Below are 57,098 nucleotides of genomic sequence, written 5' to 3' on the forward strand. Positions count from 1 at the left end.
CCCCCACAGGGATCTGAAGTGGCCTCGGGATCTATGCTCGCCACACTTAACTTTGGGAGCGAGCTTGCTCGCGATGGGGCCGTCACATTCAACATCCCTGCTGACTGCTACACCGCAATCTCGAGCGGGCCTCCCACAGGATCTGTGAATTAGCGCCCGTGAACCGTCACGCGATTGCGTCCGGTCTTTTTCGAGGTGTACAACGCCTGGTCGGCCCTGGCGATCAGTTCGGCGTGGTCGTTGACGGGCTGGCTCAGGTCGGCCACGCCCAGGCTGACGGTGAAACTTATGTCCTGGCCGTTGTACTGCACCAGCGACTCTTCAACTGCCTTGCGCAGGCGCTCGGCGAAAATCTGCCCGCCGGCCGAGTCGGTGTCCGATAGCACCACGCCGAACTCTTCGCCGCCGTAACGCCCGGCGACGTCGGATTCGCGCACATGCTCGTGCAACAGTCGGGCGACTTGCTCGATGACTTTATCGCCGGCCTGGTGACCGTAGGTGTCGTTGACCCGCTTGAAGTGATCGATGTCGAGCATCACCAGGCTCAGCGCATTGCCGTAGCGTTGATGGCGGGCGTAGGCGGCTTTCAGGCTGGCTTCCCAATGACCGCGGTTGTACAGGCCGGTCAGGCGATCGGTGCTGGAGAGCAGTTGCAACTGTGCGTTGGCGGCCTGGATCTGATGGCGGTTGGTGGCGACGTCAGTGACGTCGTAGATCACCAGGCAGATGTGGTTGATCCGGTTGTCGGGCGAACGCAGCGGCAGCAGCGTGGTGTTCTGGTACATGAACTCTTCCTGGCCGGTGATCGGCTGGTAGCTCTTGAACCGCATCAGGTACGGGCGCTGCTCCCAGACCGTGAATGCCGGTGTGCCGAGGGTCGCGACGCTCTCGACCTTGCGGCTGAACCAGGGGCGATCGATTTCGGGAAACAGACTGAAGAAGTTGCGGTTCTGGGCATCCTTGGGCTGCACCCCGGAGCGGTTCTCCATGAAGGTGTTCCAGACCTGTACGCGGTATTCGCGGTCAAGTACCACCACGCCGACGTCGATGCTCTGAACGATCGCCAGCAACCAGTGGAATTCGTTCAGATCGATGGATTCGCTCATGGCTCAGTTCATCAGGTAGGCGAGTTTGTGGGTCAGCCGTTCGATAGAGTCTTCCGTGAACAGCAGCAACAGGTCGAAGCGGATATCCTGGCCTTCCAGGCCATAGCTGATTTCCACCGCCAGGGTTTTTTTCCAGTGGACGCGGTTGGCGCGGATCAATTCCTCGATTGCCGCATGCTGACCCAGGATCTGCGGATGCCCCTGGGAAAAAATCACGTCGATCTGTTCGGCGATGCTGCTCAGGCAAGCACCGATGAGGATGCTGGAAAGGTCCACCAGCATTTCCAGGTCCGAATAGTCGGCGCTCTCGCGCTGCATCAGTTGCCCGATGTCGGCGATCTCCGAGTCATGGAATATCAGCAGCGCTTCACCGGCGATGCCACTGCCGATAAAGCCCTGGCAGATGGCGGTGAGTTGCTGGGAGCTGCCGACGTCGTTCAGCGCCATGTGCAGTTCCCCGACTTCGAGGATGTTCACGTTCGGCACCGGCAATTGCACGAACACGCCCAGGACCTTGGCAATCAGTGCCGCGGCCTGGCCAATGGCAACGTTGACCGTTTCGCGGAACGCGTCCTGGAAACTGATGGCCGCGTTCGGTACCGATCGATCCTGCAACGGCGCCGTGCCGGGTTGAGACAGCAGACCCAGCCCGGAGAGTGTCCGGCGTAGCTCGATTTCGTCGAAAGGTTTCTTCAGGAACGCCAGTGCGCCCAGTTCATGCACCCGGCGTACCGCTTCTTCCTGGACGTCGCCGGAAATCACGATTACCTGCGCTTTCAAACCCTCGGCGCGCAAGGCACTCAGTACCTGGTAACCATCCATCTCCGGCATGGTCAGGTCGAGCAGGACCACGTGGCCAAGGCCCTGGCGTATGGCATCCATCGCCTGGCGACCGTTGACCGCCTCGGTGACCGAGACCGGCCAGTCTGGCGGCAGCGCACGCAACACCTGCTTGCGCGCCATGGTGGAGTCGTCGCACACAACCAGGGGAATCAGCGGCACAGGGGCACCCAACGAGACTCAACGGCGCGGATTCTTCGTACATCGATCATAGGCTACAGCGATCCTCTGATTCACGAATGGGGGGTATCCAGCACAACGTCCGGTGAGATGCTGTCCTTGAAAACTGGACCATTAAGTCAAGGACGTCAAATGCACTTCGTCATTTACCGCAATTGCGCCGGACTCACACCAAGGCGCTGCTTGAACGTCGTTGTCATGTGCGCTTGTGAGCTGAAACCGCAGGCGAGGGCAATTTCCGGCAGTGTGGCCGAGCAATCGCGTATCAGCGCCCGGGCCTTGGCGAGGCGCCGGTCGATGAGGTAGCCATGGGGGCTCTTGCCTGTCGCGGCCTTGAAGGCACGCATGAAGTAGCCCTCGGACAACCCCAGCAGCCGCGCCATCGCCGGTACGGCCAATGGCTGATCGAGGCCTGCGTCGATGAATTCATCCAGCAAGCGCATCCGGCTGTCGGTGATGGAACCTTGGGGCCTTGCCGACTTGGAGTTTTCCGCTGCCGCGCATTCGGCCATTGCCAGGGCCCAAGCCTCCCAATCGTCCTCGATCGAACCGTGCAGGAGCGCGCGACGCATGCGCTGCGCGAGCACAATGGCCCGAGGGTCGATGCGATTGTTGAAGGGGTGATCGCCCTCAAGCACGAACCCATCGGTGCGTATCAGGCGCAGGTATTCGCCGCCATGAGGTGACTGCGAATACACGTCGCACTGGGCCGGGACGAACGCCAGCCCGTTGGGCAGCGCATTGAAGGGCTGCACCCGGTCGCTGCCGATCGCATGCAAGCCGCGCTGGCTGTCGTACGCAAAACCGATCGCCGACTGGCTCGCGATGTAGCGCGCTGCATAGGCGCAGGCGGGGAGCAATTCGATCGCCCACGGCCCTACCTCGATGCGACGGGTCGATTCAGTCTTGTGCGGCGGCTGTGGGCGGTTGCGATGGCTCATGGTGTTCATAGTAGTGAAGCGGCGCCGGAAAAGTCAGGTCGGTTTTTTGAAAGCCGGGGCTCGGCGCCCCTGGCTAGACTGGGCGAAATTTCAGGAGGCCATTCTTATGTACACACTGACGCTCGACGAGATTGAACAAGCGGCTCGGCAGGTCTACCAGGTCATGCCCGCCACCGCCCAGTACGCCTGGCCCTTGTTGGCGCATCGGCTGGGATGCACGGTGTGGGTCAAGCACGAAAACCATACCCCCACCGGGGCTTTCAAAGTGCGTGGCGGCATCACCTTCATGCATTGGCTCAAGCGTGAGCACCCGCAAGCAAAGGGGATCGTCACCGCCACCCGTGGCAACCACGGACAGAGCCTGGCGTTGTCGGCCAGCGCCTCGGGCCTGAAGGCGTTGATTGTCGTGCCGGAGGGTAACTCGATCGAAAAGAACAACGCCATGCGCGGCTTCGGCGGCGAAGTGATCGAATACGGCCGCGATTTCGATGAGGCCCGGGAGGAGGCGGCACGCCTGGCGCAAGCGTACGGGCTGTTTCTCGTGCCGCCGTTTCATACCGAGCTGGTCAAGGGCGTCGCCACCTATGCCCTTGAGCTGTTCACTGCCGTCCCCGACCTCGACACCGTCTACGTACCCATCGGCTGTGGCTCGGGAATTTGCGCAGTGATTGCCGCGCGCGATGCCCTGGGCTTGCAGACCCGGATCGTGGGGGTGGTCTCCACCGAGGCAACGGCTGCAAAAATGTCATTTGAAACCGGAAAAATCTGCGAAACCGCTTCGGCCAACACCTTCGCCGACGGCCTTGCCGTGCGCAGGCCGATTCCCGAAGCCTTGGCCATCTACGGCGCCGCGGCGGCGCGGATCGTGGCGGTCAGCGACCAGGAGATTGCCGAGGCCATGCGCGTCTATTACACCGACACCCATAACCTCGCCGAAGGTGCCGGCGCCGCGGCTCTGGCAGGGTTGATCCAGGAGCGTAGGCTGATGGAAGACAAGAACGTTGGGGTGGTACTGTCAGGGGGTAATGTCGACAGGGCGGTGTATGCCGATGTGATTGGCTGACAGCCAAAGGATGGCCGGCTCGAAGGGGGGCGTTTGTGACTACATTCCGGATAGGTCATGAGTTGTCAGCGACCTTTCGGGTGCGTAAGCTGCCTCCATGAACCAGCCATCCTCTGCATCACCCAGCGCCCGCGGCCCCGTCGATCACGATATTCGCGATCAGATTGTCGCGGCCGCCAATGAACACTTCAGCCAGTACGGTTATGGCAAGACCACGGTGTCCGACCTGGCCAAGGCCATCGGTTTTTCCAAGGCGTACATCTACAAATTCTTCGATTCCAAGCAGGCGATCGGCGAGGCTATCTGCGCCAATTGCCTATCGAAAATCGTTGCGGCCGTCGAAGACGCCATCCAGGAAGAAGGGCTGTCGGCGACGAAGCGTTTTCGTCGGCTGGTCAAGACCGTGATCGCGACGGGCGTGGACCTGTTCTTCAATGAACGCAAGCTCTACGACATCGCCGCGTTCTCGGCCTCGGAGCGCTGGCCCAGTTCACAAATCTACAACGAGCAGATCAAGCGCTTCGTGCTCCAGATCGTTCGGGAAGGTCGTGAGCTCGGCGAGTTTGAGCGCAAGACGCCGCTGGACGAAACCGTCGAAGCCATTCACCTGGCGCTGCGGCCGTTCGTCAATCCGTTGCTGCTGCAGTACAACCTCGATTTTGTCGAGGAAGCGCCCACGCTCACTTCCAATCTGATCCTGCGCAGTCTTATGCCCTGAGCTAGAGGTTCACAGAACAAGGGCTGCTGCGCAGCCCAGCGGGAGCAAGCTCCCTCGCCACGGGGGTGGTGAACACCGCAAGTGAATAGTCTTACCTGATATCGCCGATTAGTGACCCTTTCAAGGAGTGATCACCGGGTTGCCACGGGCGCTTCCCCAGGCGGTTGCCAGCCTCCGCCGAGTGCCCGAAAGGCCGCGACTGCCGCCCGTGCCGATTCCGTTCGCGCCTGCGCTCGGGTGTCGGACGTGCGCAGCAGCGTCTCGTCGGCATTGAGCACATCGATCAGGCTGGCCGTACCTTTGCGGTAGGCGAAGAATGTCGATTGACGAGCCTGGGTCAGCGACGTTTCCCCTTGAGCAAGCGTCGTCGCCTGGGCTTCGCGGTTCACCAGGGCGCTGAGCGCGTTTTCAACCTCTTCGGTAGCGCGCAACACCGACTGGCGATAAGCCGCCAGCGCTTCGGCTTCCTGGCCCTTGGCCTGTTCGATCTGCGTGTTGATGCGGGCGAAATCGAAGAGCCTCCAGCGCAGCCCCAGCACACCCGCCGACTGGCTGGCCCCGCCGCTGAAAAGATTGCCGCCGGACACCGCCGTGGCACTGCCGAGCAAGGCGCTGAGGGAGAATTTCGGATAATACTCGGCGACGGCCTCGCCGATGCGTGCGTTGGAGGCCGCCAGGCGGCGCTCGGCGACGATGAGGTCAGGTCGACGTCGAAGCAGGTCCGCAGGGGTTCCTGTCGTCGCCATCGGTGGGGCGAGAGGAATATCGCGCACCTGAGCCAATTGCGGGCGATGGGTGCCAGGCGGCGTGCCGAGCATCACATCCAGCGCATTCATGGCCGCATCCAACCCGGCCTGCAAGACCGGCACGGTGGCCTGCACCTCTGACAATTGCCCCTCGGTCTGGCGGACCTGATAGTTGGCGGCCAGGCCTTTGCTGTAGAGCAATTGGACTTTTTCCAGCAGGTCCTGCTGCGTCCTGACCTGGCGGTTCGCGATGTCCAGCCGGGTCTGTAAACCCCGCACGGTGATGTAGGCGTCGGCGACCTGCGCGGCAACGGCCAGGCGCGTGGCGACGGCACCGGCCTCCGACGCCTGGTATTCGGCCAACGCCGCCTCGCGCCCGCGGCGCAGGCCGCCAAAGGCGTCTATTTCCCAGCTGGCACCGAGGTTCAGCGCGTAAAAATTGCCGTATCGGTCGTAGCCGGGCGTCGAGTCCAGCACCTGGCCGAGCGGGGTCTCGACCGATTGGTATGAGCGCGCGGCCTGGCCACTGATGTTGCCCGAGGGCAGCAAAGCGGCGTTGGCCGCGCCCAGGCCAGCCCGTGCCTGGGTGACGCGCGCCGACGCCTGCGCCAGGTCCAGGTTCCGTTCCAGGGCTTGTTGGATGAAGGCCGTGAGGGTGGGATCACCGAAGCCTTCCCACCAGTTGACCAGCAGGGTCGGTGCGGCCGTGGAGCGCTGTTCGACCGCAGGCTGGCCCAGGTACCGGCTCGAAAGCGGCGCGGCGGCACGTTGGTAATCCGGGCCGACCGCGCAACCTGCCATGAGGCTGGCACTCACCAGAAGAGCAATGGGGCGCAGGGGAGGCATCGTATTTCCTTGAAAGGAGATTATTTGTGACCATACTAATTATTGGTCACTTAAAGTCAAATCATCTTATTCGTTACGGGTTCATCTCGTCGTTGAAGTCATTATGTCTAGAGCTCAAAAGATGGGCGTCGCGTCAAACGGATGTTTTTGTGACGATTGACAGAAATGGTCACAAGCATTGAGAATGCACCTTCCATCCTAGCGTTCAAGTAAGGGACCCTATGCTCCGGCGCCGACCTGTCACCATTGCCGCTTGCTTGTTGCCGCTCGTCCTGACGGCGTGCGGCGAGTCCTCCGCCCCCAAGGATCCGCGCACGCTGGCGCCGTTGGTGCGGGTGTCCGAGGTATCGGCGGCGTCCGATACCTCGCGCGCCTTCACCGGCGTGGTGACCGCCCGCGTCCAGAGCGATTTGGGTTTCCGGGTCTCGGGCAAGGTGCTCGAGCGTCTGGTCGACACTGGGCAGACCGTCAAGCGGGGCCAACCACTCATGCGCCTCGATCCCATCGACCTGGGCTTGCAGGCACGCGCGCAGCAGGAAGCCGTCGCCGCGGCACGGGCCCGGGCCAGGCAGACCGCGGATGACGAGGCGCGGTATCGCGACCTGGTGGCCGCGGGCGCTGTTTCCGCCTCGGGCTACGATCAGATCAAGGCCGCCGCCGACACCGCGAAAGCGCAACTCAGCGCCGCCCAGGCGCAGGCTGACGTAGCGCGCAATGCCTCCGGTTATGCCGTGCTGCTGGCCGACGCCGATGGCGTGGTGATGGAGACCCTGGCCGAGCCCGGGCAAGTCGTCACCCCTGGCCAAATCGTCGTGCGACTGGCGCGTGCAGGCCAGCGCGAAGCCGCTGTGCAGTTGCCCGAGACCCTGCGGCCCGCCCCCGGCGCAACCGCGCAGGCGACGCTTTATGGCAACGCCGCCGCGACGGTAAACGCCAAGCTCAGGTGGCTGTCGGATTCCGCCGATCGGGTCACACGCACCTTCGAGGCGCGTTATGTGTTGGAGGGCGCGCTGGCCAATGCCCCGCTGGGTTCGACGGTGACGCTGCGGATCAGTCCGGGCAACCGGTTGGGGCAGGCGCTGCAAGTGCCGATCGCCGCGCTGCACGACTCGGGCAAAGGCGCCGGCGTCTGGGTGATCGCCGGTGAACCGGCAAAAGTGTCCTGGCGTCCGGTCCAGCTACTGGGCCTGAGCGACGACACTGCGCAAGTCTCGGGCGAGCTGAACGTCGGCGAGCGGATCGTCGCGCTTGGCGCCCATCTGCTACGCGATGGCGAAGAGGTGAGGCTGGCTCAACCGGGCGATGTGCGGGTTGCGGAGAATCGCCCATGAGCTTCAATCTCTCGGCGCTCGCCGTTCGCGAGCGCTCGGTCACCGTATTCCTGTTGTTCCTGATTGCTGTCGCGGGTGTCCTGGCGTTCTTTCAGCTGGGCCGCGCGGAAGATCCGCCGTTCACGGTCAAGCAACTCACGGTCATCACCGCCTGGCCGGGGGCGACGGCCCAGGAGATGCAGGACCAGGTCGCCGAGCCACTGGAAAAACGCCTGCAGGAATTGAAGTGGTACGACCGCACGGAAACCTATACCCGTCCCGGGCTCGCGTTCACCATGGTGTCGCTGGTCGACCGCACGCCGCCGTCCCAGGTCCAGGAGGAGTTCTACCAGGCGCGCAAGAAGCTCGCCGACGAAGCCATTAAGCTGCCGGCTGGCGTCATCGGGCCGATGGTCAACGACGAGTTTTCCGACGTGACCTTTGCGCTGTTCGCCCTGAAAGCCAAAGGCGAGCCGCAGCGATTGCTGGTGCGTGACGCCGAGGCGTTGCGCCAACGGCTGCTGCACGTGCCGGGGGTAAAAAAGGTCAACATCATTGGCGAGCAGGCCGAACGGATTTTCGTGTCCTTTTCCCATGATCGGCTGGCGACCCTGGGGGTTTCGCCGCAGGCAATCTTTGCCGCCCTCAACGGCCAGAACATGCTCACGCCAGCGGGGTCGATCGAAACCGTCGGGCCGCAGGTCTTCCTGCGCCTGGACGGCGCTTTCGACAAGTTGCAGAAGATTCGCGATACACCGGTGGTGGTACAAGGTCGCTCGCTGAAGCTGTCGGACGTGGCGACGGTCGAGCGCGGCTACGAAGACCCGGCCACATTCCTGGTGCGCAACGGCGGCGAAGAGGCGCTGTTGCTGGGCGTGATCATGCGCGAGGGCTGGAACGGCCTCGACCTGGGCAAAGCGCTGGATGTGGAAACCAGCAATATCAATGCGGGCATGCCACTGGGCATGACGCTGACCAAGGTCACCGACCAATCGGTGAACATCGACTCGGCCGTCGGCGAGTTCATGGTCAAGTTCTTCGTCGCGCTGCTGGTGGTGATGCTGGTCTGCTTCCTGAGCATGGGCTGGCGCGTCGGGGTGGTGGTCGCGGCAGCGGTGCCGCTGACCCTGGCGGTGGTGTTCGTGGTCATGGCCGCCACCGGCAAGAACTTCGACCGCATTACCTTGGGGTCGCTGATCCTGGCGCTCGGGCTGCTGGTGGACGACGCCATCATCGCCATCGAAATGATGGTGGTGAAGATGGAGGAGGGCTACGACCGGATCAAGGCCTCCGCCTATGCCTGGAGCCACACGGCCGCGCCGATGCTTTCCGGCACCCTGGTGACCGCCATCGGCTTCATGCCCAATGGCTTCGCCCAATCGACCGCCGGCGAGTACACCAGCAACATGTTCTGGATCGTTGGCATTGCGCTGATCGCTTCCTGGGTGGTCGCGGTGGCGTTCACGCCGTATCTGGGTGTCAAGCTGTTGCCCGACATCAAGCAGGTCGAGGGTGGTCACGCGGCCATCTACAACACCCGCCATTACAACCGCTTCCGCCAGATACTGACCCGCGTCATCGCACGCAAGTGGTGGGTGGCCGGGACGGTGATCGCAACGTTCTTCGTGGCGATTCTGGGCATGGGCCTGGTGAAGAAGCAGTTCTTCCCGACCTCGGACCGACCAGAGGTGCTGGTGGAAGTGCAGATGCCTTATGGCACCTCCATCGAGCAGACCAGCGTCACCACCGCCGAGGTCGAAGCCTGGTTGCAACAGCAGGAGGAGGCGAAGATCGTCACCGCCTATATCGGTCAAGGCGCGCCGCGTTTCTACCTGGCGATGGCGCCGGAACTCCCCGACCCGTCCTTCGCCAAGATCGTGGTCCTGACCGACAGCCAGGAGGCGCGCGAAGCCCTCAAGTTCCGTCTGCGTGAAGCGGTTGCCGGAGGGCTTGCACCGGAGGCGCGAGTGCGGGTGACCCAACTGGTGTTCGGCCCGTATTCGCCGTTTCCCGTGGCCTATCGGGTGATGGGGCCGGATCCGGCGAAACTGCGCGAGATCGCCAGCCAGGTCGAGGGCATCATGCAGGCGAGTCCGCTGATGAGGACCGTCAACACCGATTGGGGGCCGCTGGTGCCGACCCTGCATTTCAACCTCGACCAGGACCGCTTGCAGGCGGTGGGGCTGACGTCCAGCGCGGTCGCGCAACAGCTGCAATTTCTGCTCACGGGCGTGCCGATCACGGCGGTCCGCGAGGACATCCGCTCGGTGCAGGTGGTCGGCCGCGCTGCCGGCGATATCCGCCTCGACCCGGCAAAAATAGACGGCTTTACCCTGGTGGGCGCGACGGGCCAGCGGATTCCGCTGTCCCAGGTGGGCGAAGTCGATGTGCGCATGGAGGACCCGATCCTGCGCCGACGTGATCGCACGCCGACCATGACCGTGCGCGGCGACATCGCCGAAGGCCTGCAACCTCCGGATGTCTCCAGCGCAATCATCAAGCAGCTGCAACCGCTGATCGACAGATTGCCCAGCGGCTACCGGATCGAGCAGGCGGGCGCCATCGAGGAGTCGGGCAAGGCCGGCAAGGCCATCGTGCCGCTGGTGCCGATCATGGTCGCCATGACGCTGCTGATCATCATCCTGCAAGTGCGTTCGGTCTCGGCGATGATCATGGTCTTCCTTACCGCGCCGCTGGGCTTGATTGGCGTGGTGCCGACGCTGCTGATGTTCAATCAGCCGTTCGGCATCAACGCGCTGGTCGGGCTGATCGCGCTGTCGGGCATCCTGATGCGCAATACGCTGATCCTCATCGGGCAGATCCATCACAATGCCAATGAAGGCCTCGATCCGTTCCACGCGGTGATCGAAGCCACGGTGCAGCGAGCCAGGCCGGTGCTGCTCACAGCGCTGGCGGCGATCCTGGCGTTCATTCCGCTGACCCATTCGGTGTTCTGGGGCACGCTGGCCTACACGCTGATCGGCGGTACGTTTGTCGGCACCATCATGACGCTGGTATTCCTGCCGGCGATGTATTCCATCTGGTTCAAGATCCGTCCCGAGACGAAGAGGGCAGCATGAAAAATAACCAAGGTCTGAAACGAATCGTCGTCACCGGTGTGGGCATGGTCGGGCCGCTGGGTTGTGCCGTGGAAGAGGTGTGGCAGCGGTTGTTGGCCGGGCATTCCGGCAATCGCAACCTGTCCGCCGACGTCACCGAAGGCACCGGCGTCGCGGTGGGTGGGCAGGTGCCGACCCTTGAAGAGGATGGCATTGCCGGCTACGACCCGGAGCGCCTCATCGCGCCCAAGGATCGCAAGAAGATGGACCGCTTCATCGAGTTCGCCCTGGTGGCGGCTCACGAAGCCCTGGAGCAGGCCGGCTGGCATCCCGTCGAGGCCATCGATCAGGAGCGGACCGCCACGATCATTTCCTCGGGCGTGGGTGGTTTCGCCACGATTGCCGATGCCGTGCGCACCACGGACAGTCGTGGCCCGCGTCGTCTGTCGCCGTTCACCGCGCCGGCTTTCCTGGCCAACATGGCGGCCGGACAGGTGTCTATCCGGCATGGGTTCAAAGGGCCGCTGGGCGCGCCCGTCACGGCTTGCGCCGCTGGCGTACAGGCCATCGGCGATGCGGCCCGGCTGATCAGGAGTGGCGAGGCGGACATCGCCATCTGCGGCGGCACCGAGGCGGCGATAGACCGCGTGACCCTGGGCTGTTTTGCGGCGGCTCGCGCACTGTCCACCGGCTTTGCCGAACGCCCGCAAGAGGCCTCGCGGCCGTTTGATCGTGATCGCGACGGTTTTGTCATGGCCGAAGGCGCCGGGTTACTGGTGATCGAATCGCTGGAACACGCCCTGGCACGTGGCGCCAAGCCCCTGGCCGAGCTGGTAGGTTATGGCACCAGCGCCGACGCCTATCACCTGACCGCAGGGCCGGAGGACGGCAACGGTGCTCGCCGCGCCATGGAGCAAGCCTTGCGCCAGGCCGGTATCAGCCCCGCCGAGGTGCAGCACATCAACGCTCATGCGACCTCCACCCAGGTTGGCGACGCGGGTGAGCTGGCAGCGATTCGCGCGGTGTTCGGCGTGGATTCCGCGGTGGCCATCACCTCGACAAAATCCGCCACCGGGCATCTGTTGGGCGCCGCCGGAGGCATCGAAGCCATCTTCACCGTGCTCGCGCTTCGTGACCAGATCGTGCCGCCGACGCTGAATCTGCTTCATCCGGATGAGGCGGCCAGCGGGCTCGATCTGGTTGGCCTGAAGTCGCGGAAGATGCCGATCACCCATGCCCTGTCGAATGGGTTCGGCTTTGGTGGCGTCAACGCCAGCGTGCTGTTCCGTCGCTGGGAAGACTGACGTCGGCTCAGCGGCGCAAGAAGAACAGCAGCAGCGCGATCAGGCAGGTCAACGCCTGGATCGCGCCCAGCGTGGTGATGGGCGAAAAGCTCAATACGGAGGCCAGCCAGGTAGTCAGCGCCGCCGCGCCCATGGACAGGAATCCCAGCAACGCCGAGGCCATGCCGGCCTCCTTGCCGAAAGGCCCCATGGTAATAGCGGTGCCCAGCGGGTTCGCCAGGCCCATGCCCCAGAGAAACGTCACCATCGAGACGGCATACCAGCCGAGGCCTGGATCAGCCGGCCCGACCACGAGCAGGGCGCCGCCGAGCATGGCGCAGGCAATGCCCAGCAGCGCAATATCCCTTGGGCCGTAGCGGTGGGCCAGGCGCGGTGCGGCCATGCCGGCGGCGAACACGACGAACACCGTCGAAGCGAAATACAGGCCGGCCTGCACCGAGGTCAGGCCGATGCCTTTCATCAGGATCGCCGGGGCAGCGGCGAAAGAAGCGAACAAGCCGCTCAGCAGCATGCTCATCGACAGGGCGGGGAGGATAAAGCGCCTGTCCGCCATCAGCCTTGCGTAAGCGCGCACGACGCTGCCGGTGGAATGCGGTGCCCGGCGATCGGCGGGATGGGTTTCACCGAGGTCGCGGACGTAGAAGAAGGCGAGTACGACTGCCGCCAATCCAACCAGGATAAACATCGCGCGCCACCCGAGCGTGACGGACAGCACGCTGCCCACCAACGGCGAGAAACCTGGCGCGGCGGCGGTGGCGACCATCGTCAACGACAGGGCGCGGGCCAATGTCTCGCCTTCGAACAGATCCCGAGCGATGGCGCGCGACAGCACCGAGGCAGCGCACACACCCAATGCCTGGGCGATGCGTCCGGCGATCATGACATCGAGCGTGGTGGCGAGCCCGGCGATGACGGTCCCGACCATGAACACCGACAATCCGCCCAGCACCAGCTTCTTGCGCCCATAACGATCGGCCAGCGGCCCGACCACCAACTGGCCCAGGGCAAAGGTGACGAAGTAGCTGGAGAGTGTCAGGCCCAGTTCGCGGGCGGTCACGCCCAACTCATCGCCAATGACCGGGAACGCGGGGAGGATGATGTTGGTGGAGAGCATGCCGATCGCCGCGAGGCCTGCGAGCAGGGCGACGATTCGGCCGGTGAGGGCTGGACGCGATGTCTCTGGCTGCGCTTGCGCAATCGCTGATGCACTTCCAGTTTCCATGGATCAACCCTCCTGGCCGGTTTTGTCTGGCTTATGATGATCGTAATATGACGATCGACATCTGATGCGTCAAGTCAAAAGAGGATTCAGAGGGACGGGGGCGATGAAGGGGATTCGAGCGGGCTTGAAAAGGTTTTTGTTCAGCGCGAAATGACTCGGTCGGCGCTTGTCGGCGCCGACCGAGTGGGGTTTTACCAGCGGAAGTTGACGGAGGTCACCAGCTCGCGCTCGTCGCCGTAGCGGCAGATGGCTGCTTCGCAGTAAACGTATTTCTTGTTTGTCACGTTGTTCGCATTGAGGGAGACGTCCCAGTTCTTGTCGATCTGGTAGCTGGCCATGGCATCGAACAGGGTGTAGGCGGGCAGTTGTGAATCGATGCCCGACGCCTGGGTGGTGCCTTTGTAGCGCGCGCCGCCGCCCACCTTCAGCTGTGGCACGCCGAAGAGCGCGAAGTTGTAATCAGCCCACAGCGCGGCTTGGTGGTAAGGCGTATCTTCGCTGCGCTGGCCGACTTCGCTCTGGACTACGCTTTTGGTGATGCGTGAGTCGGTGTAGGCATACGTCGCGATGACTGTCAGCTGAGGCGTGACGTCGCTCTTGGCTTCCAGTTCCAGGCCGCGGGAGCGCTGTTCGCCGATCTGCTGGGGATTGTTGCCAGCCAGGTCGCGCTTGACGACGTTTTCCTGGGTCAGTTCATAAACCGCTGCGCTCAACAGCGTGTTGCTGCCCGGAGGCTGGTAGCGGATACCGACTTCGTACTGCTTGCCTTCGGTCGGCTCGAACGTCTGGCCGGGTGCATCGGCCACCGCCACCGGGAAGAACGATTCGCTGTAGCTGATGTATGGGGCCAGACCGTTGTCGGCCTCGTAAACCAAACCGGCGCGCCAGGTGGTGGATTCGTCATCCTGGCTCAGCTTCTGGCCGGTGGCGAAGCCTTCCTGGTCCTGGTCGGCCCAGTCATGGCGACCGCCCAACAGCAGCAGCCAGTGATCGTCGAACTTGATCTGGTCTTGCAGGTAGATGCCGGTCTGGAAGGTATCGATCTGTGAACCGCGGTCGCGGTTCCGGCTCTTGTCTACAACAACTGGCTGGCCGTAGTTGTAGTCACCGATATTGATCGATGTCGAGTTGGCGCGGAAATTGTGCGAGTCATACGACGCATCATAGGTATCCGCACCCACCAGGAAGGTGTTTTCAATACCGCCAATGTTCCAGCGCGTCTCGATGTTGGTGTCGCTGGCCAGTGCCCGTGAACGCTCGCGCCGGTCACTGTACTGACGACGAAGGACGCCAGTATTGGCTGCTCCGTTGATGGCTGCCGTGCTGGTCTGTGCCTGCATGTATTTCCACTTCACATCCGCTTCGTAGTAACGGAGTTTGTTGCTGATACGGGTGTGCTCATCGAAGCGGTGTTCGAACTCATAACCGATGGCGGACATCTCGCCATTCATGTCGTCGTAATCGGGCTCGCCGATGAAATCGTGGCGGCCGATGGTGACCGGCCCGTTGCCCACGCCCTTGACCAATTGATAGGGCAGCGGGGCGGAGAAACGGGTGTCGCTCTTCTGATAGAACGAGAGCAGGGTCAGCGACGTGTCTTCATTGGGGCGCCAGGTCAGGGCTGGGGCGATGTAGAGCTTGTCGTCATTGATGTAGTCCTGCTGGGTGTCGCTGTCGCGCTTGAGCATGGTCAAGCGGTAGCTGAGGACGTCGCTGTCGCCGAGCGGCCCGCTGAAGTCGGCGGTCAGTTGCTTGCGATCATGGTTGCCGTATTGCATCCCCAGCTCGTGCTGTGGGGTTTCGGTCGGGCGCTTGCTCACGCCGTTGACGAAGCCCCCAGGCGACAGTTGGCCGTACAACACCGAAGCCGCGCCGCGCACGACCTCCACGCGTTCCAGACCATAGGGTTCCTGCACACCGTCGTAAGAGTTGTACTGCAAGCGCATGCCATCACGTAGCGAACCGCCGGTGGCGGATTCGACGTCGAATCCGCGCATGCGGAACCGGTCGGAGGTGCGGTTGAAGCTGCTTGGCTGGCTGGTGAAACCCGGGGTATAGCTCAGAGCATCGGCCAGAGTGTCGGACTTGCGATCACGCATTTCATCGGCGGTCACCACGGATACCGATTGCGGCGTTTCGGTGATGGCTGCGTTGGATTTGGTGGCGCTGCCGTTGCGCAGGGCGACCTTGCCGACCACCGGCGCCGTCGGGTTCTCCACCGCGGCGGCGTTGATATTGATCTCGCCGAGTTGAAGAGGGGCCTTGTCGGCCGCCTGTTCTTGAGCGGCCATCGCCTGTGCTGAAAAAATGCTCCCCAAAGCCAATGCCAGCGTGCTCAGGTGAAACGCAGGATGACGCGAGACGTAACATTTTTCGGTGCCAACTATTGTTTTTCTGACGAGCATCGAGGAAGTCCTTGGGGTTGTTTTTGTCTTCGCAGGCCTGCTGTCCCGGTCCAGCGGCATCGGGCAGACAAACGAGGTTAGTGTCTACTGGCCATAATCTGACTGTGAATGATAAGGGTTTGCATTAATATTGTCAGGCTTGTAGCGAAATTATTTTGGTTTCGACATATTCTGTGCCCCACTTTTTTGACCCTTGGTGGGTTTCCCGGTGTTGTCAGGGGGAAATGATCCGGGGGGATCTGTACGATGGACGAAACGATCAGGCCCTCTAGGGCGTTGGAGGGACGGTCATGCTAAAAGCCAGCAACGTGCGGCTGAGCTATGGCGAGCAACAGATTCTCAACGGTGTCAGCCTGGATATTCCCGAAGGTTGCTTCACCGCGTTGATCGGGGCCAACGGCTGCGGCAAGACCACGCTGCTTAATGTACTGGCGCATATGTTGCGGCCGAGCGCGGGTGACGTGCACCTGGGCGGAAAATCGTTGGGACAGTACTCACGCCGCGCATTGGCGCAACGAATGGCGCTGTTACCCCAGCGCACTACGTCGCCGGCCGGCATGAGCGTGCGGGAGCTGGTGATGCAGGGGCGCTTCCCCTGGCAGAGCTGGTGGCGCCAATGGTCCGACCAGGACCAGCAGGCGATTGACCGTGCCATTGACCTGGCGGGTATCGGGCCTTTGCTGGATCGCTCGCTGGCGACCTTGTCGGGCGGGCAATTGCAGCGTTGCTGGATTGCCATGACGCTGGCCCAGGACACTCCGGTGATCCTGCTGGACGAGCCGACGACCTTTCTCGACATCGCGCACCAGATCACGCTGCTCGAATTGCTGGTGGATCTGCGTGAGCAAGGCAAGACCATCGTGGCGGTGCTGCACGATCTGAACCAGGCCGCGCGTTATGCCGATCACCTGGTGATGATGCGCGAAGGACGCTTGCTGGCCCAGGGCGCGCCCGCCGAAGTCTTCACCCGGGAAAATCTCAAGGCGGTCTTTGACTTGGACGCGCACATCATCACCGACCCTTATTCCGGCGATCCGCTGTGCGTCCCGCAAACCACTCGTAGCCAGCCGTCGGCTGTGCGGGAGGCGATGTGAGTCACGGTTTGCGCTTGCCGGTGTGGCTCGGCCTGCTGATTGCCATTGCCTTGGCCGCGCTGCTGCATCTGGCGGTTGGCGCCAAGAGCATCCCCTGGAACGAGGCCTGGCAGGCCTTGGTCGCCTATTCGCCAGACAGCCCCGACCAGAGCGTCATTCGTGGCAGCCGCCTGCCGCGCCTGCTGGTGGCCATGCTGGTGGGCGCGAGTCTCGGCCTGGCCGGCGCGATCATGCAGGCGGTGGGCGACAACCCATTGGCCGACCCGGGGATTCTCGGCATCAACAGCGGCGCGGCATTGTTCGTCGTGTTCGGCTTGCTGGTGCTGCCAGGCCACGACCTGTCGATGATCCCGCTGTTTGCTTTCAGCGGCGCCCTGGTCGCCGCCGTTGGTGTTCTGCTGCTGGCGGGCAGGGGCCACAACCCGATTCGACTGACGTTGTCCGGGGCGATGATCGCGGCGTTGTTCAGTGCGATCACTTCGATTTTACTGTTGCTCGATCAGCAGGGGCTGGACAGCCTGCGGCGCTGGCTCACCGGCTCGATCGGGGTGACCGGAGGCTCGATGCAGGCGTGGGTCTGGCCGTATGCCGTGTTGGGCATGTTCCTCTGCCTGGTCAACGTCCGCGCGCTGAACGCGCATCGGTTGGGGCCGCAAGCCGCCGCCGGCATGGGCGTCAACCTGTTGAAGATGCGCCTGTTCGGCCTGGCTTCGGTGGTGCTGCTGTCAGGTTGCGCCGTGGCCCTGGCCGGGCCGATCGGTTTTGTCGGGCTGGTGGTGCCTCACGCCGCGCGCCTGTTGTTCGGCGATGACTACCGTCGGTTGCTGCTGGCCGCGCCCTTGCTTGGCGCGCTGCTGCTGATCCTGGCGGACATCGCCGCCAGGACCGTGGTGCGTCCCTTCGAACTCAATACCGGGATCGTCACGGCGCTGATCGGCGGGCCGATCTTCGTGGTACTGGTGTTGAGGAAAGTCCGATGATGCGCTTGGGGCTGACCCTGCCCAGAATGCTGCCGTTGCTGCCCTGGGTGGCCCGGCCGATCGACCTGATTTCGGTGCTGGTGTTGCTGCTCGCCTTGGTTGCGTTGGCCCTGTACGCACTGACCGTCGGCAGCTACTCGCTGGATGTTGCCCAAGCCTGGCAAGCGCTGTCAGCCCCTGACCAGGCCAACTCGACGACGCGCAATCTGCTCTGGGAGTTGCGCCTGCCGCGGGTCTTGCTGGCGATCCTCGCCGGCATGGCGATGTCGCTGGCCGGCCTGTTGATGCAATCGTTGACCCGAAATCCCCTGGCGGCGCCGGGCCTGGTGGGTGTGGAGTCGGGCGCCAGCGTCACCATGTTGCTGATCATTGTGCTCTGGCCCACGCTGCTGCCGTTGGAGCTGTATCCGTTGGCGGCCCTGGCCGGCGGGCTGGCTGTGGCGTTCTTCGTCGCGTTGCTGTCGTGGCGTCAGGGCATCTCGCCGCTGCGCTTGATCCTCGTCGGCGTCGGGCTGACCGCCATGCTCAGTGCGGTTGCCGACCTGCTCATCACTTACGGCAATATCGACCAGGTCGAGTCAGCCTTGATGTGGCTGGGCGGCAGCTTGCATCGGGCCGGCTGGGCTCAGGTTCAGAGCCTCGCCGTCTGGTTGCTGCTGGCGGGGGCGCCGTTGCTGTTCTTCCATCGCCAGTTGAACCTGTTGCAGTTGGGTGAAAAGGTCGCCCTCAGTCGTGGCCTGAATGTGACGGGGGTCATGGCTTTCCTGCTGCTTTGCAGCGTCATGCTGACGGCGGCAGCGGTGGCGAATGTCGGCACCATGACCTTTGTCGGCCTGGTGGCCCCGCACTTGGCGCGCCAACTGGCGGGTGATCGCCACGGCGCCCTGATGCCTTTATCCGCGTTGATGGGGGCGCTGCTGGTGCTGGCGGGCGACACACTGGGGCGGGGGCTTTTCCCACCGTTGCAATTACCGGCGGGGCTGGTGGTCGCAATCATCGGAGCGCCATATCTGATCGTCTTGTTGGCGCGTCAACGCAGTCGCTGAGAACACCGCGACGTTCATATTGAAGTTATCTGGAGGCAAGCGCGTGCGGGGAAGGGTGAAGGGAATATTCCAAGGGTTGCTCGGCATGCTGTGCGTGTCGTTGGCATTGCTGTCGATGCCTGCTGGCGCGGCGGAAACCAAGGTGTTCGAGAACAGTTTCGGCCGGGTTGAAGTGCCCGTTTCACCGCGTTGCATCGTGTCTTTGCATGATTTCAGCCTGACCACGCAACTGCTGGAGTTGGGTATCAAGCCCTGCGGCTCGACGGGACGGAAAAAACTGTTTTCGGATGTGCTGTTTCGCGGCGCGCAGGAGCGCTTCGATGTGACGGGCATTCAATACATCGGCTCGCACCAGTCGCCTGACCTGGAAGCCATTGCTGCCTTGAAGCCAGACTTGATCATCGGCCTGTCCTATCATGCCGACCTCAAGGACAAGCTCAGCAAGATTGCCCCGGTCGTTCTGTTGCCGTCGCGAGAGAGCGATATCAAGACCTACGCCAAGGAACTCGCCGAACTGGTCGGCAAGCAACAGCGCTATGAAGAGATGCTCCGCGAATACCAATGGGTGGTCAGCGAGTTCAAGAAACGGGTCAAGGACCCTGCGCGCATCACGGTTACCACTCTGGAAGTCTATACCGATGGTTTCCAGTTGATCGGCCGTGGCGGGATGGATGACGTTATCGCTGATTTCGGCCTGGGGCGTGTCGCCGCGTATCGCGAGGCGCGCCAGAATGTGCCCTACAGTCTGGAGCGAATCGGTGACTTCGACAGTGATTTCATTATCGACACCTATGAGCAGCTGCTCGACTCGGAAACCAGCACGGCCGCGTTCCGCCAGTCCCCTCAATGGCGGAACCTGTTCGCCGTTAAGAACCGTCAGTTTCTCTACCTGAACCGCAGTCGTTATGCCGATACGATGCAAGGCCTGCTGGGGTCCGCTTATCTGCTGATGTCCCATATCGCTGAGCGTGAGAGTGTGCTCCAAGGCAAGTGAATCGTGCTGGCTGTCATACTATCGTCATTAATGACAATCATTCTCTATTGCGGTTGTTACTCGTTTGTATTAGTTTGTGCTCTCGAAAAAAACACGCATCGGAATGGCGAGGGATCACGAAAATGGAAACTGGTTTGGCGCGTGCACAGGTTCAATCCACGGAAGGCGTACCGGGCAACGAGCTGACCTTGCCGTTCATTTTCGAAGCACCAGCCACGGGTGCTCGCTGGCAGGATAGCCGAGCGCAGATCCTGCAGGCAGTCGAGGCCGAGTTGCCACGTGTCGGCGGCATCCTGTTCCGCGGGTTTGCCTTCAACGGGGAGGCCGATTTCGAGGAGTTTGCCCGCGGTTTCGGGCATGAGCTGCTGAGCTACGACTACGCCTCCACGCCGCGCACCAAGCTCAACAATCGCGTATACACCTCCACCGAATACCCGGCCCACCAGGTCATCCCGCTGCACAACGAGCAGTCCTATTCGCTTAATTGGCCGATGAAAATCTGGTTCCACTGCATACAGGCTTCTGCTGTAGGCGGTGAAACCCCGATTGCCGATAGCCGCAAGGTCTACCAACAGCTCGATCCGGCGATCCGCCAGCGCTTCGCCGAGAAACGCCTGATGTACGTGCGCAACTACGGCAACGGCCTCGACTTGCCCTGGCAGCAGGCGTTCAGCACTGAAGATCGCTCACAGGTCGAACAATTCTGTCGCGCCAATCACATCCAGTTCCAATGGAAGGATGACGGCGAGCTGTCCACGCGTCAGGTCTGCCAGGCCGTGGCCCAGCACCCGGTGACCGGGGAGTGGGTTTGGTTCAATCAGGCGCATCTGTTTCATATCTCCAATCTCGCTGCACCGGTACGTGAGACGCTGATCTCCATCGTCGGCGAAGAAGGTGTACCGCGTAACGTCTTCTACGGCGACGGTTCACCCATCGAGCTGGAAGCCCTTGAGCATGTACGTGGCGTTTTGCAGTGCTGCCAGGTGCGTTTTCCCTGGCGGGCAGGTGACGTGCTGATGCTCGACAACATGCTGGTCGCCCACGGACGCTCGACATTCCAGGGCGCGCGCAAGGTCGTGGTCGCCATGGCCGAGCCTGCTCCGGCGGGTTGAGCCCGACGCTCTTGCATTAAGCCGCCGCATTGGGTGGCTTATTCCAAACAAGCAAAATGAAGGACATCAAATGCTCGATCGCCTGATGCATCGCTGCTGGCTGCGTGGAATTCGCCTATCTGAAGCCGAAGGTCAACTGGACATCGTCCCCGGGTCGCAAGGGGCTTTGACGGATGAACTTGAAGCTGAGCTCCGTTCGCAAGAGCACGAGGTGCTGCAATGGCTGGCCCTGCATCCCGATTATTTTGATGCGCGGCCACTGACCGACAATGAACAGGCGCTCTGGTTTCTTCAGCGGCTGGAACCCGACAGTTGTGCCTATAACCTTGCTTACGCAGGACGAATCAAGGCGCAGTTCGTAACGCAGGACTTGCCCCGGCGCCTACAAGACGCCTGGGCCACGATTCAGCGGCGTTACCCGGTGTTGAGCACGGCGTACGGTGAACGCAACGGCGACCTGGTGCAGTGGAGTCGTAGCGAAAATATCCAGCCGTTGCAGTGGGTGGCCTTGCAGGCGGCGGACACCGATACCTTGCAGCAATGCATCGCCGAACTGGCCGACCGGCCTTTCAATCTCCAGACCGGGGAAGTCAGCCGAGGCGTGGTGCTGAGCAACGCCCGGGACGGTCATACCGAGCTCACGCTGCTGCTGGTGATCCATCACATCGCTGCCGACCCGGCCACGTTCCATATCGTGCTCAACGAGCTGTTCGCACAGGTCGATGGGCAGCCGTTGCCTGCAATCAATCCTGATGCCTATCGCAACTACAACAGTGAGCTGCACGTGCGTAGCGAGGCGACTGAAGCTGCGGAGCTGGCATGGTGGCAGGCGCAACTGAGCGAAGCCCCGACGCTGGAGTTGCCGACGGATTTCGCCTTTGGCGGTAACCGCTCATTTGAAGGAATGGAGCTGCCGGTTCGCTTCGACCCCGCCACCACGACGCGGGCGAGGGCCCGGGCCCGCGAGTGGGGCGTGACGCCTTACGTCTGGTGGTTCTCGCTGTTTCAACAGTTTCTCGGGGTGTTGTCCGGGCAAGACGATTTTGTTCTGGGTACGGCCGGCGGTCTGCGCTTGCGACGCGAACACCTCAATTTGCCAGGTTATCTGGTCAACTCGCTGCCGGTTCGCTGTCGCTTGCAGCCAGACCTTTCAAGTCGTGACTGGGCCCGCGAGGTAGACGCCACCGTCAAGCAGGCCCTCGCGCACCGACACTACCCGTTTTCGCGCCTGGTCAAGCAGTTGAACCTCGAGCGTCAGGCGGGCAAGGCGCCGCTGTTCCAGCACATGTTCACGCTCAACAAGGAACGGACTGCGCCTTTTCATCAGTACGTAGATCCGGTGTTGTCGGAACAGCGTGGAGCGGCCCATGAACTGAACATGGTCGTGGTGGATGACGAAGAAGGTTTCCTCTGTCGGTGGCGTTACAGCAAGGCCTTGTACCGTCACGAAACAGTCCAGGGTTATTGTGACCAGTTCGTTGCGTTGGTCCACGCGGTCATCGAACAGCCGGACGTACCTTTTGCCCAGCTCGACTGGCTGCCGTCCGCGCACCAATCGATCCTCAGTGGCAAAGACATGCCGGTCCCGGTCAGCAACGCCTGGCAGGCGTTCGCCCAGCAGTGCGCCCACAAGTCTGAGTCGATTGCCCTGCAAGACGAACAAGGCACATTGAGCTATGCCGAACTGGGCCGAGCGGTGGTTGCCCGTGGCGAGCGCTTGCAGGCAGGCGCGAACCTGGAGGGTGCACGCATCGCGCTGTGCTTGCCCCGCAGCCGCGAACTGGTGATGCACATGCTCGCGGCCTGGCAGTGCGGCGCCACCTACCTGGCCCTCGATCCACAGTGGCCGCAGTCGCGTTTGCAGGACATCTGCGAGGATGCAACGCCCCGGGTCTGGGTGGGCGAGGGCCAGCGTCCCGAATGGCTGCCTGAACCGGTACGGTGGCTGTCGCTGCCAACTGCACCGTTGTCCAGCGAATCGCCATTGCGCGCAGCCGTGGCCGCAGACCTGCCGGCCTACGTCGTCTACACCTCAGGCTCCACCGGACGGCCAAAGGGCGTGGCGGTCAGCCAGGCCAACCTGATCCATTACGTGAGCGGCTGCCTTGTGCGCCTGGACCTGTCCGCCGATGCCAGCCTTGCAAGCCTGGCCAGTTGCGCCACCGACCTGGGGCACACGGCGTTGTTTGGCGCATTGCTCAGTGGTCGGCGCCTGCGCTTGCTGGCCGAGGAACTGGCCTTCGATGCCGAGGAGCTGGCTACGGTGCTTGAGCGCGAGCCCGTGGACCTGCTGAAAATCGTACCGTCGCACCTCAACGCCTTGCTGGTCGCCAATGATCCGCAGCGCTTGTTGCCGCGCCAGTGCCTGGTGACCGGCGGCGAGGCCCTGGGCCAGGAGCTGGTTTCGCGCTTGCGCGCATTGCAGCCGGACCTGCGCATCGTCAACCACTACGGCCCGAGTGAAACCACCGTCGGGGTGTTGACCCATGAGGTCGATATGAATGGCGCGGCGCCGCTGGGTCGACCACTGCCCAATGTCCAGGTCAGCGTCCGTTCCGCCGATGGTCGGCTGCTGCCAATAGGCGTGAGTGGCGAGCTCTGCGTGCAGGGCAAGACGGTTGCGCTGGGTTATCTCAGCGCGAGCGATGCCGACCGCGCCCGCTTCGGCGCCCATGGCTATCGCACTGGCGATCGGGTGCGGCTCAATCATCAAGGGCAGGTGGAGTTTCTCGGCCGGCTCGATGAGCAGCTCAAGATCCGCGGCTACCGGGTCGAGCCGGCGGAGGTCGCGGCACGACTGCGGGCGATGCCGCAGGTTAGCGATGTACAGGTGCTGAATAGTCCATTGCCGCTGACGGGGAACCGCCTGGTGGCGTTCCTGGTCGCGTCATCGGCCGCGCTGCCAGAGATTCAAGCTGCCCTGCAAGCGCAGCTGCCGGACTACATGCAACCGGCCCAGTGGCATTGTCTCGAGGGTTTCGCTTTGCTGCCCAACGGCAAGGTCGATCGCCGGGCATTGCTGCAACGGGCCGACCAGGCGCCGGCCCAAGCACCGGTGAAGACTTCCCTCGGTCAGCCTTTGGACGCGGTCGAAAGCGAACTGCTGGACATCTGGCGCGGGCTGCTCGGCAATTCCGACCTGGGGCCCGATGACAACTTCTTTGCCCTGGGCGGCGACTCGATCCTCGGCTTGCAGATCATTGCCCTGGCGCGCCAGCAGAACATCCTGATGACGCCCAAGCAGCTGTTCGCCGAACAGACCGTGCGGGCCTTGGCGCGAGTGGTGCAGACACCGCAGCGCAGTCTCGAACAGCGCTTGCTCGACATCGCTCGGGAGATTCTCAATAACCCCGAGCTGCGGGTCGATGACAATTTCTTCAGCGTTGGTGGCGACTCGATCCTGAGTCTGCAGATCATCGCCCGGGCCAAGCAGCAGGGCCTGAAACTCAAGCCCAAGCAGATTTTCGAGTTCCCGACCGTGCGCGGCTGGGCCGAACAGGTGGTTGACCTGGGCGCGACGAAAGAGGGTGCCAAGCCATCCGAGCTCGAGCCCACCAGCGCATTTGCCTTGACGCCAATCCAACAATGGTTCTTCGCCCAAGAGCAAAGCCAGCCCGGGTATTGGAACCAGTCGTTGCTGTTGGCGTTGGACCAGCCATTGGAACCGGCGCGGTTTACCCAGGCCGTGGGCGCGCTGTTGCAGCGTCACGCCAGCTTGCGTCTGATCTTCGAAGCCTCGGCGCAAGGCTGGCAACAACGCTATCAGGCGTTCTCTCCATCCCAGGTCGACGGGTTGTTCCATGTCGAGGAGCAACCCCTGAGCGAAGCGCTGTTGCAGCACTGGCAGCAAGGTTTCGATCTGGCAACGGCGCCGTTGATTCGCTGGGTGTATTTCTCCCAGAGCCGGGAGCTGCTGTGCACGGCGCATCACTTGCTCGTCGATGCAGTGTCGTGGCAGGTGCTGCTGGAAGAGCTGGAACGTCTCTACCTGCAACCGAACGTGGCGTTGCCGGCCGTCTCGGCGGGTTTCCATGTGTGGAGCGAGGCCCTGCAGCAGCACCGCCGCGAGCCCGCCGTACTGGCCCAGGTTGATTACTGGCACGAACAACTGCGCGCAGAAGGCGTCGTCCCCGAACAGGCCAATACCTACGGCGCAAGCCGCACGCTGGACACGCAACTCTCATCGGAGCAGACGCAGTTGTTGTTGGGCGACTGCCACGCGGCCTACGGCACCCAGGTCCAGGATTTGCTGGTAGCAGCTTTGGCCGGCGTCATCGGCCAGTGGCAGGGTCGCGAGCGCGTCACCCTTGAGCTGGAAAGCCATGGCCGCAGCGGCTGGGAGCAAGCCCCCGATTTGTCCCGCTCGATCGGTTGGCACACCAGCCGCTATCCACTGGCGGTCGACATTTCCTGGGATCTGGAACCCTCGATAATCGCGGCCAAGGAAGCCCTGCGCCGCGTACCCGAGCAAGGCATCGGCTACGGCCTGTTGCGCCAGGACCCGGCGCACGGCCTGGCTGCGGCCTCGCTGTTGACGTTCAACTACCTGGGGCGGGTCGATCAATGGATCGGCGCTTCACGCCTCTGGCGCCTGGCGCGACCGGTGTGTCCAGGCATGCGCGCCGAGAGCACGCGCCGCACGCATTGGCTGGACGTGACGGCGCTGGTCAACGAAGGGCAACTGCACGTGGAGTGGCGTTATGCGCCGCAGGTCCATGACCCGGCGCTGGTGAGCGAGTTGGCGCGGCAGTTCCAGCAGCGCCTCACAGCCTTGCTGGAACATTGCCAGGCGCCCTCGGTTGGCCGCGCCACGGCTTCGGATTTCGCCGACTCAGGCTTGTCCGACGATGAATTCCTGGGGCTGCTCGAACAACTCGAACAGTGAAACCTCTGCGTCCCCAAACATTACAGGTTCGGATACCGTCAGCATGAACGACAAGGTCAAAGCTCTTTCGCGCAATATCGAAGCTATTTACCCGCTGGCTCCCATGCAGCAAGGATTGCTGTTCCACAGCCTGATGCACCCGGGCAAGGGCATGTATCTGCTGCAGTACCGACACGTCATGGTCATGCCGAACCTCGACCTGGCGGCATTCCGTCAGGCCTGGGCGCAAGTGGTGGAACGCCATGAACTGCTGCGCACCTCCTTCGTCTGGAAGCAGCAGAAGCGCCCGATGCAAGTGGTGCACAAGCAGGTCGAACTGCCGATCACTTATGAGGATTGGTCGCACCTGAGCGAGGCCGAGCAGCACGCGCGCCTGGAGCAGTTGCTCAGCGCGGAACGCGCCGAAGGGCTGGACTTCACCAAGGCGCCGCTGATGCGGGTCAGGCTGTACAAGCTGGCGCCCGACACTTATCAGTTCGTACGCAGCTACCACCACATCCTGATGGATGCCTGGTGTTTCTCGATCATCATGATGGACTTCCTCAACGGCTACCGCGCCGCCCAGGAAGGCCGTCGATTGAACCTCCCGGCGCCCCGTCCCTATCGCGATTTCATTCGTTGGCTGGAAACCCAGAAGCCGGAAGATCACCAGGCCTTCTGGCAGCAACGCCTGGCGGGGTTCGACACGCCCAACGAATTCGGCTTCGGCCATGCCGGCCGCATCCAGGGCGCCAGTGAACCGGTCGAGGATTGTGTCGAGTTCCTGCAGCCTGAGCAGACCTTGGCACTGCAAAACGTTGCGGCGCAGCACGGCCTGACCCTTAACACGCTGGTCCAGGGTGCCTGGGCGCTTTTGCTGGCGCGCTACAGCGGCGATCGCGACCTGGTGTTCGGTATCACCGTCGCCGGTCGTCCGGTCCACCTGCAAGGTATGGAAAGTATCGTCGGCCTGTTCATCAACAGCTTGCCGCTGCGCTGGAGCTGGCGCCCGGATGACGCGCTCGGCCCGTGGCTGAAAGCCTTGCAGACCGAGAACCTGAGCCTGCGTGAACACGAGAGTGTGTCCCTGGCTGATATCCAGCGCTGGAGCGACGTCCAGCGCCAGGATCTGTTTCAGAGTCTGTTCGTGTTCGAGAACGCGCCCATCGCCGCCGACCTTCGCCAGGGGCAGCTGGACTACCTGATCAGCGACATGGCCAACCGTACCCACACCAATTACCCGATCACCGTGGTCATCGTGCCGGGCGAACGCCTGCACCTGCAACTGACCTACCAGACCGACTGGTTCCTGCGTGAAGAAGTCGAGCAGATGCTGCGGCACTTCCGTGCCCTGCTGTTGAACATGGGCCAGGCCCTGGGCGCGAACGCCGCAACGCCCTTGCACCAACTGGCGATGCTCGATGAAAGTGAAATCCGCCATCAGCACCAGGTCTGGGCTGGTGGGGGCCTGGCGGCCGACGAACAACTGCTGCAACCGTTGCTCATCGAACGCTTCCAGCAGCAGGTTCGCCAGGCTCCGCAGCGCGTTGCCATTGTGCATGGCGAGCACAGCCTGACCTTCGATCAGTTGAACCGCGCCGCCAACCGACTGGCCAGGCACCTGCGGGCACAGGTGGTGAGCAGCGACGATCTGATCGCGGTGTTCGATGAGCGCGGCCTGGACCTGGTGGTGATGATCGTCGCCACGCTCAAGGCCGGTGCCGGGTGGCTGCCGCTCGATCCACGCAACCCGGCCCAACGCCTGGCCCAGGTGCTGCGCCAGAGCCGCACGCCGTTGCTGGTGCACAGCGCGGGGCAGGGCGAGTTGGCCATGCAGGCACTGGATCTGCTCGAACAGCGGCCCAAGGCCGTGCGTTATGACCCCTCGGTGCTGAGCGGCTACAGCGATGAAAACCTGAACATCGCGGTACGCGGCGACTCGTTGGCCTATTGCATCTTCACTTCCGGCTCCACCGGCACGCCGAAGGGCGCCATGGTGGCCCAGGCGGGCATGCTCAACAATATTCTCGGCAAACTGCCGGGGCTGGGGCTCGATGCAAATGACGTGATCGCCCAGACCGCACCGCAGTGCTTCGACATCTCGGTCTGGCAAACCCTCGCGGGCCTGGTGCTGGGCGCTCGCACAGTGATTCTCGGTGACTGTGTGGTGCAGGACCCCGAGGCGCTGGCAACGGCCATCGGCCGGCACGGCGTCAGCATCCTCGAAGCGGTGCCGTCATTGATGCAAAGCCTGCTCGACGCCGGCCTCGAGACGTCGCCCCTGCGCTGGGTGCTCGCCACGGGTGAGGCCTTGCCGCCAGCCTTGGCCCGACGCTGGTTCGAGCGCTATCCGACAATCCCGCTGATGAACGCCTACGGTCCGGCCGAATGCTCCGATGACGTCGCCTTCCACCCGCTGCTGGAGCGCTTGCCGGAGCAACGCATCAACGTGCCGATCGGGCGCGCCACGCTGAACAATCGCCTGTATCTGCTCAATGCTGATCTGCAACCGATACCGGTTGGCGCAGTGGGCGAGATTTTCGTCGCCGGTGTCGGCGTCGGGCGCGGCTACATGGCCGACCCGGCGCGCACGGCGGCGGTGTTCCTGCCGGACCCGATTGCCAACGACGGTTCGCGCCTGTATCGCACCGGCGACCTGGCGCGCTTCCTGCCCAATGGCGATCTGGAATACGTCGGACGCACCGACCACCAGGTCAAGATTCGCGGGCACCGTATCGAACTGGACGAGATCGAAGCCTGCCTGACCCGTTACCCAGGGGTGCGGGAAGCGGTGGTGACGGCCCGCGACGACCAGCAGCGCTCCAAGGTGCTGGTGGCTTATGTCGTGGCCGAGGTCGCGTGCAGCATCGAGGCGTTGCGCGAGCATGTGCTGGGCAATCTCCCGGCCTACATGATCCCGAGTGCATTCGTGTTCCTGGAGCGTTTCCCGCTCAACGGCAACGGCAAGATCGATCGCAAATCCTTGCCCGCTCCGGATTTCGCCGCGCAAAGCCAGGCCCGCTATGTGGCACCCAGCAGCGCATTGCAAGGGCAGTTGGTGGAAGCCTGGCAAAGCGTACTCGGCCTCGGCCAGGTGGGTGTCGAGGATAACTTCTTCGAGCTCGGCGGCCATTCGCTGCTGGCCACCCAACTGATTGGCCTGATCGGCAAACTCACAGGCAAGGACTTGCCGTTGCGCGTGGTCTTCGAGCGTCCGACCATCACCGCCATGGCCGATTGGCTGGAAAGCCAGGCCGGTGCGGTAAAACCGTCGCCAACCCTGCTGCCACGACCGGAAAAGCTGCCGCTGTCGTTTGCCCAGCAACGTCTCTGGTTCTTGCAGCAACTCGATCCGCAGAGCCCGGCGTACAACCTGGCGGGCGCGGTACGCCTGACCGGCGAGTTGCATGTCGCTGATCTGCATGCGGCATTGCAAGCGGTAGTCGACCAGCACGAGGTGCTGCGCAGCGGCTTTGTCAGCGGGGCCGAAGGGCCGAGCCAGGTGCTCCTGGCGCAGACCGAAGTTGATTTGCCGGTGATCGATGTGGCGAGCGAGGAAGCGCTGCACGATCGGCTGCGTCAGGATGCAATGACCCCGTTTGCGCTGGAAGCGGCGCCGTTGCTGCGCGCCCGGCTGTATCGCCTGGCGCCGCAGGTGTTGGTCCTGTCGCTGAACTGCCATCACATCGTTGCCGATGGCTGGTCCCTGCAACTGATCATCGACGGTTTGTGCGAGCAGTATCGCAACCGCCGCCAGGGCCAGGCGACTCAACGTCTCGCCCCGGCGATGCAATATGCTGACTACGCCGTCTGGCAGCGCCAGTGGATGGGCAGCAAGGCGTGCGCGCAAGAGCTGGCTTACTGGCGCGAGCAACTGGCCGGTGAACTGCCGGTGCTCGACCTGGCGGCTGATTTTGCCCGGCCTGCCCAGGCCAGCCAGGCCGGAGGACGTGTCGAGCGACGCTTGCCCGAAGACCTGGCGGCCCGCCTGAAGGCTTTCAGCGCTCGCCACGGCTGGAGCAACTTCATCCCGATGCTGAGCGCTTTCCAGTTGCTGCTGCGCAGTCGCAGCGGTGAAGACGACATTCTGGTCGGTGTTCCAGCGGCCAACCGGCACCATGCGGTGTTGCAGCCTCTGGTCGGTTGCTTCGTCAACACGCTGGTGTACCGCCGGAAACTTTCCGGCGAGCGCAGCCTGCTGCAACTGATGAGCGAACTGCAGGCGCTGTCCGTGTCGGTCCAGTCCCATCAGGATCTGCCGTTCGATTACCTGATCGAACAGCTCGGCGTGGTTCGGCAGGTCAGCTACAACCCACTGTTCCAGGTCATGTTCAACTATTTCCCGGGCAATGCCCTGGAGCGTTTCGACCTCACCGACGTCATTGCCGAACCGCTGGACAACCGTCCGGACAGCGCGCTGTGCGACCTGCACCTGGATGTGCGCGACAGCGAGCACGGCATCACCCTGAGCTTGCAGTACAGCAGCGATCTGTTCCGTGAACAGACCGTGCAAGCGATGGCCGCACAGTACCTGGCGTTACTCGACGCCTTGATCGAGCAGTCCGATCAGCCGTTGGGTGAGCTGGCATGGCAGCCGGCCGAGCGGGATCTTGCACGGATTGATGGTCGTGCGGTGAAGGGGCATCAGGACATCCTCCAGGCCTTTGCGCTTCAGGTTGCCCGCCAGCCCGCCGCGATTGCCGTCGTCGCAGGCAATGAACAGCTGACCTACGCCGAACTGGATCAGGCCGCCGAGCGGCTGGCGGCGAAGTTGCAGGCCCAGGGCGTCGGTGTCGAAGACCGCGTTGCGCTGAGCCTGCCCCGCGACGCGCGCCTGCCGATGGCCATGTTGGCCGTGCTCAAGGCCGGCGCTGCGTATGTGCCTTTGGCCGAGGACACGCCACCGGAGCGTGGCCGCTACATTCTCCAAGCGGCCCGGCCCACGTTGTGCCTGGGCACGGCAGCGAGTCTCGGTGTGTTGGCGCAGTGGAACAGCGGCCTGCCGTTGCTCGACATTGAAGCCAGCGCTTCACCCGACACCTTCCATGCCGTGACCTGCGTCGCCGGTCAGCTCGCCTACGTGCTGTATACCTCGGGTTCCACCGGCCAGCCCAAAGGCGTGGCGATCAGCCGTGGCAACCTGATGAACCTGATGCTGGCGGTCGAGCAGGTCCTGCCGCTGACGGCCCGGGACCGGGTCCTGGCGCTGACCACAGCGACGTTCGACATTGCCATCGTCGAGTTGCTCCTGCCCCTGGCCCGAGGCGCCAGTATCCTGCTCGCCGATCGCGAACAGGCGCGGGACCCGCAGGCCATCGACCAGTTGTTGCTGTCCGGGCAACCCACCGTCATGCAGGCCACGCCGGCCACCTGGCGGATGCTGGTGGCGCATACCTGGCGCAGTTGGCAAGGCGTGCGTGCCATCTCCGGTGGCGAGGCCTTGCCGTGCGCATTGGCCGAAGCCATCGAGGGCAGGGGCGCCGAGGTCATCAATGGCTACGGGCCGACGGAAGCGACCGTCTACAGCACCTTTGAAGTGCGCAGCGGCAACGAAGCCGGCGCCGAGGTGCCGATCGGGCAACCGGTGGCCAATACCGCTGCGTACATTCTCGATGCCGACTTGCAACCCGTGGCCGCTGGTATTCCCGGTGAGCTGTACCTGGCCGGGGCCAACCTGGGCCGGGGTTATTTTGCCGCTGCGCGCCTGACCGCCGCGGCGTTCCTGCCGGATCCTTTCGTGGCCGGCGCGCGCATGTACCGTACCGGCGACCGGGTCAGGCGGAACAGCAGTGGCAGCCTCGATTACCTGGGACGCCTGGATTTCCAGGTCAAGCTGCGGGGTTTTCGCATCGAATTGGGCGAAATCGAAGCGCTGTTGTCTCGTATCCATGGGGTTCGCGAGGCGGCTGTCGTGTTGTTGGGCAGCGGTGAGTCGGCGCGCCTGGTGGGCTATTACGCTGGCGACGCGCTGGATGATGCGCTGCTGCGTGACACCCTTGGCGCTCAGTTGCCGGACTACATGCTGCCCAGTCAGTTTGTGCGTCTCGACACGCTGCCGTTGAGCCCGAGCGGCAAGGTTGACCGCAAGGCCTTGCCGGCACCGCAACAGCGTGACAGCCAGCATGGCGCGCTGGCGGGTGAGTGGGAACTGACCTTGGCCGAGCTCTGGAAGGAGCTGTTGGGATGCACCGAGGTTGGCGCCGACGATAACTTCTTTGCCTTGGGCGGACACTCGCTCCTGGCGGCGCGGCTGGTCGCGCGGATCGCCGAACAGCATGGCCGGCGCCTGCCATTGCGCAGCGTGTTCGAGCAACCACTGCTGCGTGACCTGGCCGCTACGCTGGCCCAGGCAAGCACCGAGGCCGACGGCATCCTGCGTGTTTTCGAAGAGCCCTTGGCACCGTTGCATTTCACCCAGCAACGCTTGTGGTTCCTTGATCGCCTGCAGGGCGATACTCAGGCCTATCACTTGTCCCTGGCCCTGCGCCTGGCTGGCAACCTGCAACCGGCCGTGCTGGAGCGGGCGCTGGCGCAACTGGTTGCCCGTCAACACAGCCTGCAAACGCTGTTCAGCGAAACAGCTGAGGGTGCGCGCCAGCGTGTCGAGGCCCTCGACGTCATGCCGCTGAGCTTCGAGCCACTGGAAAATGCTGAGCAATCGGGCGCTTTCACCCAAAAACTGAGCCATGAGGCGCAGCGTCCGTTCGACCTCACCGCGCCGCCGCTGTGGCGTGTGCGGGTGTACCAGGGCCACGACCGCAGCGTGTTGCAAGTGACCGTGCATCACATCATCGCTGATGCGCGCTCGCTGGAGATTCTCTTCAACGAACTGCAACTGATCTACCAGGCTTTGCTGGAAGGGCGCGACGCTTGCCTGCCAGCGCTGCCGCTGCAATTCTCCGATATCGCGGCCAGCTGGCAGAGCCCGGCCGGGCAGGCACGAATCGAAGCGCAGCTGGGGTATTGGCGTGACGCCCTGGCGGGCGAGCCGCCTGTGCTGAATCTGCCGACCGACCTGCCGCGGCCCGCCGAGCAGGGCTACAACGGCCAGCGGCTGCGCTTCAACCTGCCGACTGCGCTGGTCCAGCGCCTGCGCGAAACGGCACAACGCCACGGCCTGACCGCTTTCGCGCCGTTGCTGGCGGCCTGGAAAACCTTGTTGGCCAGGCACTCGGGACAGCGCGAAATCTGGGTCGGCCTGCCGGTCGCCCATCGCCATCAGGCCCACACGGATAACCTGATCGGTTACTTCGCCACCACCCAGGTCCTGCGCAGCCACATCGACCCGCAACAATCGGTCGAGCAGTTCTGGCAACAATTGCAAGCCACCCACCTGGCGGCACAACAGCATGCCGACGTGCCATTCGAGCGTTTGGTAGAAGCGTTGCAGGTGCGCCGCGATCTCAGCCACACGCCGCTGTTCCAGGCGTTGTTCAACCTGATTCAGCGGGATGCCAACGCAGCGCTCGAGCAGCGCTTCGCCGGGTTGCCGGCACAGCGCCTGAACGTCGAAAGCGCCAGCGCCCTGGTGGACATCGGCCTGCATATCGAGCAGCAGGGCGAGGATTGGCAATGCGTGCTGGAATACAACACCGAGCTGTTCCTGGCGCACACCGCGCAGCGTTACGCCGATGAGTTCCGTTACCTGCTCGAAGGCATGCTCGAGCAACCCGAGGCGCGCCTCTGGGACATCGACCTGGCGAATGCCGACCATGCGCTCGCCGAGCGGCCGTGGAACCGGCCCGGGCAATCCTTGACGGCCGCGGTGGACGTGATTGCCCGCTTCGAACGGCAAGCCGCCCTGACGCCTGAGGCGCTGGCTGTCGATTGCCAGGAGCAGCACCTGAACTACGCGCAACTCAACGCCATCAGCAATCGCTTGGCCCATTGGCTGCGTGCGCGCGATGTCGGCACTGATGATCTGGTTGCCGTTTGCTTGAGTCGCGGCCCGTGGTTGCTGCCAACCCTGTTGGCGATTCACAAGGCGGGCGCGGCGTACCTGCCGCTGGATCCGCAACACCCGAGCGAACGCCTGCGTTTCATCATCGATCACGCGCGTCCGGCCCTGGTGCTCAGTGAAAGCTTCTGTGCCGAGGCCTTGACCGGCGTCGATCACGTCCTGCTCGATCAACTGCCGCTGGACGCCAGCAGCGACGCCAACCTGACGTTGCCGGTGGACCCGCGGCAGCGCGCGTATGTGATCTACACCTCGGGCTCCACCGGTACCCCGAAAGGCGTGCAGGTGACCCGTGGCAACCTGAGCAATCTGTTGGCCGGTCTCGATCGCTTGCTGGCGCTTGGTGCCGGGGATGTCTGGCTCGCCAGCACTACGTACGCCTTCGATATGTGCAAGCCGGAGCTGTTCCTGCCGCTGGTCAACGGCGCCGCAATCCTGCTGGCGCGGCGCGAGCAGGTGGTCGATGGGCATCAGCTGTTCGCGCTGCTGCGGCGGGCCACGGTGTTCCAGGCGACACCGGCCGGTTGGCAGATCCTTCTGGAGACCGGCCAGGCTGACTGGCCGCCGTTGCGTGGGCTGATCGGTGGCGAGGCGGTGCCGGGTGAACTGGTGAACGAATTGCGCGGCCGAGGCGTGACGTTGATCAACGCCTATGGCCCGACGGAAACCACCGTCTGGTCGACCACCCAGGCGCTGCAAGACGTGCCGTCCGGCGTCGCCGACATCGGCGCGCCCTTGCTCAATACCCTCTGCTACGTGCTCGACGACATGCTCCGGCCGGTTCCGCTGGGCGCCACTGGCGAGCTGTATATCGCCGGCTCCGGGGTTACCCGTGGTTATCAGCACGCGCCCGCCATCACGGCGGCGGCGTACTTGCCCGACCCTTATGCCGGCGAACCCGGCAGCCGGATGTACCGCACCGGCGACCTGGTACGCCGCCGCAACGATGGGCGACTGGCCTATGTCGGTCGCGCTGATTTCCAGGTCAAGGTGCGCGGGTTCCGCATCGAACCGGGCGAAATCGAATCGCTGCTGCGTCGTTACCCAGGCGTCGAAGAAGCCGTGGTGATGATCGATTCGCGCAGCCAGAGCCTGTTCGCCTGGCTGCAAACGCCGGGACCGGTCGATCAGGCGGCGCTGCGTCGGTATCTCGATGGCGTGTTGCCGGGCTACATGATTCCGGCCGGCTTCATCGAACAACCGCGTTTTGCCCTCAACGCCAACGGCAAGATCGACCGCAAGGCACTGCCGGCACCGCAACCCTTGGCGATCCAGGGCGTGGCACCGCGCACTGAACTGGAACAGCAACTGGCGGACATCTGGCAGAACCTGCTCGAGTTGCCGCAAGTCGGTGTGTTCACCAGCTTCTTCGAGCTGGGCGGGCATTCGTTGTTGGCGATGCGTTTGATGACCCAGGTCGAAAGCCGCTTCGGCGTCAAGCTTGAGCTGCGCAGCTTGTTCCAGAACCCGACGATCGCCGCGCTCGCCGAGCAGATCGAAAAGCCCCAGGGGCCTTCGACCGACGAAGCCCTGGACGAAATGCAGCGCCTGTTATCAGAGATGGAAGAGTAAGGATGAGTACGATGACGCAACAAGCTTTCCTGGAGATTGCGCAGCGGCTGGCATCCTTGCCCGCGGACAAGAAGAAAGTCTTTCGCCAGCGCCTGGCCGAGAAGGGCATCGACAGCTGGCGCCTGCCGATCGTCCCCGCCGTGCTCGGCGAGGGCGAGCACAGGCCGCTGGCGCAGGCGCAGCGGCGCTTCCTGTCGGCTGAAGCCCTGAGCAGCCGGGCCCTCTACAATCTGTGCTCGGTGCTGCGCTTCGACGGGCGCCTGGACGGCGAGCGTCTGCAGCAGGCGATGCAGCAAGTCGTCGACCGCCACCAGATCCTGCGTACTCGCTACACCACGGATGCCAACGGGCAATTGCAGCCTCATTGCGAGCCGCAACAGGTCCGCTTGCCAGCCGTCGCGCGGTTGACGTTGGCGGCGTCTGACCAGGCGCAATGGTGCGCCGATGAGTACGCCCGCCAACTCGCCGAACCGTTTGACCTGGCTCAGTCGATGCCGTGGCGCTGGCAAGCGTTCAGTGACGCCGAGGAACAATCCACCTGGCTGTTTTTCACCATCCATCACGTCGCCTATGACGCCTGGTCGGCCCAGCAACTCACCCTTGAGCTGGCCGAGGCCTATCGGGCGCTCGCTTCGAATCAGCCTGCCGCACAACCCGAGTTGAGCATTCAATACGCCGATTACGCCGCATGGGAACGCGAGTGGCTGGACAGCGACGCTTGTCGGCAGCACATCGATTTCTGGCGCAGCCAACTGACGGACGCGCCGGCGCCCCTGGCGTTGCCCCTGGACCGGCCGCGCCCTGCGGCCACCCAACGTCGCCACAGTGGCGCGGTCCTGGCCCGGGAACTGCCGCCACACCTGACAACGGTGGTCGAGACGGCCATCCGCAATCATGGCGTAACGCTGTACATCTATGGCCTGACCGCCTTCAGTTTCCTGCTGTCGCGCTACAGCGGCGAGACCGATCTGTGCCTGGGCACGTCGGCGGCCCAACGTGACCGGACGGAGCTGGCGCCGTTGATCGGCCCGTTGCTCAATACCCTGGTGATCCGCCAGCGCCTGCAGGACAACCCGGACTTCGGCAGCGCCTTGCTGCGCACCCGCGATACGGTCGCGGCCGCGTTCGACCATCAGCAGTTGCCCTTCGAAAATATCCTCGAAAGCCTTGAGCGTCAGCGTTCCAGCCCGCTGTTCCAGGTCATGTTCGTTCAGGTTGATCTACCCGAAAGCCGCACCCTGGCCTTGCCCGGTGTGGCGGTCGAAGTGCTCGACCCGCCGCAACGACATGCGCGTTTCGATCTGACGCTGCGCATGGTGCGTAGCGCTGATGCGCGGCTGCGCTGCGAGCTGGAGTACAGCGACGAATTGTTTGATGTGGCCACGGTCGAGCAGATGCTTGACGACTTGCTGGCGATTCTGCACGAGGGCTCGATGCATCCGCAGCGACGCCTGGCGGATCTGCAACTGGTTTCGCCACCCAGCGAATTGCATGGCCCCGCCCTGGATACGACGCCGTTGCCGTTGGACCGGCAAGTGTTGCACTGGGCCAATCAGACGCCGACCGCTGCGGCACTCTGCAGCGTTGGGCAGACGATTGATTACGCCACGCTCGGCGCCGCCAGTCGATCGATGGCCGCGCGGCTGGCCGGGCAGGGCATCGGACCCGGGCAGGTGGTTGCCCTGTGCATGCCACGCTGCGCTGAACAGCTGTTGGCGACTCTGGCGTGCTGGCAGCGGGGTGCGACCTGCCTGTTCCTCGACCCGGCGCAACCGCCGCAGCGCCTCGCGCAGTTACTGCAAGACAGCGGCGCGAGTCTGTGGGTGACGCTGGCGCATGCGCCTGAAACCGGCGCTGGCCTCGCGCGTCTGGTGATGAGTGACGTCGACTGGTCGGTCGATGCCAGTGCCGGGCAGGGCGAAAGCCTCAGCCAGCCGCAATTACCTGCCTACCTGATCTATACCTCGGGCTCGACCGGCCAACCCAAAGGCGTGCTGGTCAGCCATGCCAACCTGGCGCATTACGCGAGCGCGGTCGGCCAGCGCTTGCACGCCCGGCCGGGTAGCCGTTGGGCGACCCTGGCGACCGTCGCCGCGGACTTGGGACTGACCTCGGTATTCGCTGCGCTCGCCGCTGGCGACCCGCTGGTACTGCCGCCGCCGTCGTTGGCTTTCGATCCGCCCGGCTGGGCTGATTTTCTCGATCAGCATCCCGTCGATTGCCTGAAAATCGCGCCTTCGCATCTGCGCGGCTTGCTGGCATTGGACGACGCCCGCCGGGTTCTGCCCAAGGAAATACTGATCCTCGGCGGCGAGGGGTTCGATCAGGCGCTGTTTGCCAAGGTGCATGAACTGGCGCCGCAACTGCGCATTTTTAATCACTACGGCCCGTCGGAAACCACGGTTGGGGTGATCTGCGGAGAAATCACCGGGGCCGACGCACTCGAAGCGGGTCAGTACCTGCCGTTGGGCCAGCCTTTGTCCGGCTGCGAGTTGCGCATCGTCGATGCCAATGACAGAACCGTACCGCTCGGGGTTGCCGGTGAGCTGTTGATTGGCGGCCCCCAGGTTGCGCAGGGCTACCTCGGGCAGACCGGGTTGACCGCGCGCGCGTTCGGTTGCACGGCCCAGGGGCAGCGTTTCTATCGCAGCGGCGACCGGGTGCGTCTGGATCGCAGCGGGCGCCTGGTATTCCTCGGGCGCCAGGACGATCAGGTCAAGATCCGCGGTTTTCGCGTCGAACCGGGCGAGGTCAGTGCCTGGCTCAATGCGCAACCGCAGGTGCGCGAAGGAGCAGTGCTCGCCTGCGAAGTGAAAGGACGCACGCAACTGGTGGCATATTTCACCTCCGGGATAGGCTCTTCGATGACCAACGAAGCCTTGGCGATGCTGCAAGCCGAGGCCAAGCGTCAACTGCCGGAACACATGCTGCCTGCCCACTGGCTGGCGCTGGAGACACTGCCGCTGACCGCCAACGGCAAGCTCGACCGGCGCGCATTGCCCGAGCCTGCGCCGGATGAGCCGAGCGCTGAAGCCGCCGAGCCTCCGAGCGGCGCGACCGAACAGCGCCTGGCGCAACTGTGGTGCCAGATTCTCGGTTGCGCGCAAGTCGGGCGCGGGAATGATTTTTTCGCCCTCGGCGGCGATTCGATTCTCAGCCTGCAATTGATCGGCCTGGCTGCACGGGAAGGGCTCAAGCTGCAGCCTCGGGATGTCTTGCAGCATCCGACATTGGCGGCCATGGCGCTGTGCATCGATTGTCGCGCCGAGCCCGCCTTGCTCGCGGTGCTGACGGCCTTTCGCGAGCTGCTCGGCCAACCCGCGCTGGGCGCGGATGCGGATTTTTTTGCCATGGGCGGCGATTCGATCCTCAGCCTGCAACTGATCGCGCGCTTGCGTCAGGCCGAGCTGCGCCTGATGCCCCGGCAATTGCTGGAGAACCCGACGCCTCGGCAGTTGGCCAAGGCGCTGACGCCGATCGTGGCGCCGGTCGTCGCCGTGGTCGAGCCGAGTGACGTGGCGAAGCAACCACAGCCGCTGTCCCACGCCCAGCAACGGGTGTGGTTCATGCAGCAGCTCGATCCCGCTGAAACCGCCTACAACGTCACCCAGTTGCTGGCCCTGCGCGGCGATCTGGATGTGCCGCGCCTGCAACGCGCCTGTCAGGCGCTGGTCGCCCGTCATGATGCGTTGCGCTGCCGCTTCTACGAAGAGCACGGGCAAGTCTGGCAACGCTTGGACGATGCGCCCGCGGCGATCTTCAATGTCCACGATATCGGCGGTCTGACCGCGTCGGAGCAGGACACGGCCATCGCCACCGCGGCCAAGCGGGTGTTCGACCTCACGCTGGGTCCGTTGCTGGCCGTCGATGTGTTTTGTGTCGCCCCCGGCGACTACCGATTGCTGTTCAATGTGCATCACATTGCCGTGGACGGTTGGTCCATGGGCCTGTTGGTCGAGGATCTGACATCGCTCTATCAGGACCGGACGCTGCCTTCGACAAATGCTCTGCTGCCGTTGGTCAATACGCAGCGGCAACAGTTGGACGGGGCCCACGGCAAGACGCTGTTGGCTTATTGGCGGCAACGCCTGGAAGGTTTGGGCAACGAGCCTCTGGAACTGCCCGGACAACCTGCTCGGCCGGCAATGCAGGCATACGCCGGAGCGCGGGACGAGTTCGCTTTGCCCGGTACGCTGAGTGCCGGTGTGGAGGCGCGGGCAAGGGCGCTAGGCGTCACACCGTTCGTGGTGTATTTCGCTGCGTATCAATTGCTGCTCTGGCGTCATGGTGGCCGCAGCGACTTCGCCGTCGGCGTTCCAGTGGCCGGACGCGAGTCGGCAGAGAGCCAGGAACTGGTCGGCCTGTTCGTCAACACGCTGGCGCACAGGGTGCAGATCGATGCCCGCCAGAGCCTGCAATCGTTCGTCCGGGCCTTGAATGACAGACTGAGCGAAGACCTGGCCCATCAGGCGCTGCCGTTCGAGCAATTGCTCGACGTGCTGAAAATCGAGCGCAGCCTGGATCGCACGCCGGTGTTCCAGACGATGTTCAACTACCAGGTCGACCACCAGCAGTCCCGCAGCTTGAACCTGCCCGGCGTCAGCGCCCAGGCCTTGGCCTTGCCGGGCGGGGTGGTGAGCGCCAAGTTCGACCTGACCTTCAACCTGTTCACCCAAGGGCGTGGTGCCGAGGCCAGTACCGCGTTGATCGTCGAATACGCGACTGCGCTGCTGCAACCGGGCACCGCCCGGCGGCTGGTGGATGACTATCAGGGACTGCTCGCCAGCCTGGCAGATGTCAACCTTCAGACACGCTTGCTAGAAATCCCGCTGCGCTCCGTTGCGACCCTGGCGACTGCCGGTGAGCCGATGCGATTGTCCGGCGAAGCGGATTTCTTGACGCGCTTCGAAGCGCAAGCCGCTGCGCATCCCGAGCGCATCGCGGTGTACTGCGCTGACCGGCAGATAAGCTACGGGACGCTGGATGCCGAGGCCAACCGCCTCGCTCATTGGCTGCTGGGCCAAGGCGCGGGCGCCGAGTCGATGGTTGCCTTCTGCCTGCCTCGGGATGAGCGGTTGCTGGTGTGCCTGCTGGGGATTCAGAAGGCCGGCGCGGCTTACCTGCCGCTCGATCCTGGCCATCCACCGGCTCGCCAGGCGCAGATTCTCGACCGGGCGCAGCCGCATCTGCTGCTCTGCGATTCGCCGAGCGCAGACCTGCCGGCGCTGTTGCGCGTGTGCCCATGGGCGGACCTGCCGCTAACGCAATTCCCGACACAGGCGCCGAGATTGACGAGAAACCTTGGACAGTTGGCGTACACGCTCTATACCTCGGGCTCGACCGGCCAACCGAAGGGTGTGCAGATCAGCCGCGGCAACTTCGCCAACTTCCTCCTGGCCATGGAACAGGCGCTGCCCTTGGTAAATGTGCAGTGCTACCTGGCCTTGACCACGGTCACCTTCGACATCTGTGGCCTGGAGCTGTGCCTGCCGCTGGTGCGTGGCGGCGCGGTCGTCCTCGCCGATGATGAAGAGCGCCAGGATCCGCTGCTGCTTGCGCGCTTGATCGAGGAAAAGAATGTCGACCTGATCCAGGCCACACCGGCGACCTGGGCGATGTTGCTGCAAGGCGATCGCCAGGTGCTCAAGGGGCGCGTGGCGCTGGCCGGTGGCGAGGCAGTGCCGGCCGAATTGGCGCACGAGCTGAAGCAGTGCGTGGCGCAACTGATCAACGTCTATGGCCCGACCGAGACCACGGTGTGGTCGACACAGGCGCCGATCGATGCGCTGCAACTGCCCATCGCGCCGATTGGTCGACCGCTGCTCAACACGCGCTGCCATGTTCTCGACGAACACCTGTGCGAAGTGCCGCCTGGCTGCGTGGGCGAACTCTATATCGCCGGCGACGGCCTGGCCCGCGGTTATGCCGCGCAGCCGGGGCTGACCGCCGAGCGCTTCATCGCTGACCCGTTCGGCGGTGGCGGCGGGCGCTTGTATCGCACCGGCGATCTGGCGCGCTGGCAGCCCGACGGCCAGCTGTATTATCTCGGGCGTACCGATGACCAGATCAAGTTGCGTGGTTATCGCATCGAACTGGGAGAAATCGAGGCGGTTCTGCTTAGTCATCCGCAACTGCTGCAGGCGGTCGTGGCCGTGCAAGGCGAGCACCTGGCGGCGTTCTGGGTTGCGGAGGCTGAAAACGCACCTGACGAGGCGGCTGTGCGCGACTATTTGCAGACGCATTTGCCGATCTACATGTTGCCGACGCATCTGCAAGCGCTGCAGCGGCTGCCGCTCAACACCAACGGCAAGGTCGATCGCAAGCAGTTGCCGCGCCTGCACGCGGTGGTCGCCAGCGCACCAGCGACCGAGCGCGCATTGTCAGCCAGCGAGGCCTTGCTGAGGCAGATCTGGACCTCGGTACTGGACGTGCAACATGTGCCGGTTGACGGCCATTTCTTCCAGCTGGGCGGGCATTCGCTGATGGCCGCGCAGGTGCGTGGGCGCTTGCGTGAGCAGGGCTTTGACGTGCCATTGCGCTGGCTGTTCGAAACGCCGGTGCTGGCGCAACTGGCTGAGCGAATCGAAGGGCTCGCGGGGCAGCAGGATCTGGCTTCGCTGGCGATTCCAGCGGTTGACCAAGGCATCGAACAACCACTGTCTTCGGCGCAACAACGGGTCTGGTTGATGCAACAACTGGATCTGGCCGACAGCAGCTTCAACATGAGCAGCAATGTCCGTTTGCGTGGGCAACTCGACGTTCAGGCCCTGGAGCGTTCATTGCAACGGCTGGCGAACCGGCATGCCATCCTGCGCACCACCTATCACCAGCGAGAGGGTGAGCCGTGCCAGCGCATCCACGCGCAATCGACGGTGGCCCTGGAAACCCTCGCTTCGACGCAAGCGGAGTGGCCGATCGAAGCCCGGGACAGGGCACTGCGGCCCTTCGATCTGGTGCGCCAGGCTCCGCTGCGGGTGGTCCTGTATCGCCTCGGCGAAGAGGATCATGTGCTGCAGATGGTCATGCACCACATTGCCTCCGATGGCTGGTCCGGCGCCATCCTGGTCGATGAGCTGATCGAGGGCTACGAGGCCTACAGCACCGGCGTGCTACCGAGCCAGGAAGCGTTGCCGATCCAGTACGTCGACTACGCCGTATGGCAAGGGTCGGCCGCGGTCCGGTTGCGTCAGCGTGAAGGCCTGGATTTCTGGCGACGGACCCTGGCCGGCATTCCCGCGCAGGTGCCGCTGCCGTTCGATTTCCCGCGCCCGGAGCATGACAGTGGCGCCGGGGCCGCGGTGGATTTCCAGTTGTCGCCCGCCATGGTCGGTCGGCTCAAGAGCTTCGCCCAGGGCAGTGGGACGTCGCCGTTCATGGTGCTGCTGACCTGTTATGCCGCCGTGCTGCAACGCGAGACGCAGGGTCGCGACCTGGTGATTGGTACGGACGTGGCGAACCGCGACCATCCGGCCACCGAATCGCTGATCGGCTTCTTCGTCAACCTGCTGGCCTTGCGTGTCCGCCTGCAACCGGAGTTGAGTTTCCGTGAGCTGGCGCTGCAGGTGCGTGAGGTCTGCCTGCAAGCGTTCGCCTGGCAGGACACGCCGTTCGAACAGGTTGTGGAGTGCCTCGAGCTGCCGCGCGTCGCCAATGTCCATCCGCTGTTGCAGACCTTGTTCGTGCTCGACAACACACCACGCCAGCAGCGCCAGCTGGGCAATCTGCAGGTCGAGCCGCTGGCCGGCGAGCAACACCATTCGAAGTTCGACATGGCTCTCTTCGCCAGCGAAGACGTTGATGCCATCAGCCTGCGCTGGGTGTACCGCACCAGCCTGTTCCGCCAGGCTACCGTCGAGCGCTTGCGCGATGCCTTCGAATCGCTGCTGGAGCTGGCCCTCGGCGCGCCGGACAACCCCATCGATACCTTGATTCCGACTGTAAAGGGAGCCGCTGCAATGTCCACGGACAACCCGCTGCAACGCAAAATGAGCAAATTGGGCAAGATGCGCCAGAGCGGATCGGCGGCGACCCGTGAGCCCATCGACGCCCGGCCGCTACGAGAGGAGGCGAAATTTCCGCTACTGGTGTCGCTGCGTGACCGTGAGCTGGCCCCGGCGATCTGGGCCGAAGCCAACCGCGACAAGGTCGAAAACTGGCTGCGCGAGCATGGCGGCATCCTGTTCCGTGGTTTCGATCTGCCGACACCGGCGGATTTCGAGGCGTTCTGCCAGGCGCTGTGCCCGCAGTTGTATGGACAGTACGGTGATCTGCCGAAAAAAGAGGGTGGCAAGAACATCTACAAGTCCACGCCATACCCCAAGGACCGGATGATCCTGTTCCATAACGAAAGCGCGCACCAGCACCGTTGGCCGCGCCGCCAGTGGTTCTACTGCGAGACGCCGGCGACCTCCGGTGGCGCGACGCCGATTGTCGACAGCCGCCAGGTCTACCGCGAACTGCCGGCCTGGTTGCAGGCAAACCTGCGGCGCAAACAGCTGATGTACGTGCGCAATTTCAGCGCCAGCCTGGACGTCAGCTGGCAGCATTTCTTCCAGACCGAGGATCGGGCCGAGGTCGAGCGGATCTGCCGTGAGAGCAACATCGAGTTCCAATGGCGCGGCGCCAACGACCTGCACACCCGCCAGGTTTGCCCGGCGGTGATCCTGCATCCCTTGACGGGCGAAGAGAGCTTCTTCAACCAGATCCAGCTGTACCACCCGGCGTTTCTCGATGCCGATATCCGCGAGCAGTTCCTGCGTGATGGCGAGGCAGCCATGCCCAGGCAGGTGTTCTACGGTGATGGGTCGGACCTCGAGCCGGCCGCCATCGATGCCATCAATGCCGCCTATGACCGCTGCGCCGTGCGTTTCGATTGGCAACAGGGCGATGTGGTCATGCTCGATAACATGTTGGCGGCGCATGCCCGGGATCCGTTCGAGGGCGAGCGCAAGATTGTCGTGGCCATGGGCGAGATCTATGGTCGTCACCAGGTAATGGCTGCGCCTGCGCAGACCGAAGAGCATTGCGCAGAGTTGACCTCATGATGGATCTTGGACTGACCCTTTCACCGCAACAGAAACAACTGGCCCAGGCCAATCCGCAAGGCTGGCGTTGGGTCCGCATGCGCTTGGCGGGCGTGCCCGAGGGTATCGTCGAGCAACGCTTGCGCGACGCCCTGGCGCAGCATCAGGCGCTACGCCTGCGTTACGAGCGCCCACTGGGCGCCACCGGCCTGCGCCAGCGGGTTATCGAACCTGATGCACTGCGGCTGGACTGGCGCCAGGGGCGGGCAGCCGACGGTTACGATGGACAGTCGTGGCTGGAGGCGGCACGGCGTCGTTGCGACGCCGAGCAACCCGACATTCTCGCCTGGCTGCGCGACGATCATTTGCTGTTGGCAGTCCCGGTCTATTCACTGGACCAGCGCAGCCTGATCGGCTTGCAGGAGCGCTTGCTCGGGCGTGCCGCAGCGCTCGACGACGAGCCCATGCAGTACGCCGACTATGTCGAGTGGATCAACGGCCTGCAACTGGATGAAGACGCCGAGCAGGGCGCGCAGTTCTGGCGCAACCTGGCCTTGCAGGACATTCCCGGCATGCGCCTGGTCGAGCGTTATGGCATTGCCAGCGGCCGTCACGCGGTCGTCCGCGAGGCACTTGAGCAGCGCTTGCCGGCGATGCTCACGGCGCTGGCCGATCGGGAAGGCGTGGCCGTCGAGCAGTGGGTGCTGGCCGCCTGGGGTTCATTGCTCGGCAGGCTCAACGGGCAGCAACAGGGGCAATTGGGGTTGCAACACGATCCTCGCGACAACTACGAGGAGTTGTCCGGCGCGTATGGGCTGTTCGAGCAGACTTTGCCGATGGTCCTGCAGGTGTCCGAGCACAGCACGCTGACCAACCTGGCCCGGCAACTGGCCCGCCAACTGGATAGCGCCGTGGACTGGCAGGAATATGTCGGCCAGGCACAATTGCTGCCCGAATGGCGGGCCAGCTTCCAGGCCGGCCTGCGGGTCTTGCCTGTGCCAAAACTGGACCTGTCGCAGTGGCTGTCTTTCGACACACCGGTCGAACTGCAACTGCAATTGACGCTGGATTCCCAAGGCCACGGCGAGTGGGCGTTGGCCTACGACCTCGGCCTGTATCGCGAGGGGCAGATGCAGGCGCTGCTCAAGCGTTTTGCCCATTGGCTTGGCCAACTGGTGCAATCGCCCGACCGGCTCATCGCTGAGGTTGACGCGCGCCTGCCCGAAGAATGGCTGGCCTCGGCGCAGACTGCTGCCCTCGGACCGGACCTCGACATCGTCGCGACCTTGCGCCGCCATGCCCAGGCACAACCGTCGCGTCCGGCGCTGCGGTATGCCGAGGAGGTGTTTTCCTACGCTGAACTGGACGCCCTGAGTGACCGTGTCGCCGGCAGCCTGAACCAGGCGGGCGTGGGCCGCGAGCAGGTCGTTGGGCTGTATCTGCCGCGTGGCGCGCAGATGCTGATCGCCATGCTGGCCTGCTTCAAGGTGGGGGCCGCGTATCTGCCGTTGGACCCACAGCAGCCACCGCTGCGTCTGGCCGGCATACTCGACGACGCCCAACCGGCGTTGTTGCTGCACCTGGAAGGGCTGTTGCCCGAGACATCGGTGCGGACCCTGTGCTGGTCGCAGGCGAGCAATGCACCGGCGTTCGCCGCGCCAGTCTCCGGCACAGCGCAGGACCTGGCCTACGTGCTCTATACCTCGGGCACCAGCGGCAAGCCCAAGGGTGTGCAGATCGAACAAGGGCAATTGCGTCACTACGCCACTCAGGTGACCCGCGCGCTGCAATTGCCCGAGGGCGGGCATTACGGGCTGGTGTCCTCGTTGCTCGCAGACCTGGGCAACACCGTGCTATTCCCGGCGTGGCTGCAAGGCGGCTGCGTGCATGTCCTGGCGCAGGCGACCGTGACCGATGCGCGGGCGTTTGCCGATGAGCTTCGGCGCTACCCGCTGGACGTGCTCAAGATCGTGCCTTCGCACCTCGAAGCCCTGATGGGCGAGCAGGCCACAGACGTCCTTCCACGCCAGGTCCTGGTGCTGGGCGGAGAGCCAATCGGCGAGGGGCTGTTGGCCCGACTGGCGCAGGCCGGACCGACCTGCCGTGTCTACAATCACTATGGTCCGACCGAGACCACGGTCGGGGTGTTGTGGCGGGCGATCGATCTGGAGCAGGGGGTGAGCGGCTGCGCATTGGACCAGGTGTTGGGTGCCAACCGTATCCACCTGCTCGACGAGCGGCAGCGGCCGGTACCGTCAGGCCAGGCCGGCGAGTTGTGCATCAGCGGCGCCAGCGTTGGCCGGGGCTACGTCGGCAATGTCGGTGGCAACGCCTTTGCTGTCGAGCCTGCCAGTGGCCATCGACTGTACCGTACTGGCGACCTGGCCCTGCGCCAGGCCGATGGGGCCGTGCGCATTCTGGGGCGCAACGATCAGCAGGTGAAAATCCGTGGGTTTCGCCTCGAGCTGGCCGAGGTCGAGCAGGCGATGCTGGCCCAGCCGGGCATCTCGCAAGCTGCTGTGCTGCTGGACGGCGAAGGTGACCACGCCCGATTGCTGGCTTTCGTGGTCACGGAGGAGGGGTATACGCAAGGAACGGATCAGTTGCGCGCCAGCCTGGCGCGCCAGTTGCCGGACTACATGCTGCCCAGCGCTGTCCTGGCGCTGAAGGCCATGCCGTTGAACAACAATGGCAAGCTCGATCGCAAGAACCTGCTCGAACGCGCCCGGCAGCGTTTGCACAATGCCCGCGTGGCGCCGGTCGGCGAGCTGGAGGCATCGATCCTCGCCATCTGGTGCGAGGTACTGGGGCTTGACGACCTTGGCGTCACCGACAATTTCTTCAATGTCGGTGGGCATTCGCTGGCCGCGATCAAGGTGGTGTCGCTGCTTCGCGAACGGTTGGGCCTCAACCTGCCGACCAACCTGTTGTTTGAACGCCATACGGTGCGTGACCTCGTGCAAGGCCTGGGCGCGATCGGCAGCGGCCCGTGGAAAGTCCTGAACGCTGCTGATCCGCATGCCCCGGCGCTGTTGCTGGTGCACGGGGCGCAAGGGCATCTGCAGGCCTACCAGCCGCTGGTGGACAACCTGCGCGACGACGTCGCGGTGTTTGGCCTCGCCGCGCTTGAAAGCAGCTGGGCCGAAGGCGATATGGATGCATTGTTGCGCCGATACGTGGCGAGTATCCCGACGCAGCTCAAAGAGCGCCCACTGGTACTGTTGGGCTGGAGCCTGGCCGCGCGTCTGGCCACGTTGCTGGTGCCGCATCTGCAGGCCAGTGGTTTCAGTGTCGCCGGGTTGGTGGTGCTCGATCACGATGCGCAGCGCAGCCTGGCCGGCGAGGGTGATGAAGCCGGCCAGTTGCTTGCCGATTTCGCTTTTTATTGCCGCAGCCACGCCCAGCCGCTCGGCGAGTCGCTACGGGAACGGTTGACGGGGCTGTTGGCCGGCCTTGACTATGCCGAAGGTGTCGCCCGGCTATTGGATGACGAACAGGTGCGCGCGCATCTGCAATGGGAATCGGCCGACGCGGAATTGTTGGCGTTGATGGCGCAATATCGTGCGATCAAGACCCGCTTGTACGAGCAGGCGTTGCCGACCGTCGATGTGCCGGTCTGGCTCTGGCGCGGCAATGCCCACGGCGATTTGCGCGCGCCGTGGCAACGCCATGCCTTGCAACCGGTCAGCCAGTGGACATTGGACGTGGGGCATCATGAAATGCTCGGCGAGCCGCGACTGGTCGAAAACCTGCTGCCTTTACTGTTGCAAACCTCTGCCAAGGTGGTGCCGGTCCCATGATGTTATTGAAAGAACTGTTGCATGACGCGCGATGGCGCATCTTCCTTGCGGTGCTGAGCAGTGCCTTGAGCGCGGCCACCAGTATCGGCCTGATCGGCTACATCAACCGGTGCCTGGAGCAAGGCCTGGATGACCTCGGCCGGGGCTTGCTGCTGTTCGGTGGCCTGTTGGTGCTGTTGTTCATCAGCGGGGTCACCTCGCAATGGTTGCTGGTGCAGATCGGTCATCGCCTGGTCTACCAGCTGCGCCTGCGGCTGGTGGGCAAGGTCCTGGGCACCGCGCTCGAACGCGTCGAACGGCTGGGCAGCCCGCGTATCTACAACGCGCTGACCAAGGATGTGACCACCGTCGCCACGGCGTTCAAGCAACTGCCGATCTCCTTGTACAACGGTCTGCTGCTGTTGGCGGGGCTGGCCTACATGGGCTGGTTGAGCGTGCCGTTCTTTTGCCTGACGCTGGCGGTGATCGCCGCTGGCGTTGGTCTCGATGTGTTGCTGGGGCGCAAGGTAAAGACCTTGATGCAGGCTGTCCGGCAACAGGACGACCAATTGACCGAGCAGTTTGAAGCCACCATCCAGGGGCGCTGCGAGTTGGGCCTCAGCCGCGAGCGTCGGCATCTGCTTTATCAGCATAAGCTTGAACCCATCGCGCGCGCCTCGCTGGTAGCCTCGGTGCGCGCTGACACCCTCTGGGCGGTGAACCTCAATTGGACGACACTGCTGGTGTTCGTGTTGATTGGCACGCTGTTTTTTCTCGGCCAGGGGCTGGGGTTGCTGGACCAGCAGGTGGTGGTCGGCTACGTGTTGGCGATCATGTTCCTGCGCACACCCATCTCGATGATCCTCGACGCCATTCCCGCGGTGATTCGCGGCCATGTCGCGTTGCAAGCCATCGACGCCCTGGCGCTGGGCGAGACGGTGCAGTTCAAGACCCCGGCGCAAGCGGCGCAGCCGTTTCGCGAACTGCGCCTGACGGACGTGCATTACCGTTATGCCGGGAAAAACGAGGAGTTTGCATTTGAACTGGGTCCGATCGACCTGACGATTCGCCGTGGCGAGCTGATTTTTATCGTGGGTGGCAATGGCAGCGGCAAGTCGACCCTGGCCAAGTTGCTGACCGGCCTCTACGTGCCCGCTTCCGGCGAAGTGTCACTCAATGGCGTAGTACTCGACGCCAGTACCAGTGAATGGCACCGGGAGCATTTCGCCGCGATCTTCGCCGACTTCTATCTGTTTGCCGATGTGCTGGGCGAGGCGGGTGACCATGAAGGGCTCGAAGCCCGGGTGGACCATTACCTGGAGCGCTTGGGATTGGCCCACAAGGTCGAATTCGCCGCGGGGCGACTCTCCACCACCGCCTTGTCCCAGGGCCAGCGCAAACGCCTCGCTTTGTTGCTGCTGATGATGGAAGGCCGGGAAGTGTTCCTGCTGGATGAGTGGGCGGCGGACCAGGACCCGGTCTTCCGCCATGTGTTCTACAACGAGTTGCTGCCGGAGCTGAAAGCCGCCGGCAGGACTGTCATCGCGATCACCCATGATGACCGTTATTTCGATGTGGCAGACCGGGTCTATCGCCTCGATTACGGCCACCTCGTCGATTATGACCGGGCCACGGAGAACCCTTTTCAGTTGGTGAAATGACGGCTGCGCTCAGACGTCTTGGCCCTGGCGTCTGGATTCATCGAGGGGGCAGCTGCTGCAATAGCCAACGCCGGGGAGGCGGTAGCGAATGCAGCAGATGCGCCTCAGGCGCTGCGGCTCGTCCTCGCCGATGTCTTGGTAACGCACGGGCGCGAACAGCGGGTTGCGCCGGCCGTCGGGGCGTAGCCGGGCAGTGAGGATCTCCCTGGCCGGCAGGGTGCTGGAGGCCTCAGCCAGGGGGTGCAGCTCGATTCGCGTGGTGACGAATTCGAAGGTGTTGGCGGCATTGCTCCAGAACAATCGGGGCGATGCCCGGCTGACGCTGGCAAGGATCCCGATGACCGGTTCCAGATGACCTTCGACGAGCGTATGGAACCGCTCGAAGGCCGTGCACGGGGAGAGTATCTGGCCCTCGTCACGCAAATGCAGGGCCTGGGGCCTGGCGTCATCGCCGAGTTTCAAGCCGACATCAGCCAGGGCGAGCGGTAGCTCCCGTTGCTGGAGCAGGCTGGCGGCCATCACTGGCGCCAGGAAGGTACTGAAATACCACTTGGACCACAGCGACACCAGGGCCAGGCGCTCATCGGTCTTGTAGCGTGCCAGCAGATCGTCGACGAATGCACTGAACGTCTCGTGCTGGAAGAACACGGCCGCCGGCAGATCGGTGCGCGGGAGGCTGCGCAGTTGCAGCTTCTCTTCAAAGGCTGCGAGCGGCCCGATGAGCAGCGGAGCAAGGCTGGGAATCATTGACTCATCCGTGACCGCGAATCGAGAGGGGTTATCGTTCAGGGGGCGAAGTATAAACAGCGTACTGCCGTCTTGCGACTGCCCGTCGGCATTGAAACATGCACGCAACGTAACATTTTTAAAATATTAATGAGAATCGCTACCATTAGTATTGTATCGTAGCGGTCTTTCCCGTCATGCCAGTCAAGGAGCAAGCAATGAGTTTGGATAGCCCGGATACGCGGTTTCTGGTTGTCGTCAACGAAGAGGAGCAGTACTCGATCTGGCCGGACTACCGCAGCATGCCCGACGGCTGGCGCACCGTGGACATGCAGGGCAGCAAGGAAGAGTGCCTGGCTTACATCGAGAAAGTCTGGACCGACATGCGCCCGCTGAGCCTGCGTCAGGCCATGCAGGTACAAGGACAGGGCTGATCGCCCACAACCGAGTGGTTACTCAGGGAGTCAAAATGGAAAGTGTCCAGCCCCGTTCATCCTCCAGCGCAACCTTCACGCTGGAGCAGTTTCGCCAGCAAGCGCCGCGTGAACTGAACACCAACCCGTATCTGCAACGCCAGGCGGCCCGGGAGTCGAACGCCCGTTCCTACCCGCGGCGCATTCCGTTGGCCTTGCAAGAAGCCCATGGCCTCTATGTGCGCGATACCCAAGGCCAGTTGTTCATGGATTGCCTCGCGGGTGCGGGGACATTGGCGCTGGGCCACAACCATCCGGTGGCCATCGCGGCCATGCGCCAGACACTTGATTCCGGCCTGCCCTTGCACACCCTGGACCTGACGACACCGGTCAAGGATCGTTTTGTCGAGGACCTGTTCAACGCCTTGCCGGAAGACTTCGCGCGTCACGCGCGCATCCAGTTCTGCGGACCTACCGGTGCCGACGGCATCGAGGCGGCCCTGAAGCTGGCGCGGATCGCTACCGGACGCAAGCCGATCCTGACGTTCTCCGGCGGTTACCATGGCATGACCCTGGGGACACTGAGCCTGATGGGCAACCTGGGGCCGAAGCAGGGGCTGGGCTCGTTGATGGCCGATGTGCAATTCCTGCCGTACCCCTATGACTACCGCTGTCCGTTCGGCATCGGCGGCGAAGCCGGCATCGATGCCGGGCTGCACTTTATCGAACAGCTGTTGAGCGACCCGGAGTCGGGTGTGCTGCCACCGGCAGCGGTGGTCGTGGAAGTCGTGCAGGGCGAGGGCGGAGTGATCCCGGCACCGGTTCGTTGGCTCCAGGGTTTGCGCCAGTTGACCCGCAAACACGGTGTGGCACTGATCATCGATGAGGTACAGACCGGCCTGGGGCGTACCGGCAAGCTGTTCGCTTTCGAGCACGCCGACATCGAGCCGGACATTCTGGTCTTGTCCAAAGCTATCGGCGGCGGTCTGCCGCTGGCAGTGATGGTGTATCGCGAAGAACTGGACACCTGGAAACCCGGCGCCCATGCCGGCACGTTCCGTGGCAACCAGATGGCGATGGCCGCGGGGGCCGCGACGTTGCGCCATATCCTCAGCGAACACCTGCCAGCGCACGCCGAGGTCATGGGGCAGCGCCTGATGGAACAGTTGCGTCAGTTGCAGGGCGATTATCCTTGCCTGGGCCAGGTGCGTGGTCGTGGCTTGATGGTGGGCGTCGAGGTTGTCAGCGATACGCCGAGCGATGCCCGTGTGCCCGCCGCGGATACGGCCTTGGCCCAGGCCATCCAGCGCCAGTGCCTGCGCTTGGGCGTCATCCTGGAGTTGGGCGGGCGCCATGGCGCCGTTGTGCGATTCCTGCCACCGCTGATCATCCAGGCTGAGGAAATCGATGTGCTGGTCGCGCTGTTCCGGGAGGCGTTGAACAATGCCATCGCCGAAACCAAGGGCAGGGCGCTGCACATCGCCTGAGCGGTCATTCGCTTATCGACCCGTGGCGAGGGAGCTTGCTCCCGCTCGGTTGCGTAGCGGCCGCAAGATTTTTGGGGCCGTTGCGCAGCCCAGCGGGAGCAAGCTCCCTCGCCACGGAGCCATCATTTTCTCAGGTGATTACTGCTACTTTTAGCGCTGCTCGAACACCGTCAGTTGCTCAGGCTTGATCAACTGGAACGGTACACAGACCTCCGGTTCAACCGGCTCGCCCTTGATCATCTTGAGCGCCGCCTGCACCGCGCTGGTCGCCTGGGCCTTGGGGTCCCGGAATACCGAGGCGACCAGCATCCCGCGTTTGATCGCCGCCAGACCATCAGGCAAACCGTCGATGCGACAATCGAAATCTCGCCCTTGGCTTTGCCGGCTTGCAAGGCCATGGCCGCACCGATGGCCATCTCGTCATTGTTGGCGACGATGGCATCGAAACGGCTGCCGGCGAGCAGCCAGTTGCTGGTCAGGTCCATCCCTTTGCTGCGCTGCCATTCGGCGCTCTGCTGCTCGAGCCGGTTCGGGCTCAAAGTCGAAGCGTTCCGCTCGGCGCAGGACTGACCCGATCGCCTCGCTGTGCGGTCACCTGCGGCCACGCTCCCTTCCCAACGCCACCAGGCACCCGCCAAGCAACAGCGCCGCGCCCGCCACCAGCACGGGCGATGGTCGTTGCGCAGGCTTGCGCCAGCCGCCTTCGATTTTGCGCGGCCCGCTGGGCGGGTTGAACAGGTTGCCCGAGGATGCCGCCAACCCCGGGCTGCGGTTCAGGCCCAGACGCGTCAACCAGCCGGAAAGTTGCGGGAAACCGGGCACCAGGAAATGCGCGACTCTCGCCAATATCGCCGCGCTGCCCACGGTGGTGCTGGGCTTGGGGTTGAGCGCACAGCTGACCATCGCTTCGGCAACCCGCTGCGGGTCGTAGACGGGAGGCGGTGGCTTGAGCGCATGGCCAGTGTAATTGGCGCCGTCGCGAAAGCCCGGCGTGTCGATGACGGCGGGGTAGATGTCGCAGACGTGGATATCGCGGTATTCGCCGAGTTCACCGCGCAAGGCTTCGGACAAGCCGCGCAAGCCATATTTGCTTGCCGAGTAGGCAACGGCATAGGGCTGGGCCGCCCAACTGCCCAGCGACAGCGTGTTGATCAGGATCCCGCGCTTTTGCGCCTTGAAGTACGGCCAAGCGACATAGGCGCCACGCAGGTAGCCGAGCAGGTCGGTCTGCAGAACCTGTTCATGTACCTCAAGCGGCGTTTGCTCGAAACTGCCCACCGCGCCGACGCCGGCATTGTTGATCCAGATGTCGATGCGCCCGGCGCCAAACGCGGCGGCCTCGGCGGCTAGCGCCTGCATCTGTTCGCTGCGGGTGACGTCGGTGCACACCGCCAATGCGGCTGCGCCCTGGGCCCGGCATTCGTCGACAACTTCGGCGAGCGCCTCGCGATCACGTGCCGCCAGCACCAGGCGCGCCCGTTGCCGGGCAAACGCCAGGGCGGTGGCACGGCCGATTCCGCTGGACGCCCCGGTGATGACCACGAGTTTTTCCGCCAGGGGATACGATTGGGTCTGAGCAGCGCTATCGGCGCGGCCCGCGGGCTGATTTATATCGGGCTGCAAGGGGGTCAGCTTCAGGCGCACGCCGTCGGCCATTACCAGCGTCAGGTCCTCGATAGTGCCGGCAACCCTGCCGGGGTACACCGGCTCGCCCTCGGGGTCGAGCTGGTCGTAGAGGAAGGTCTGGCCTTCCAGCCAGCCCACTGCCGCATTCAATTCAGGGCCCAGGTAATACTTTCCGTCAAGGAAGAAACCCGGGAAGTGAGGCGCGCGTTCGATGCTTTCAACGGCGTAACGCTCACCGTGCCGCATGCCGGTTGCTGGGGCAATCATGATCAACACCTCCGTCCTGTTGGTCCTGCGATAGAGAGCGGGGGTCATGCAGGGGTTCCGTCGAGGTGAGGAAAGGCATTTCGAGTGAACCGCGCTCCACCTCGTTCTGTCACTCGTTGGTCAGGAACGACAAATGATGGAGCCGCCGATGCGACCACTGTATTTCCCCAGCCTGTCTCTTGCTGCCGTGCTGTGCACGGCCTGTTCAAGCCAACCTCCCGCCATGTGGGGTTATGCCGACGCCCGGGACCGGGCCAATCAGCCGCCCGACCAGATGTACCCCGAGCTGTTCGAAGCCGTGCAGCGTCAGCAGGTGTTCACCGACCAGAAACATTTCGTCGATGCGTTGCCAAAGCGGGATCCGGCGCAGATCCGCGCCGATTACCTGGCCCGTCGGGACGGCGCCGATTTCAATCTCGATGCCTTCGTAAAAGACAATTTCATCGAATCCGGCCAGGCTGAAAGTCCTGCCCCCGAACCTGGCGCGCCGATCAAGGAACACATCGATAATCTCTGGCCCGTGCTCAGCCGAACCTACACCCAGGTACCGCCGTACAGCAGCCTGCTGCCGTTGCCGCAGCCGTATGTAGTCCCGGGCGGCCGTTTCCGCGAGATGTATTACTGGGACTCGTATTTCACCATGCTCGGTCTGGAGCAAAGCGGCGACAAGGCGCAGGTTCGCCAGATGACCGACAATTTTGCCTACATGATCGACACCTACGGCCATATCCCCAATGGCAACCGCAGCTACTACTTGAGCCGCTCGCAGCCGCCGTTCTTTGCTTACATGGTCGAGTTGCAGGCGCACATCGAAGGCGAGCAGGCCTACGGGCGCTACCTTCCCCAGTTGCAAAAGGAATACGCCTACTGGATGGACGGCGCGCAGGCCCTCAAGGCCGGTGAGGCGGTGCAGCATGTCGTCAAGCTCGCCGATGGCAGCGTGCTCAATCGCTATTGGGACGCCAGCGCTACGCCTCGGCAGGAGTCATGGCTGCAAGACACGAAGACCGCCGAACAGGCGCCGCAGCGACCCAAGGAGGAGGTCTGGCGCGACTTGCGCGCCGGGGCCGAAAGCGGCTGGGATTTCAGCTCGCGCTGGCTGGGGGACGGCAAGAACCTGGCGACCATTCGAACCACATCGATTGTACCGGTGGACCTGAACAGCCTGATGTTCCACCTGGAGCGCACCATCGCCAAGGCCTGTGAGACGGTGGCGAACACGCCTTGCGTCCAGGCCTATGGGCAGCGTGCCGAGCGACGCCAGCGCGCCATCGAGACGCACTTGTGGAACGCCGAGGGTGGTTATTACGTGGACTATGACTGGCAGCAGAACCGGCAACGGCCGGGATTGACTGCCGCAACACTGTTCCCGCTCTTCACTGGCCTGGCCTCTGCCGAACGCGCCGATCGCAGCGCCGATGCGGTGCGTCGAGGTTTGTTGCGTCCGGGCGGCATGGCCACCACCCAGGTCAATAACGGCCAGCAGTGGGACGAGCCCAATGGCTGGGCGCCGTTGCAATGGGTGGCGGTGGAAGGGTTGGACCGCTACGGCCAAACGGAACTGGCCCGGGAAATTGGCAAGCGCTTTCTGAAGCAGGTCCAGGACCTTTATCTCAAAGAGGACAAATTGGTCGAGAAGTACGACGTGTCCGGACAGGGCAACGGCGGTGGTGGTGGCGAATACGAGCTGCAGGATGGCTTCGGCTGGACGAACGGGGTAACGCTGAAGCTGATGGATAAATACGGCGATTGAGTCGTGCGGGTTCGATGCTATTCTTCGCAAAATCTGCGAAGAATAGCGCTGCCGTGAGGCTTATGAACACGAGTCGTGATCAGTTTCCATTACCGGAGGACCTCAAGGTCTTTCTCACCGTCGTTCGAAAAAACGGCTTTGCCAGTGCCGCGCAAGCGCTGGGTTATTCGCCGGCCTATATCAGCAAACGGATTTCGGTACTGGAAGCGACGCTCGCCACGCGCTTGCTGCACCGCACCACCCGCCGTATCGCCCTGACCGACGATGGCGAGCGCGTGCGGGTCTGGGCCGAAAAGCTGTTGGGGGATTTCGAAGAGTTTGTCGGTGAAATCGCCCAGGCGCGACATCAGCCCAGCGGCGCTCTGCACATCTGCAGCAGTTTCGGTTTTGGTCGCAACCACGTCGCACCGGCCATCGGCAAACTGTCGCAGGCGTATCCCCGGCTCGACATCCGCCTGGACGTATTCGACCGCGTTGTCGATATCGTCGGCGAAGGCTTCGACCTGGAGATACGGGTCGGTGACGACCTGCCGGACCAACACCTGGGGCGCAAGCTGGCGAGCAATCGGCGGGTACTCTGCGCAAGCCCGGAGTATTTGCAACGGCGGGGCATCCCGCATTCGCTGGAAGAGCTTGACGCCCATGACTGCCTGGTACTCAAAGAGCGCAATAATGCCTTCGGCCTGTGGACGCTGACTCGCAATGGCGAGGAGGCAACGGTACGTGTCGGTGGCCCGTTATCATCCAACAGCGGCGAGATCGTGCTGGAGTGGGCGTTGAGCGGCGGCGGGATCCTGCTGCGCTCGATGTGGGACGTCAAGCCGCTGCTCGAACAGGGGCGGCTGGTCCAGGTGCTGCCAGACTATTCGCAAAGCGCCAATGTCTGGGCCGTATACCCGACCCGGCTCAGCCAGTCGGCCAAGCTGCGGGTATGTGTCGAGTTTCTACAGGAGTGCTTCCGGGATCTGTCGGTTGGTTAGACGTAGCGGCGTCCTCTGTGGGAG

Annotated in this window: 27 protein-coding genes and 1 pseudogene; 19 read left to right on the forward strand and 9 right to left on the reverse strand. The window is 63.6% G+C overall.

Going from position 1 to position 57,098, the window contains the following annotated elements; genetic code table 11:
* Positions 1–149: 149 nt before the first annotated feature.
* The 3 genes from ACE04F_RS08520 to ACE04F_RS08530 form a co-directional block, all read right to left on the reverse strand.
* Positions 150–1,106 (reverse strand): sensor domain-containing diguanylate cyclase, encoded by a 957-nt coding sequence (locus ACE04F_RS08520; RefSeq protein WP_486105843.1) that lies wholly within the window; start codon positions 1,104–1,106, stop codon positions 150–152.
* A gap of 3 nt (positions 1,107–1,109) precedes the next feature.
* On the reverse strand, positions 1,110–2,108 hold the full coding sequence (locus ACE04F_RS08525) for a response regulator (protein WP_486105845.1): 999 nt from the start codon (positions 2,106–2,108) through the stop codon (positions 1,110–1,112).
* Positions 2,109–2,272: 164 nt separating this feature from the next.
* Positions 2,273–3,067 (reverse strand): helix-turn-helix transcriptional regulator, encoded by a 795-nt coding sequence (locus ACE04F_RS08530; protein WP_486105847.1) that lies wholly within the window; start codon positions 3,065–3,067, stop codon positions 2,273–2,275.
* 106 nt (positions 3,068–3,173) lie between these two features.
* Between ACE04F_RS08530 and ACE04F_RS08535 the strand changes: the two genes are divergently transcribed.
* Together ACE04F_RS08535 and ACE04F_RS08540 are read left to right on the forward strand one after the other, a co-directional pair.
* Positions 3,174–4,130: a threonine dehydratase gene (locus ACE04F_RS08535; protein WP_486105849.1), complete on the forward strand. Its 957-nt coding sequence runs from the start codon at positions 3,174–3,176 to the stop codon at positions 4,128–4,130.
* Positions 4,131–4,227: 97 nt separating this feature from the next.
* On the forward strand, positions 4,228–4,848 hold the full coding sequence (locus ACE04F_RS08540; RefSeq protein WP_486105851.1) for a TetR/AcrR family transcriptional regulator: 621 nt from the start codon (positions 4,228–4,230) through the stop codon (positions 4,846–4,848).
* Between the two features lie 131 nt (positions 4,849–4,979).
* Here the strand turns inward: ACE04F_RS08540 and ACE04F_RS08545 are convergent, their stop codons facing one another.
* On the reverse strand, positions 4,980–6,440 hold the full coding sequence (locus tag ACE04F_RS08545) for an efflux transporter outer membrane subunit (protein ID WP_486105853.1): 1,461 nt from the start codon (positions 6,438–6,440) through the stop codon (positions 4,980–4,982).
* Between the two features lie 221 nt (positions 6,441–6,661).
* Here ACE04F_RS08545 and ACE04F_RS08550 point away from each other — a divergent pair, with 221 nt between their 5' ends.
* Genes ACE04F_RS08550 through fabF form a run of 3 tightly spaced genes read left to right on the forward strand, consistent with a single transcriptional unit; the run spans position 6,662 to position 12,113 of the window.
* Positions 6,662–7,771: an efflux RND transporter periplasmic adaptor subunit gene (locus ACE04F_RS08550; RefSeq protein ID WP_486105855.1), complete on the forward strand. Its 1,110-nt coding sequence runs from the start codon at positions 6,662–6,664 to the stop codon at positions 7,769–7,771.
* Entirely contained in the window at positions 7,768–10,830 is a 3,063-nt protein-coding gene (locus ACE04F_RS08555; protein ID WP_486105857.1) for an efflux RND transporter permease subunit, read from the forward strand. The genes ACE04F_RS08550 and ACE04F_RS08555 overlap by 4 nt, the downstream gene beginning before the upstream one ends.
* Positions 10,827–12,113 (forward strand): beta-ketoacyl-ACP synthase II, encoded by a 1,287-nt coding sequence (fabF, locus tag ACE04F_RS08560; RefSeq protein ID WP_486105859.1) that lies wholly within the window; start codon positions 10,827–10,829, stop codon positions 12,111–12,113. Before ACE04F_RS08555 ends, fabF begins: the two co-directional genes overlap by 4 nt.
* Before the next feature lie 7 nt (positions 12,114–12,120).
* On the opposite strand, the gene ACE04F_RS08565 is transcribed toward fabF, so the two are convergent.
* Both ACE04F_RS08565 and ACE04F_RS08570 read right to left on the reverse strand, forming a co-directional pair.
* Complete coding sequence (locus ACE04F_RS08565; protein ID WP_486105861.1) at positions 12,121–13,335, reverse strand: multidrug effflux MFS transporter; 1,215 nt, start codon at positions 13,333–13,335, stop codon at positions 12,121–12,123.
* 191 nt (positions 13,336–13,526) lie between these two features.
* Complete coding sequence (locus tag ACE04F_RS08570) at positions 13,527–15,626, reverse strand: TonB-dependent siderophore receptor (RefSeq protein WP_486105863.1); 2,100 nt, start codon at positions 15,624–15,626, stop codon at positions 13,527–13,529.
* 404 nt (positions 15,627–16,030) lie between these two features.
* Between ACE04F_RS08570 and ACE04F_RS08575 the strand changes: the two genes are divergently transcribed.
* The 10 genes from ACE04F_RS08575 to ACE04F_RS08620 all read left to right on the forward strand — a co-directional run bounded on the left by ACE04F_RS08575 (position 16,031) and on the right by ACE04F_RS08620 (position 49,822).
* Positions 16,031–16,834: an ABC transporter ATP-binding protein gene (locus ACE04F_RS08575; RefSeq protein ID WP_434604609.1), complete on the forward strand. Its 804-nt coding sequence runs from the start codon at positions 16,031–16,033 to the stop codon at positions 16,832–16,834.
* Positions 16,831–17,814: a FecCD family ABC transporter permease gene (locus tag ACE04F_RS08580; RefSeq protein WP_486105866.1), complete on the forward strand. Its 984-nt coding sequence runs from the start codon at positions 16,831–16,833 to the stop codon at positions 17,812–17,814. Before ACE04F_RS08575 ends, ACE04F_RS08580 begins: the two co-directional genes overlap by 4 nt.
* Complete coding sequence (locus tag ACE04F_RS08585; protein WP_486105867.1) at positions 17,811–18,860, forward strand: FecCD family ABC transporter permease; 1,050 nt, start codon at positions 17,811–17,813, stop codon at positions 18,858–18,860. The genes ACE04F_RS08580 and ACE04F_RS08585 overlap by 4 nt, the downstream gene beginning before the upstream one ends.
* Positions 18,861–18,903: 43 nt before the next feature.
* Positions 18,904–19,854, forward strand: coding sequence for an ABC transporter substrate-binding protein (locus ACE04F_RS08590; RefSeq protein WP_486105869.1), 951 nt, complete (start codon positions 18,904–18,906; stop codon positions 19,852–19,854).
* A 122-nt stretch (positions 19,855–19,976) separates the two neighbouring features.
* Complete coding sequence (locus tag ACE04F_RS08595; protein ID WP_486105871.1) at positions 19,977–20,966, forward strand: TauD/TfdA family dioxygenase; 990 nt, start codon at positions 19,977–19,979, stop codon at positions 20,964–20,966.
* Between the two features lie 70 nt (positions 20,967–21,036).
* Positions 21,037–25,851 (forward strand): acyl carrier protein, encoded by a 4,815-nt coding sequence (locus tag ACE04F_RS08600; RefSeq protein ID WP_486105873.1) that lies wholly within the window; start codon positions 21,037–21,039, stop codon positions 25,849–25,851.
* 43 nt (positions 25,852–25,894) lie between these two features.
* A complete protein-coding gene (locus ACE04F_RS08605; protein WP_486105875.1) occupies positions 25,895–35,359 on the forward strand; it encodes an amino acid adenylation domain-containing protein in 9,465 nt (3,154 codons plus the stop codon).
* A gap of 11 nt (positions 35,360–35,370) precedes the next feature.
* Positions 35,371–44,403 (forward strand): non-ribosomal peptide synthetase, encoded by a 9,033-nt coding sequence (locus tag ACE04F_RS08610; RefSeq protein ID WP_486105877.1) that lies wholly within the window; start codon positions 35,371–35,373, stop codon positions 44,401–44,403.
* The gene (locus tag ACE04F_RS08615) at positions 44,400–48,182 is read left to right on the forward strand and encodes a non-ribosomal peptide synthetase (protein WP_486105878.1); all 3,783 of its coding nucleotides are present in this window, start codon (positions 44,400–44,402) and stop codon (positions 48,180–48,182) included. Before ACE04F_RS08610 ends, ACE04F_RS08615 begins: the two co-directional genes overlap by 4 nt.
* On the forward strand, positions 48,179–49,822 hold the full coding sequence (locus tag ACE04F_RS08620; protein WP_486105880.1) for a cyclic peptide export ABC transporter: 1,644 nt from the start codon (positions 48,179–48,181) through the stop codon (positions 49,820–49,822). The genes ACE04F_RS08615 and ACE04F_RS08620 overlap by 4 nt, the downstream gene beginning before the upstream one ends.
* A gap of 9 nt (positions 49,823–49,831) precedes the next feature.
* On the opposite strand, the gene fhuF is transcribed toward ACE04F_RS08620, so the two are convergent.
* The gene (fhuF, locus tag ACE04F_RS08625) at positions 49,832–50,569 is read right to left on the reverse strand and encodes a siderophore-iron reductase FhuF (protein WP_486105882.1); all 738 of its coding nucleotides are present in this window, start codon (positions 50,567–50,569) and stop codon (positions 49,832–49,834) included.
* 197 nt (positions 50,570–50,766) lie between these two features.
* Between fhuF and ACE04F_RS08630 the strand changes: the two genes are divergently transcribed.
* The gene (locus tag ACE04F_RS08630; RefSeq protein WP_486105884.1) at positions 50,767–50,982 is read left to right on the forward strand and encodes an MbtH family protein; all 216 of its coding nucleotides are present in this window, start codon (positions 50,767–50,769) and stop codon (positions 50,980–50,982) included.
* A 35-nt stretch (positions 50,983–51,017) separates the two neighbouring features.
* The gene (locus ACE04F_RS08635; protein ID WP_486105886.1) at positions 51,018–52,448 is read left to right on the forward strand and encodes a diaminobutyrate--2-oxoglutarate transaminase; all 1,431 of its coding nucleotides are present in this window, start codon (positions 51,018–51,020) and stop codon (positions 52,446–52,448) included.
* Between the two features lie 150 nt (positions 52,449–52,598).
* Here the strand turns inward: ACE04F_RS08635 and ACE04F_RS08640 are convergent.
* A pseudogene (locus ACE04F_RS08640) lies at positions 52,599–52,972 on the reverse strand (substrate-binding domain-containing protein); the annotation flags it as partial.
* A gap of 67 nt (positions 52,973–53,039) precedes the next feature.
* Complete coding sequence (locus ACE04F_RS08645) at positions 53,040–54,341, reverse strand: SDR family oxidoreductase (RefSeq protein ID WP_486105888.1); 1,302 nt, start codon at positions 54,339–54,341, stop codon at positions 53,040–53,042.
* 148 nt (positions 54,342–54,489) lie between these two features.
* Here ACE04F_RS08645 and treA point away from each other — a divergent pair, with 148 nt between their 5' ends.
* Positions 54,490–56,094: an alpha,alpha-trehalase TreA gene (treA, locus tag ACE04F_RS08650; protein ID WP_486105890.1), complete on the forward strand. Its 1,605-nt coding sequence runs from the start codon at positions 54,490–54,492 to the stop codon at positions 56,092–56,094.
* Positions 56,095–56,156: 62 nt separating this feature from the next.
* Positions 56,157–57,074 carry a LysR substrate-binding domain-containing protein gene (locus tag ACE04F_RS08655; RefSeq protein WP_486105891.1) on the forward strand — a complete coding sequence of 306 codons (918 nt, stop codon included), beginning with the start codon at positions 56,157–56,159 and terminating at the stop codon, positions 57,072–57,074.
* Positions 57,075–57,098: the final 24 nt, after the last annotated feature.

The organism is Pseudomonas sp. AGC41, from assembly GCF_057334555.1.

Excerpts from the sequence above, each read along its gene's own strand:
- ACE04F_RS08535 (WP_486105849.1), top strand. The coding sequence starts at position 3,174 with ATGTACACACTGACGCTCGACGAGATTGAACAAGCGGCTCGGCAGGTC.
- ACE04F_RS08610 (WP_486105877.1), top strand. The coding sequence starts at position 35,371 with ATGACGCAACAAGCTTTCCTGGAGATTGCGCAGCGGCTGGCATCCTTG.
- ACE04F_RS08570 (WP_486105863.1), bottom strand. The coding sequence starts at position 15,626 with ATGGCCGCTCAAGAACAGGCGGCCGACAAGGCCCCTCTTCAACTCGGC.
- ACE04F_RS08565 (WP_486105861.1), bottom strand. The coding sequence starts at position 13,335 with ATGGAAACTGGAAGTGCATCAGCGATTGCGCAAGCGCAGCCAGAGACA.
- ACE04F_RS08635 (WP_486105886.1), top strand. The coding sequence starts at position 51,018 with ATGGAAAGTGTCCAGCCCCGTTCATCCTCCAGCGCAACCTTCACGCTG.
- treA (WP_486105890.1), top strand. The coding sequence starts at position 54,490 with ATGCGACCACTGTATTTCCCCAGCCTGTCTCTTGCTGCCGTGCTGTGC.
- ACE04F_RS08605 (WP_486105875.1), top strand. The coding sequence starts at position 25,895 with ATGAACGACAAGGTCAAAGCTCTTTCGCGCAATATCGAAGCTATTTAC.
- ACE04F_RS08620 (WP_486105880.1), top strand. The coding sequence starts at position 48,179 with ATGATGTTATTGAAAGAACTGTTGCATGACGCGCGATGGCGCATCTTC.
- ACE04F_RS08550 (WP_486105855.1), top strand. The coding sequence starts at position 6,662 with ATGCTCCGGCGCCGACCTGTCACCATTGCCGCTTGCTTGTTGCCGCTC.
- ACE04F_RS08600 (WP_486105873.1), top strand. The coding sequence starts at position 21,037 with ATGCTCGATCGCCTGATGCATCGCTGCTGGCTGCGTGGAATTCGCCTA.
- fabF (WP_486105859.1), top strand. The coding sequence starts at position 10,827 with ATGAAAAATAACCAAGGTCTGAAACGAATCGTCGTCACCGGTGTGGGC.
- ACE04F_RS08555 (WP_486105857.1), top strand. The coding sequence starts at position 7,768 with ATGAGCTTCAATCTCTCGGCGCTCGCCGTTCGCGAGCGCTCGGTCACC.
- ACE04F_RS08645 (WP_486105888.1), bottom strand. The coding sequence starts at position 54,341 with ATGATTGCCCCAGCAACCGGCATGCGGCACGGTGAGCGTTACGCCGTT.
- ACE04F_RS08540 (WP_486105851.1), top strand. The coding sequence starts at position 4,228 with ATGAACCAGCCATCCTCTGCATCACCCAGCGCCCGCGGCCCCGTCGAT.
- ACE04F_RS08615 (WP_486105878.1), top strand. The coding sequence starts at position 44,400 with ATGATGGATCTTGGACTGACCCTTTCACCGCAACAGAAACAACTGGCC.
- ACE04F_RS08655 (WP_486105891.1), top strand. The coding sequence starts at position 56,157 with ATGAACACGAGTCGTGATCAGTTTCCATTACCGGAGGACCTCAAGGTC.
- ACE04F_RS08630 (WP_486105884.1), top strand. The coding sequence starts at position 50,767 with ATGAGTTTGGATAGCCCGGATACGCGGTTTCTGGTTGTCGTCAACGAA.
- ACE04F_RS08520 (WP_486105843.1), bottom strand. The coding sequence starts at position 1,106 with ATGAGCGAATCCATCGATCTGAACGAATTCCACTGGTTGCTGGCGATC.
- ACE04F_RS08585 (WP_486105867.1), top strand. The coding sequence starts at position 17,811 with ATGATGCGCTTGGGGCTGACCCTGCCCAGAATGCTGCCGTTGCTGCCC.
- fhuF (WP_486105882.1), bottom strand. The coding sequence starts at position 50,569 with ATGATTCCCAGCCTTGCTCCGCTGCTCATCGGGCCGCTCGCAGCCTTT.
- ACE04F_RS08595 (WP_486105871.1), top strand. The coding sequence starts at position 19,977 with ATGGAAACTGGTTTGGCGCGTGCACAGGTTCAATCCACGGAAGGCGTA.
- ACE04F_RS08545 (WP_486105853.1), bottom strand. The coding sequence starts at position 6,440 with ATGCCTCCCCTGCGCCCCATTGCTCTTCTGGTGAGTGCCAGCCTCATG.
- ACE04F_RS08575 (WP_434604609.1), top strand. The coding sequence starts at position 16,031 with ATGCTAAAAGCCAGCAACGTGCGGCTGAGCTATGGCGAGCAACAGATT.
- ACE04F_RS08530 (WP_486105847.1), bottom strand. The coding sequence starts at position 3,067 with ATGAGCCATCGCAACCGCCCACAGCCGCCGCACAAGACTGAATCGACC.